The organism is Streptomyces sp. NPDC051219 (genome assembly GCF_040682335.1).
Taxonomy (GTDB): domain Bacteria; phylum Actinomycetota; class Actinomycetes; order Streptomycetales; family Streptomycetaceae; genus Streptomyces.
On sequence record NZ_JBFBAS010000003.1, the window covers coordinates 1 to 48,027 of the forward strand.

44 protein-coding genes, 2 tRNA genes, 5 pseudogenes and 1 riboswitch are annotated in these 48,027 nt (G+C 70.4%); of the genes and pseudogenes, 21 read left to right on the top strand and 30 right to left on the bottom strand.

What is annotated here, in order from left to right; all coding sequences use genetic code 11:
* Positions 1-346: 346 nt before the first annotated feature.
* Positions 347-804 (bottom strand): annotated as a pseudogene (locus AB0M62_RS04845) (tyrosine-type recombinase/integrase); the annotation flags it as partial.
* Positions 805-837: 33 nt separating this feature from the next.
* On the opposite strand from AB0M62_RS04845, the gene AB0M62_RS04850 reads away from it, so the two are divergent.
* Positions 838-969 (top strand): hypothetical protein, encoded by a 132-nt coding sequence (locus AB0M62_RS04850; protein WP_366072697.1) that lies wholly within the window; start codon positions 838-840, stop codon positions 967-969.
* A 681-nt stretch (positions 970-1,650) separates the two neighbouring features.
* Here the strand turns inward: AB0M62_RS04850 and AB0M62_RS04855 are convergent.
* The gene (locus tag AB0M62_RS04855; protein ID WP_366072698.1) at positions 1,651-2,490 is read right to left on the bottom strand and encodes an enoyl-CoA hydratase/isomerase family protein; all 840 of its coding nucleotides are present in this window, start codon (positions 2,488-2,490) and stop codon (positions 1,651-1,653) included.
* Here AB0M62_RS04855 and AB0M62_RS04860 point away from each other — a divergent pair.
* On the top strand, positions 2,468-2,593 hold the full coding sequence (locus AB0M62_RS04860; protein WP_366072699.1) for a hypothetical protein: 126 nt from the start codon (positions 2,468-2,470) through the stop codon (positions 2,591-2,593). The two genes, AB0M62_RS04855 and AB0M62_RS04860, sit on opposite strands and share 23 nt — an antisense overlap.
* A 430-nt stretch (positions 2,594-3,023) precedes the next feature.
* Here AB0M62_RS04860 and AB0M62_RS04865 read toward each other — a convergent pair whose 3' ends face one another.
* Complete coding sequence (locus tag AB0M62_RS04865) at positions 3,024-3,632, bottom strand: DJ-1/PfpI family protein (RefSeq protein WP_366072700.1); 609 nt, start codon at positions 3,630-3,632, stop codon at positions 3,024-3,026.
* A 302-nt stretch (positions 3,633-3,934) separates the two neighbouring features.
* Between AB0M62_RS04865 and AB0M62_RS04870 the strand changes: the two are divergent.
* Positions 3,935-4,091, top strand: a pseudogene (locus AB0M62_RS04870) (penicillin-binding transpeptidase domain-containing protein); the annotation flags it as partial.
* A 159-nt stretch (positions 4,092-4,250) separates the two neighbouring features.
* Here AB0M62_RS04870 and AB0M62_RS04875 read toward each other — a convergent pair.
* Positions 4,251-5,090, bottom strand: coding sequence for a YhjD/YihY/BrkB family envelope integrity protein (locus AB0M62_RS04875; protein ID WP_366072701.1), 840 nt, complete (start codon positions 5,088-5,090; stop codon positions 4,251-4,253).
* Between the two features lie 198 nt (positions 5,091-5,288).
* Positions 5,289-6,122: a class II glutamine amidotransferase gene (locus AB0M62_RS04880; RefSeq protein WP_366072702.1), complete on the bottom strand. Its 834-nt coding sequence runs from the start codon at positions 6,120-6,122 to the stop codon at positions 5,289-5,291.
* 230 nt (positions 6,123-6,352) lie between these two features.
* Here AB0M62_RS04880 and AB0M62_RS04885 point away from each other — a divergent pair, with 230 nt between their 5' ends.
* Positions 6,353-6,784 (top strand): DUF4186 family protein, encoded by a 432-nt coding sequence (locus AB0M62_RS04885; protein WP_366072703.1) that lies wholly within the window; start codon positions 6,353-6,355, stop codon positions 6,782-6,784.
* On the opposite strand, the gene AB0M62_RS04890 is transcribed toward AB0M62_RS04885, so the two are convergent.
* Positions 6,778-7,176: a nuclear transport factor 2 family protein gene (locus AB0M62_RS04890; RefSeq protein WP_366072704.1), complete on the bottom strand. Its 399-nt coding sequence runs from the start codon at positions 7,174-7,176 to the stop codon at positions 6,778-6,780. The two genes, AB0M62_RS04885 and AB0M62_RS04890, sit on opposite strands and share 7 nt — an antisense overlap.
* Before the next feature lie 115 nt (positions 7,177-7,291).
* Here AB0M62_RS04890 and AB0M62_RS04895 point away from each other — a divergent pair, with 115 nt between their 5' ends.
* Positions 7,292-9,100 carry a prolyl oligopeptidase family serine peptidase gene (locus AB0M62_RS04895; RefSeq protein ID WP_366072705.1) on the top strand — a complete coding sequence of 603 codons (1,809 nt, stop codon included), beginning with the start codon at positions 7,292-7,294 and terminating at the stop codon, positions 9,098-9,100.
* 361 nt (positions 9,101-9,461) lie between these two features.
* The gene (locus AB0M62_RS04900) at positions 9,462-10,316 is read left to right on the top strand and encodes an SURF1 family protein (RefSeq protein WP_366072706.1); all 855 of its coding nucleotides are present in this window, start codon (positions 9,462-9,464) and stop codon (positions 10,314-10,316) included.
* A 214-nt stretch (positions 10,317-10,530) separates the two neighbouring features.
* Here AB0M62_RS04900 and AB0M62_RS04905 read toward each other — a convergent pair whose 3' ends face one another.
* The 7 genes from AB0M62_RS04905 to AB0M62_RS04935 form a co-directional block, all read right to left on the bottom strand.
* A complete protein-coding gene (locus AB0M62_RS04905; protein WP_366072707.1) occupies positions 10,531-11,703 on the bottom strand; it encodes a hypothetical protein in 1,173 nt (390 codons plus the stop codon).
* Complete coding sequence (locus AB0M62_RS04910) at positions 11,700-12,275, bottom strand: SigE family RNA polymerase sigma factor (protein WP_366073054.1); 576 nt, start codon at positions 12,273-12,275, stop codon at positions 11,700-11,702. Before AB0M62_RS04910 ends, AB0M62_RS04905 begins: the two co-directional genes overlap by 4 nt.
* A 374-nt stretch (positions 12,276-12,649) precedes the next feature.
* Positions 12,650-13,726 carry an aspartate-semialdehyde dehydrogenase gene (locus tag AB0M62_RS04915; RefSeq protein ID WP_366072709.1) on the bottom strand — a complete coding sequence of 359 codons (1,077 nt, stop codon included), beginning with the start codon at positions 13,724-13,726 and terminating at the stop codon, positions 12,650-12,652.
* The gene (locus AB0M62_RS04920) at positions 13,723-14,994 is read right to left on the bottom strand and encodes an aspartate kinase (protein ID WP_366072710.1); all 1,272 of its coding nucleotides are present in this window, start codon (positions 14,992-14,994) and stop codon (positions 13,723-13,725) included. Before AB0M62_RS04920 ends, AB0M62_RS04915 begins: the two co-directional genes overlap by 4 nt.
* Positions 14,995-15,200: 206 nt before the next feature.
* Positions 15,201-15,860 carry a DUF5063 domain-containing protein gene (locus AB0M62_RS04925; protein WP_366072711.1) on the bottom strand — a complete coding sequence of 220 codons (660 nt, stop codon included), beginning with the start codon at positions 15,858-15,860 and terminating at the stop codon, positions 15,201-15,203.
* A complete protein-coding gene (gene recR, locus AB0M62_RS04930; protein ID WP_366072712.1) occupies positions 15,853-16,452 on the bottom strand; it encodes a recombination mediator RecR in 600 nt (199 codons plus the stop codon). Before recR ends, AB0M62_RS04925 begins: the two co-directional genes overlap by 8 nt.
* A gap of 101 nt (positions 16,453-16,553) precedes the next feature.
* On the bottom strand, positions 16,554-16,907 hold the full coding sequence (locus tag AB0M62_RS04935; RefSeq protein WP_366072713.1) for a YbaB/EbfC family nucleoid-associated protein: 354 nt from the start codon (positions 16,905-16,907) through the stop codon (positions 16,554-16,556).
* A gap of 269 nt (positions 16,908-17,176) precedes the next feature.
* On the opposite strand from AB0M62_RS04935, the gene AB0M62_RS04940 reads away from it, so the two are divergent.
* Positions 17,177-17,917, top strand: coding sequence for an SLATT domain-containing protein (locus AB0M62_RS04940; protein ID WP_366072714.1), 741 nt, complete (start codon positions 17,177-17,179; stop codon positions 17,915-17,917).
* A 15-nt stretch (positions 17,918-17,932) separates the two neighbouring features.
* Here AB0M62_RS04940 and AB0M62_RS04945 read toward each other — a convergent pair whose 3' ends face one another.
* From AB0M62_RS04945 to AB0M62_RS04960, 4 genes are all read right to left on the bottom strand, one after another.
* Positions 17,933-18,583: a hypothetical protein gene (locus AB0M62_RS04945; protein WP_366072715.1), complete on the bottom strand. Its 651-nt coding sequence runs from the start codon at positions 18,581-18,583 to the stop codon at positions 17,933-17,935.
* A 240-nt stretch (positions 18,584-18,823) separates the two neighbouring features.
* On the bottom strand, positions 18,824-21,256 hold the full coding sequence (locus tag AB0M62_RS04950; RefSeq protein ID WP_366072716.1) for a dolichyl-phosphate beta-glucosyltransferase: 2,433 nt from the start codon (positions 21,254-21,256) through the stop codon (positions 18,824-18,826).
* Positions 21,253-21,933: a GntR family transcriptional regulator gene (locus AB0M62_RS04955; RefSeq protein ID WP_366072717.1), complete on the bottom strand. Its 681-nt coding sequence runs from the start codon at positions 21,931-21,933 to the stop codon at positions 21,253-21,255. The genes AB0M62_RS04950 and AB0M62_RS04955 overlap by 4 nt, the downstream gene beginning before the upstream one ends.
* A 79-nt stretch (positions 21,934-22,012) precedes the next feature.
* Entirely contained in the window at positions 22,013-23,368 is a 1,356-nt protein-coding gene (locus tag AB0M62_RS04960) for an aspartate aminotransferase family protein (RefSeq protein ID WP_366072718.1), read from the bottom strand.
* A 200-nt stretch (positions 23,369-23,568) separates the two neighbouring features.
* Here AB0M62_RS04960 and AB0M62_RS04965 point away from each other — a divergent pair, with 200 nt between their 5' ends.
* From AB0M62_RS04965 to AB0M62_RS04985, 5 genes are all read left to right on the top strand, one after another.
* Positions 23,569-24,192, top strand: coding sequence for a DJ-1/PfpI family protein (locus AB0M62_RS04965; protein WP_366072719.1), 624 nt, complete (start codon positions 23,569-23,571; stop codon positions 24,190-24,192).
* Positions 24,185-24,667 carry a MarR family transcriptional regulator gene (locus AB0M62_RS04970; RefSeq protein WP_366072720.1) on the top strand — a complete coding sequence of 161 codons (483 nt, stop codon included), beginning with the start codon at positions 24,185-24,187 and terminating at the stop codon, positions 24,665-24,667. Before AB0M62_RS04965 ends, AB0M62_RS04970 begins: the two co-directional genes overlap by 8 nt.
* Positions 24,668-24,870: 203 nt before the next feature.
* Positions 24,871-26,538: a serine/threonine-protein kinase gene (locus AB0M62_RS04975; protein ID WP_366072721.1), complete on the top strand. Its 1,668-nt coding sequence runs from the start codon at positions 24,871-24,873 to the stop codon at positions 26,536-26,538.
* Positions 26,539-26,642: 104 nt separating this feature from the next.
* Complete coding sequence (locus tag AB0M62_RS04980; protein ID WP_366072722.1) at positions 26,643-27,152, top strand: sigma factor; 510 nt, start codon at positions 26,643-26,645, stop codon at positions 27,150-27,152.
* Positions 27,153-27,574: 422 nt separating this feature from the next.
* On the top strand, positions 27,575-27,778 hold the full coding sequence (locus AB0M62_RS04985; RefSeq protein WP_366072723.1) for a hypothetical protein: 204 nt from the start codon (positions 27,575-27,577) through the stop codon (positions 27,776-27,778).
* Positions 27,779-27,876: 98 nt separating this feature from the next.
* On the opposite strand, the gene AB0M62_RS04990 is transcribed toward AB0M62_RS04985, so the two are convergent.
* Positions 27,877-29,160 carry an adenylosuccinate synthase gene (locus AB0M62_RS04990; RefSeq protein ID WP_366072724.1) on the bottom strand — a complete coding sequence of 428 codons (1,284 nt, stop codon included), beginning with the start codon at positions 29,158-29,160 and terminating at the stop codon, positions 27,877-27,879.
* 185 nt (positions 29,161-29,345) lie between these two features.
* Between AB0M62_RS04990 and AB0M62_RS04995 the strand changes: the two genes are divergently transcribed.
* Positions 29,346-30,173 (top strand): diacylglycerol kinase, encoded by an 828-nt coding sequence (locus AB0M62_RS04995; RefSeq protein ID WP_366072725.1) that lies wholly within the window; start codon positions 29,346-29,348, stop codon positions 30,171-30,173.
* A gap of 327 nt (positions 30,174-30,500) precedes the next feature.
* Here the strand turns inward: AB0M62_RS04995 and AB0M62_RS05000 are convergent, their stop codons facing one another.
* From AB0M62_RS05000 to AB0M62_RS05010, 3 genes and pseudogenes are all read right to left on the bottom strand, one after another.
* Entirely contained in the window at positions 30,501-31,706 is a 1,206-nt protein-coding gene (locus AB0M62_RS05000) for a cytochrome P450 (RefSeq protein WP_366072726.1), read from the bottom strand.
* Positions 31,707-31,964: 258 nt separating this feature from the next.
* A pseudogene (locus tag AB0M62_RS05005) lies at positions 31,965-32,321 on the bottom strand (M23 family peptidase); the annotation flags it as partial.
* Between the two features lie 11 nt (positions 32,322-32,332).
* Positions 32,333-34,480 carry an asparagine synthase-related protein gene (locus tag AB0M62_RS05010; protein WP_366072728.1) on the bottom strand — a complete coding sequence of 716 codons (2,148 nt, stop codon included), beginning with the start codon at positions 34,478-34,480 and terminating at the stop codon, positions 32,333-32,335.
* Positions 34,481-35,011: 531 nt separating this feature from the next.
* Between AB0M62_RS05010 and AB0M62_RS05015 the strand changes: the two genes are divergently transcribed.
* The 4 genes from AB0M62_RS05015 to AB0M62_RS05030 all read left to right on the top strand — a co-directional run bounded on the left by AB0M62_RS05015 (position 35,012) and on the right by AB0M62_RS05030 (position 40,096).
* Positions 35,012-36,466: an MFS transporter gene (locus tag AB0M62_RS05015; protein WP_366072729.1), complete on the top strand. Its 1,455-nt coding sequence runs from the start codon at positions 35,012-35,014 to the stop codon at positions 36,464-36,466.
* Between the two features lie 88 nt (positions 36,467-36,554).
* Positions 36,555-37,763 (top strand): L-2-hydroxyglutarate oxidase, encoded by a 1,209-nt coding sequence (gene lhgO / locus AB0M62_RS05020; RefSeq protein ID WP_366072730.1) that lies wholly within the window; start codon positions 36,555-36,557, stop codon positions 37,761-37,763.
* A 70-nt stretch (positions 37,764-37,833) separates the two neighbouring features.
* The gene (gene trmB, locus AB0M62_RS05025) at positions 37,834-38,604 is read left to right on the top strand and encodes a tRNA (guanosine(46)-N7)-methyltransferase TrmB (RefSeq protein WP_366072731.1); all 771 of its coding nucleotides are present in this window, start codon (positions 37,834-37,836) and stop codon (positions 38,602-38,604) included.
* A gap of 43 nt (positions 38,605-38,647) precedes the next feature.
* Positions 38,648-40,096 carry a PrsW family glutamic-type intramembrane protease gene (locus AB0M62_RS05030; RefSeq protein WP_366072732.1) on the top strand — a complete coding sequence of 483 codons (1,449 nt, stop codon included), beginning with the start codon at positions 38,648-38,650 and terminating at the stop codon, positions 40,094-40,096.
* A 29-nt stretch (positions 40,097-40,125) separates the two neighbouring features.
* Here AB0M62_RS05030 and AB0M62_RS05035 read toward each other — a convergent pair.
* The 5 genes and pseudogenes from AB0M62_RS05035 to AB0M62_RS05055 all read right to left on the bottom strand — a co-directional run.
* Positions 40,126-40,267: pseudogene (locus tag AB0M62_RS05035) on the bottom strand (aldo/keto reductase); the annotation flags it as partial.
* Between the two features lie 60 nt (positions 40,268-40,327).
* A complete protein-coding gene (locus AB0M62_RS05040) occupies positions 40,328-41,344 on the bottom strand; it encodes a M23 family metallopeptidase (RefSeq protein WP_366072733.1) in 1,017 nt (338 codons plus the stop codon).
* Positions 41,345-41,394: 50 nt separating this feature from the next.
* A riboswitch (cyclic di-AMP (ydaO/yuaA leader) is annotated at positions 41,395-41,529 on the bottom strand.
* Between the two features lie 215 nt (positions 41,530-41,744).
* Positions 41,745-42,905: a PP2C family protein-serine/threonine phosphatase gene (locus AB0M62_RS05045; RefSeq protein WP_366073055.1), complete on the bottom strand. Its 1,161-nt coding sequence runs from the start codon at positions 42,903-42,905 to the stop codon at positions 41,745-41,747.
* Between the two features lie 151 nt (positions 42,906-43,056).
* On the bottom strand, positions 43,057-43,806 hold the full coding sequence (locus AB0M62_RS05050) for a MerR family transcriptional regulator (protein WP_366072734.1): 750 nt from the start codon (positions 43,804-43,806) through the stop codon (positions 43,057-43,059).
* A 102-nt stretch (positions 43,807-43,908) separates the two neighbouring features.
* A tRNA-Met gene (locus AB0M62_RS05055) sits at positions 43,909-43,982 on the bottom strand.
* A gap of 167 nt (positions 43,983-44,149) precedes the next feature.
* Here AB0M62_RS05055 and AB0M62_RS05060 point away from each other — a divergent pair.
* From AB0M62_RS05060 to AB0M62_RS05070, 3 genes are all read left to right on the top strand, one after another.
* Positions 44,150-44,311 (top strand): hypothetical protein, encoded by a 162-nt coding sequence (locus tag AB0M62_RS05060; protein ID WP_366072735.1) that lies wholly within the window; start codon positions 44,150-44,152, stop codon positions 44,309-44,311.
* Positions 44,312-44,396: 85 nt separating this feature from the next.
* Positions 44,397-44,603 (top strand): antitoxin, encoded by a 207-nt coding sequence (locus AB0M62_RS05065; protein ID WP_366072736.1) that lies wholly within the window; start codon positions 44,397-44,399, stop codon positions 44,601-44,603.
* Positions 44,604-44,758: 155 nt separating this feature from the next.
* Positions 44,759-44,902: a hypothetical protein gene (locus AB0M62_RS05070; protein WP_366072737.1), complete on the top strand. Its 144-nt coding sequence runs from the start codon at positions 44,759-44,761 to the stop codon at positions 44,900-44,902.
* A gap of 91 nt (positions 44,903-44,993) precedes the next feature.
* Here the strand turns inward: AB0M62_RS05070 and AB0M62_RS05075 are convergent, their stop codons facing one another.
* Complete coding sequence (locus tag AB0M62_RS05075) at positions 44,994-45,239, bottom strand: GntR family transcriptional regulator (protein WP_366072738.1); 246 nt, start codon at positions 45,237-45,239, stop codon at positions 44,994-44,996.
* 152 nt (positions 45,240-45,391) lie between these two features.
* On the opposite strand from AB0M62_RS05075, the gene AB0M62_RS05080 reads away from it, so the two are divergent.
* The gene (locus AB0M62_RS05080; protein ID WP_366072740.1) at positions 45,392-45,598 is read left to right on the top strand and encodes a hypothetical protein; all 207 of its coding nucleotides are present in this window, start codon (positions 45,392-45,394) and stop codon (positions 45,596-45,598) included.
* A 361-nt stretch (positions 45,599-45,959) separates the two neighbouring features.
* Here AB0M62_RS05080 and AB0M62_RS05085 read toward each other — a convergent pair.
* From AB0M62_RS05085 to AB0M62_RS05095, 3 genes and pseudogenes are all read right to left on the bottom strand, one after another.
* Positions 45,960-46,035: transfer RNA gene (locus tag AB0M62_RS05085), tRNA-Lys, on the bottom strand.
* Positions 45,998-47,425, bottom strand: coding sequence for an FG-GAP-like repeat-containing protein (locus AB0M62_RS05090; protein ID WP_366073056.1), 1,428 nt, complete (start codon positions 47,423-47,425; stop codon positions 45,998-46,000). The genes AB0M62_RS05085 and AB0M62_RS05090 overlap by 38 nt, the downstream gene beginning before the upstream one ends.
* A gap of 296 nt (positions 47,426-47,721) precedes the next feature.
* A pseudogene (locus tag AB0M62_RS05095) lies at positions 47,722-48,027 on the bottom strand (RNA helicase); the annotation flags it as partial.

Genomic DNA, 48,027 nt, shown 5'->3' on the forward strand with positions numbered 1-48,027 from the left:
AGCAGATCCAGTACCGGCCCGACGTGATCAACGGCTGCCTCACCGGCACCGGCCTGACCCTCAACGACTGACCGACATCACGAATTCAAGTTCAGAAGCATGGGGAAGAAGAAGCCCCGGCCTCGCCGCCCATTCACGCCAGAGTTCAAGGCCGAGATCGCCGAGCTGCGCCGGCCTTGACCTGGGAAAACGCCAGCAGCGCTGGCAAGATCAGTAACCGAGCCTCATTCGGGACGAAGAGGTCGTGGGTTCAAATCCCGCCACCCCGACAGCTAAGTAGCAGGCCAGAGGGCCCTTACCGTATCGGTGAGGGCCCTCTGACGTTGTTGCGTGTCTTTCTGCGTGACTAGCGCTCCGGATCCCGCCCTAAGATGCCATCCATGACCACGGCGCCTGTCTGGATCACCGGCCGGATCTGCTTCCGGTACACCTCCTCGGTCACGGCCGTGCCGGAATGCCCGACGAGCCGAGAGATCTCCTCCAGGGGGACGCCGCGGTCCGAGAGCAGAGACACGAAGCTGTGCCGGAGCTCCCAGGGCGTCCACTCGTCAGCGTTGACGCCTTCGGCATCCTTGAGCGCTGGCGGTCGAGGTCTTCCGCGCTCAGGTCCCGAAGCTTCCGAGCACCGAGGGACGGGATGACGTTTTTTTGGCTCAGGTCCGTGGAGTTCTCGACCGTGCCCGGGTCACGTCCAGCAAGGCCGTACGCAAGCCAGTCGTGCACAGCGTCGGCAACGGTGTAGCCGTCCGGCGCAATGGCTAACCCGTCTTCGTAGTCCCGCAAGACCTCTTTGAGCTTGTCCTCTGTGAGCTAGCAGACGAGCTCTAAGGAGGAGAGATGACACCGCGAGTCCAGCGGGCTGCGCCGCCGTTCATGCAGATCGCGGACCATTTCCGACAGCAGATCGTCGACGGCGCCCTGCCACAGGACACCAAGCTGCCGTCCATTGCTGACATCGCCGAAGAGTGAGGCGTCGCTACCGCCACGGCAGCGAAGGGCGTGAAGCAACTCCAGGCCGAGGGGGACGTGCGGGCCTCGACACAGGGCACGTTCGTGGACCTCGGACGGAAGCTGACGAGCGGCTCGGACCCCTCCAACTCCAGAGGGCGACAGGCAGCGGCTTCCGCCCCGGCGAGCGCGTCGAGATCGTGAGCGCTGGCCTGGCGCCCGAGCCGGCCGATGTCGCCCGGCTCTCGGGCTGGACGAGGGCGCGCAGGCCGTACGTCGCCAACGGCGGTACCTGGACGACGAGGGTGTCATCCCTGTCCACGTCGTGGCTGCCGGGTGAGCTGGCCGACAGTGCCCCCGAGCTGGCAGTGCCGGATCCGGCCTGTTACAGGTTTCTCTACCTCGATCAAGCCGGCTCGCTCCGCCCGCCGCGCGCTCCCGGCTCCGCCGGTCGCGCGGCTAGAGCGATCCACGTGCTGAGGAGAAGGGGCCGCCGGGGCGCCGGTCGGCTCCGCGGCTTTGGCCACCTCCCCGGTCCGGGTCCCGCGTCGAGCAAGGCAAGGGGGCCACTCGGTCACATTGCGGGCAGGGGACAAGCCTGCCCAAGTAGCCGGCAAGCGTACGGCCCCCTGATCATGCTCGACCCCTGACCGGGCAGGCCACCGACCAAACCCACTGCACCGACCTCACGGCAGTTCTTCATCAGTCGACGGCCTTCAAGTCGCCCAGGGCGTCTCCGAGGCCGAGTTCGGTGGCACCACGGGTCTGGAAGCCCTGCTTGAACAGCTCAGCCGTGCGCTGCTGTACTCCCTCGCCTCGGACGAGTTGCTGGAACAGCGCGGCGTCTGCGCGTACTTCGGCAGGAGCCGGCAGGCTGATGGCGTTGATTGCCGACTTGGCTGCGATCAGCGCATCGCGGGGGAAGCCGCTCATGCGCGCGGCGATGCCTGCTACGAACTCGTCCAGTTCGGCGTCAGGGACCGCACGATTGACCCATCCATAGCGTTCGGCGAGGTCGGCGTCGAAGTCCGACGACGTCAGCACGGCTTCGAGTGCACGGCCCCGGCCCAGCAGACGGGTGAGGTGCTGGATCGCGCCCGCGCCGGGGGGTGTTCCGATTCCCACTTCGGGCTGGCCCAGGATGGCGTTCTCCCGGGAGGCGAAGCGCATGTCGCAGGCAAGGAGGAACTCACTGCCCGCTCCCCGGGCACGGCCGCGCAGCTTGGCGATGGTGACAGCCGGGAGTTGACTCAGCTTGCGGAACAGCATTCCCAGGGAGGCATCGCCAGGGCCTCCGGCCTTCGCGGCCTCAGCGGTGTATTCGGGGACTTTCGTCATGTCGACGTGCGGGAAGAAGAAGTCGGCGTCCGCACTGTCGAAGATCACCACGCGCGGGGCGGTCGGGTGTGACAGTTCCTCGAGCAGTGCGACCAGGTCCCGCACGACCTCGGGACCGATGAGGTTCATCGGCGGCGCGTTGAACGTGGCGGACAGGACGTTGCCGTCCAGCCTGGTCTTGATGGTTTCGTACGAGGCGTTCATCTCGGTCTTCCTGTCATCGCTCAGCCCCGTCCTTCTCGTGGACGCGGTGCAGGGTGATGTCGTGGAATTCGGCGGCTGCGACGACCTGGAACGGGGATGGTGACCAGGCCGAAGCTGATGGCGCCGTGCAAGATCGCTCAGGGCATGACAGTGACCCTTTTCGCCCAGGTTTGTCATGCTATGTTGTCCCCCGCCAGTGGGCTCCCTGAGTGGTCCGGACCTACCGAGAATCGAGCACGTGCCCGACCGGACGTCAGGGCAACTGATCGAACTCCTCAAGCAGTGCCCACCGGTAAGGGTTCGCCGTGGCACCCGTTGTCACGTCAGACCGGAATCCGAGCAAAGAAGCGCAGTGATCCCAAGCCCAGAGCGCGGGTTCGATTCCCGTCACCCGCTCCAAGGACGAAGGCCCAGGCCCGATTCGCGGCCAGCCTACGGGCCCCGATCTCTCGCCCCATGGCAGCCCAAGCCTCTACGCGCCGACCGCGTGGCAGGGTGCGGTCGGATGGGGCGGGGTGGCCGGTAAGGAGGCGTCAGCGCAGTGCGACCTCGCCCGCGTGGACGGCGCGCATGGCGCGCTCGACAGTCTCCTGGTTTTCGCCGACCGGAGCCACGTAGCCGATGACGTCGCGCGCGGCGTCTTCCCCGAGCATTCGGGTGATCACCCACGTGGCGAGATACTGGGACGCCAGGCAGCCGCCCGCCGTAGCGATGTTCCCCTCGGCGTGGAACGGCGCGTCCAGCACGGTGACGTTGCGGGCTTCGACAAAGGGCCGGCTCTTCATGTCCGTGCAGGCGGGCATGCCATCGAGCAACCCGAGCCGGGCGAGCACCAGCGCGCCGGAGCACTGCGCACCGATCAGCTGTCGCGAAGGGTCGAGCGGCAGCCTGGAGATCAGCCGGTCGTCGGCGACTACGTCTCGTGCCTTCACCCCGCTACCGATCAGCACGACGTCGGCTTCGGTCACGAACTCCATAGGGCGCTGTCCGGTTACCTCGACGCCGTTCATGGACGTGACCACCGGCGTCGGTGTCGTGATGAAGGCCTCCAGGCCGTCCTTTCGGCACCGGTTGATCAGCGCGGAGGCGATGAAGCTGTCGAGCTCGTTGAATCCGTCAAAGGTGACCACGGCTACCTGCATGGCATCTCCTCAGAGCATGGCACGGAGGTGCCGTTTCGCAGGGAGCTGTGCCCAGGTCGCGGGCCAATTGGCAATCGGTGGCACATCTGTCAGTGCTGCAGTAGGTCGCGCCACAACCGCGCCGGATCGAGCGGGGAGCCCTCGCTCCTAAAGCGGGTGTCCTCGGTCCGAACCGGCAGGAGTGCGAATCGCCTTCAGGACGGACGGTATCTTGCCGAGCTTGGCCCACGGGATCGCCCCGATGATCGAGTTGCCGCAGGACCACATGTCGCCGCCCAAGCAGGCCATGGCGTCGTTGATGCCGGCAGGCGATGCGGCCCTCGACCGCGACGCAGCTCCAGCGGCTGATGGTCAAGCTGGTCGAGGAGGGCACGGGCACGAACGCGGCGGTCCCCGGCGCGCACGGTCGGCGGCAAGACGGGCACGGCCCAGCACGGCCTCGGCAACACGGGCACGCCGCAGGGTCCACCCCCACCCCGGGCACGACCCAGGCCCCCAGACCGACCCCAACCGGGGCACGCTCTCGGTCTACGGCACATGGACCAGTGGGCCCCCGGCGCGCGGGGCCCACTCCAGTTCGACGCCTCTACGCCAACGGCAGCCTGCCGAGAGGGGCTGTCAGCGATACGGCTGGGTGTCCCACCGGGAACTGTATTCGAGGTACATGCGGCCCACGACGGCTCCGAGGTGGATGACTACTCCCACCGCCACCAGCCAGGACAGAAGGACTATGACGACGCCGATGGGACCGTACCTCTCGTTGTTGTCCACGATCGCAGCGGAGAAGTAGCGGGCGGAGAAGACTCCCAGGCCCGTCCAGCACAGAGCCGTGACGATGGCCGGGGGCAGGAGGGCGCGCCACCGTACGGTGGGCATGAGCAGCACGTACATGGTCACCCACCAGAAGCACATCGCCGCGGCGAGACCGAACAGGCCCAGCAGCACCGGCCTGTCTAGCGCTTTGCCGACCAAGGCCTGCGCGGCACAGTAGGCGAGGAGGCCCCCCAGCCAGCAGAGCTGCGCCGGAATGTCCCGCCAGCCGCGGCACGGGACGTCAAAAAGCCGTTGATACCAGCTCTGCAAGGTGCCGGCGACGGCCACGGCACCGATGACCAGCATGCAGACGCTCGCCACCGTGAAGGAGCCTGAGTCCTCGCCTTGCGTCGCGAAGAGTGACGCCAACGCCTGCGCCGCCTGTTGGTTCAGCCCCAGCCAGCCGACGACCGTGGTGGCGGCGTCACGGCCGGCCAGAGCCGTGACGACAATGAGGAAGGGGAAGAAACACAGCAGGGCAAGCGCGGCAAGCTGGAAGCAGTTGTTGAGGAAATCGATCGCGGAGAGCCTGCTCCACAGCGTGCCCGCCCGGCTGTCCCGGAAGCGCCGGACGGCTGCCTGCCTCCGCCGGTACAGGGAGCCGTCGCGCGGCGTGTGTTCGCGCGGGCTGTTGCGGCCTGCCATGGATCAAGTAAAGCCGCTCGTGGAGTGCGTCAGCCGCATTGGTCTGAGTGACCAGCTGCATGACTGCGATCCGTGCCCCTGGCACCACAGCACGGGTCCCGCACTGTCACGGAGTACGACTCACTGTTCGACTGGCCAGCCGATGTGGCACGCATCGACCCTTTCGGACCCGCCGCCCGAGGGTTGCCGTGGCGTCGTCTAGACCGGCGCGAACGGGTGCAGTTCGCCCGCGCCGGATCGAACGAGACCGTAGCTGTGTTCCGGCACTTCGTTCCAGGCTCCTGGCAGATCGCCCAGGGGCTCGGACACGATGAGTCTCGTTTCCTCGGACAGATCCCGCAAAAAGGGTACGTCGGGGTGGAGTGCCCGCAGTGAGTCCACGCGGCTGCTGTAGTACAGCGAACGAGCGTCGCCCTCGCTGGCGTAGCGAAACGCCCAGACATCCGCGCCGTCGGTCGCCGCGATGGTCATCTGGAGCGGGGCAGCGATGCCGTGTGCGCGACCTGTGCGCTCAACCAGCCCGGCCATTCGGGCCACTGCGCCCGGGGGGTCGTCCTCCAGGCCGAAAGTGAGCGCGAGGAAGAACATCACCTCGGAATCCGTGGTCCCCTCGATTTCGGCGAACAACGAGGGGTCCACGGCCAGGCAAAGCTCCCTGCGCAGCAAGGGGAATCCGGCAATGGCCCCGTTGTGCATCCACATCCAGCGGCCGTGCCGGAAAGGGTGGCTGTTGGTCTGCTGAACTGCCGTACCCGTCGACGCGCGAATGTGGGCAAAGAACAGGGGCGATTTTACGTGCCCGGCGATTTCCCGCAGATTGCGGTTGTTCCACGCCGGTCCGACGTCGCGGACGACGGCCGGGCTGCTGACCTCTGGGTCCTGTGTGTACCAGCCGATGCCGAATCCGTCCCCATTGGTTGTCTCCACGCCCAGGCGGGAGTGCAGGCTCTGGTCGATGAGTGAGTGCGCGGGCTTGTACAGAACGGTTTCGAGGAAAAGTGGAGTACCCGAGTAGGCGAGCCACCGGCACATGGACGATCACCTTCTCCGGGTCAGTGCTTCTCGGTCCTCACGACGCACAGCGCCCAGAGTCTCCGCGCCCAACGGTACGAGCGTACGCACCCGCTCCGGTGCGGGTGCCCTTCCACGGTCGCTCGTGAAGCCGTTGATCGCATACGGACAGGGCTCGCCCGTCTCCGCTCACCCCACCCGGAAAGGTGTGCGCCCGCGCTGCACCTCCGACAGAACGCGGAAGAACCCGGGTGGACCGTAGTGCGCAGGCCGACAGCCATACGATCGAGAGGGCCGCCGTCTTCCCTCGGAACGTTCGATGTCTGAACCAACGTCCCCCTCGCTCGACCAGCGGCTGGACGCCATCGCACAACATCCGTTCCGCGCGAAGTTCCATCTGTGCGGTCGGCAAGCAGACCCCCTACGGCGGCCACCCGGTTTTCGTCGCCCAACACGCGACTGCGACCTGCTGCCGTACCTGCCTCCAGCGCTGGCACCAGATTCCCAAGGGACGGGAACTGAGCCGCACGGAGCGCGCTTATGTGGTGAACGTCGCTGAGTTGAGGAGGCCCGGTCCACTGGACCGTGCCTCCTTCCGTCCGACCGCGGCCCGAGCCCGGCTGCCGGCGGATTCGGACGGCGGCGACCGCGGTCGTGCGCCCATGCCGTGCGCCGGTCAGTAGCGCTCCGTCAGGTGCTCGCGGCCGGCCGGGGGTTCGTACGGTTCGGGCCAGAAGTCGGTGACCGTGGCGATACGGCCGCTCGCGTCGATGGTGAAGAAGTTCACGGCGTACATCTCCTCGAGGCCCACGGTGAAGTGAATCCAGCTCACGGCCTCGCCGGCCTCGCTGTCCACGACGATGCGCTCGACGCGCAGGTGCCAGTCGCCGGGGTACTCGCGGTTGAAGCGGACGTACTTCTCCCTGCCGCTGACGCGCTCGCGCGTCTGGGGCAGGTCGTAGACCACGTCGTTGGCGAGAGTGGACGCGAAGGTGTCCCAGTCGCGGGCCTCGGCCGAGGCCCAGTAGGTCTCAACTGTTCTGCGCAGCTCGATCGGTGAGGTCGATTCGTTCATACGGCGAGTGTGGACCCCGGCACTGACAACCGGCCTCCGCAAGTCCCGGGGGGAGTTATCCACAGGCTGCGGGCGACGTGGACGGCTTGTCCGGGGGACAGCGCAGAATGGGGTCATGACTGAGATCACCGGTTCGACGCCGACGACGTCCGTGCCCTCCATGCCCGACTGGGAGAAGCGCTTCCGGGCTCCGCGGGTGGGGTTGCCCGACTGGGCGGAGGACGCGCCGGACCGGTCGCTGTTCGTGTCGAACGCGACCGGTACCTACGAGCTGTACGCCTGGGACCGCGCCACCGGCCGGCAGCGGCAGGCGACCGACCGGCCGAACGGCACGACGGACGGGACGCTGTCCCCGGACGGTGCGTGGATCTGGTGGTTCTCCGATACGGACGGCGACGAGTTCGGGATCTGGATGCGCCAGCCCTTCGAGGGCGGGGACGACGAGCCGGCGGTGCCCGGGCTGGCGCCCTCGTACCCGGCCGGACTGGCGATCGGACGGCACGGCACGGTGGTGGTCGGGCGATCGACGGACGAGGACGGGGCCACCATCCATGTCGCCCGTCAGGGGGCGGCACCGGTCGAGATCTACCGGCACCGTGAGTCGGCGGGGGTCGGGGACCTGTCGCACGACGGAACGCTGATCGCCATCGAGCACACCGAACACGGCGACGCCATGCACTCCGCGCTGCGGGTCATGCTGCTCGCGGGTACCACGGTCGCGGAGCTGGATGACACCAAGGGAGGCACGAAAGAGCTCGGGCTCGAGGTGCTGGGCTTCGCGCCGGTGCACGGGGACACCCGGCTGCTGATCGGGCACCAGCGGCGCGGCCGCTGGGAGCCCATGGTCTGGGACGTTGCGTCGGGCGAGGAAACCGATCTGGCCGTGGACCTGCCCGGCGATGTGAGCGCCGAGTGGTATCCGGACGGATCTGCGCTGCTGATCGTGCACAGCTTCGAGGCGCGCAGCGAGCTGTGGCGGTACGACCTGGCCTCCGCTGAGCTCGTACGGGTCGAGACGCCGGCGGGGTCGGTGTCCGGTGCGACCGCCCGGCCCGAGGGGACCGTCGAGTATCTGTGGTCGTCGGCGGCGCTGCCGTCGGAGGTCCGGTCGACCACGGGCGCCGTGGTGCTCGACGCCCCGGGAATGAAGGCGCCGGGGTCCGTACCGGTCGAGGACGCCTGGGTGGAGGGGCCGGGAGGCCGTATCCACGCGCTCGTGCAGAAGCCGGCGGGAGCCGGGCCGTTCCCGACCGTCTTCGAAATCCACGGCGGGCCGACGTGGCACGACAGCGACGCGTTCGCGGCCGGGCCGGCGGCGTGGGTGGATCACGGGTACGCGGTCGTACGGGTCAACTACCGCGGGTCCACCGGATACGGGCGGGAGTGGACCGATGCCCTCAAGCACCGTGTCGGCCTGATCGAGCTGGAGGACATCGCCGCGGTACGCGAGTGGGCGGTGGCCTCGGGGTTCGCCGACCCGTCGAGACTCGTCCTGGCAGGCGGCTCCTGGGGCGGGTACCTCACCCTGCTCGGCCTCGGTACGCAGCCTGAGGCGTGGGCGCTGGGGCTGGCTGCTGTCCCGGTCGCGGACTACGTGACGGCGTACCACGACGAGATGGAGGCGCTCAAGGCGATGGACCGCACGCTGCTGGGCGGGACGCCGGAGGAGGTCCCGGAGCGGTTCGAGGCGTCCTCGCCCCTGACCTACGTGGACGCGGTGCGGGCACCGGTGTACATCTCGGCCGGGGTGAACGATCCGCGCTGTCCGATCCGCCAGGTGGAGAACTACGTGGACCGGCTGGCGGCCCGGGGTGCGGTGCACGAGGTGTACCGCTACGACGCGGGGCATGGCTCGCTCGTGGTGGAGGAGCGGATCAAGCAGGTGCGGCTGGAGATCGACTTCGCGGACAGACACCTGGGCTGACGCGCGGGTCGGCACGCCGCCCGCGGCTGGACCTACCGGCAGGGCCCGTTCCGGGGGACGGAGCCCTGCCGTGCATTCGTCGGCGTTGCGTCGGCTTCCCCTCATCGGGTTGCAGTCGCGCGGCACGGACGGATGGAGCCCCACCGCCCCGCCCAGCCGCCCCGCCGTGTCCTGGCCGCCGTGTCCGGCCGCCGGGCCTGGCCGCCGGGCCAGTGCGCGGCTGTGCGGGCTCATTCCGGGCCGGCTGGGTCCGGCCGGCCGCCGCGTCTCCCCCGCCCTGACATCCGCGATGAGGCGTGGCCCGCGTCCGGGCCCGGGCCCCGGGCCGGGGGCATTGGGGGGAGGCCCGTACCTTGGTGGGGTGTACCGGTTTCTGCTGACCCCGCGATGGTGGGGGATCAACCTGTTCGTCGTGCTGGCCATCCCCTTCTGCGTGTTCATGGGGTCGTGGCAGCTCGGCCGGTTCGAGGACCGCGTCGAGTCGCACCGGGCGGCCGAGGACAAGCCGACTGGCGCGCACCAGAAGGCAGCCGCGCTGGACTCACTGCTGCCCGTCGACAAGGAGACCTCGGGACGGCTCGCCAAGGTCTCCGGGCAGTACGGGGACCAGCTCCTCGTTCCGGGGCGCGAGCTGGACGGCAGGCGCGGTCACTACGTGCTGACCCTGTTGCGCACAGAGGGTGGCAAGGCGGTTCCGGTGGTACGCGGATGGCTGGCCGGCGAGCCCGCCCCGGCGAAGGCGCCGGCCCCGCCGACGGGTGAGGTCACCGTGGCCGGTGTGCTGCAGGCCTCCGAGAACGCGGGTACCAGGGGGGTCCACGCGCAGGGCGGGCTGCCGAAGGGGCAGCTGGGGGTGATCAGTGCGGCGGCGCTGGTGAACCTCGTTCCGTACGAGGTGTACGACGCATGGCTGACGCTGCCCAACGTCCCAAAGGATGCCGCGGGGATGCGGCCTGTGCCGGCGGTGGCGCCCCAGGGGAGCGGGCTTGACCTGAAGGCCTTCCAGAACCTCGGCTACACCGGCGAGTGGTTCGTCTTCGGCGGCTTCGTGATCTTCATGTGGTTCCGGCTGTTCCGCCGCGAGGCCGAGACGGCCAGAGACGCGGAGCTCGGACTGCTGCCCGAGGAGCCGTCGGCTCAGGCTGCGCAGCACGAGACCGTGTCCCAGCACGAGACCGAGACCAAGACCGAGCACGAGCGCAACGTCGGCGTCTGACGGCGAGTGGGCTGAGGGCTGAGGCCCAAGGCGCCCGGCAGGGCTCGGGGCCACCGCCGGATGCCCGGCCCAGGCCCAGCCGGTCGATCTTCGAGGATCGGCGCGCGGCGTCGGATGCGGTACTGGACCGACTCGGGCGACTCCGAAAATCCGGCGAGGTGCTGTAACCGCCCGTAACCGCCGTCGCGGGCGCGAAAGACCGCCCGGCGGGGGTCTAGGAGGCCCTGAGCACTCCGGTCCGGTAGACCGTGCCCGCGCACGCGTCGGGGATGGTGGCGGTCGCGTCCGGTCCTCCCGGGTCCGCGGTGTGCGTCACCGAGACGCTGCCCTCCGCGGTGCCGCCGCCCGGCTCCTCCACGCCACCCTGCGGCGCCGTGTTCGTACCGGCATCCGAGCCGGTCGAGGCACCTGAGGCGCCGTCGGTCGGAGTGGGGTCGGGCGAGGTGCCCGTGGTGGGGCAGCTCTCCGAAGGAACCCAGGCGAACTGCACTTCGTACACCATGCTCGGCTGCAGGATCAGCCCGCTCTCCTCCAGCGAGGGGTCGGGCAGCCCGGCTGCCGCGTCGCCCACCGTGTGGTCGACGACGGTGATCCTCGTCGGGTCGGCAGCGCCCTTGGTGGAGACGGTCACCATGCCGTCGCCGCCCACCGTGCAGTCGCTGCCGGAGATGTTGGAGATCCGGAAGGAGCCGTACACCTTGCCGTCCGCCTCGGGGCCGCGGGCAACCGCCGAGACGACGCCGAGCTGGTCGCCGCCGCAGTCGGGGGAGGTCACGGCCGCGGTTGCGGTGGAGTTGATCTCGCCGCCCGCGGTTGCGCCATCGGGTCCCTGCTCCGTGCCCTGCGTCTCGTCCTTCCGGCCATCCTGGCCCGTGGCGGTGGACTGACCGGAGGGAGCTCCGGCCGCCTCAGGGCGTCCGTCACCGGCACCGGCCTCGTCGCCCGTGCCGCCCTGCGCCTGCTCGCCGTGTCCGGCGATGGAGGGCCGGTCGTTCGCGGCGTCGGAGGACGCGGCCACGTGGAGGAACGCGGGGATCGCGGTTCCGATGAACAGGGCCGCTGCCGCCACACCGACGACGGCCTGCCGCTTGCGGGCGCGCCGAGCGGGGACGGCGTGCCGCAGGTGGTCGAGTGCGCCCTCGGTGGGCTCCAGGTCCCGTACGGCGCCGCGCAGCATGTTCCGCAGGGCGAGTTCTTCCGTGCCCAGGCTGTCCGCGCCCAGGCCGTCGGCAATCAGGTGGACCTCGCCAATGCCGTCCGCACCCGGGCCGGCCGGGTCGGCCGACGGGATAGGGGTGGTCTCCGGACCGTTGCTCACTGTTTCGTTTCCAGTCCGGTCGTCATCGGGCCCGTCCGGGTCGTACCGCTCGTACCTCTGCTTGCTCATGCCGACGCCTCCATGGCGACGCGCAGTGCCGCGATCCCGCGTGAGCCGTAAGCCTTCACGGAGCCCAGCGATATGCCGAGGGTCGCGGCGACCTGAGCTTCCGTCATATCCGCGAAATAGCGCAGGACGAGCACTTCGCGCTGGCGGCGCTGCAGGCCACGCATGGCCTTGATCAGCGCGTCACGCTCCAACTGGTCGTACGCGCCCTCTTCGGCGCTCGCCATGTCCGGCATCGGCTTCGAGAGCAGCTTCAGTCCGAGGATGCGGCGGCGCAGCGCGGAGCGCGAGAGGTTGACCACGGTCTGCCGCAGGTAGGCGAGGGTCTTCTCCGGGTCGCGCACGCGGTTGCGCGCGGAGTGGACGCGGATGAACGCCTCCTGGACGACGTCCTCGCACGAAGCGGTGTCGTCCAGCAGCAGTGCGGCGAGGCCGAGGAGGGAGCGGTAGTGGGCTCGGTACGTTTCGGTCAGGTGGTCGACTGTGGTGCCCGCGGCCATGACGTCCTCAGCGCCCTCGCGCTGGGACGGTATGCGGGCGGGCCGCGTGGCGGGCATGGGGGCGATCACCGGCATCCCGCCGGGCGCACGAGGGCGCCGGAGCGGACGCACGGTTGCGCCCCGCACCGGGATGGCCGCAATGTCGAGAATGCCGAGAACTTCTGCCACGCCTGTTGGACACGTGTCCCCCCGTCAGGGTTGTACGCGCAAGGCATCGCTTTTGACGATGCGTTGAAAGCCCTCATGCGTACCCGCTCTTCCCCAATGCCCCATTTGTTCGGCGCCTCGAAGTGGCGACCGCAAAGACGCCCCCCGCCCAACTGCCGGTTGCAGATGGTGGGGAGCGAATCGTCGAACACGATGACGGTGCAGTACAAGTGGTTCAGACCATCACCTTGATCACAGCGCCGCGATCACAAGACCTTCACAGATCATATAGAGGCTTCCGGTCAGCCCGCCGAGAATTCGGCAGCCACCAGTTCTGCGATCTGAGCCGTGTTCAGAGCGGCACCCTTACGGAGATTGTCGCCGCACACGAAAAATTCGAGCGCGCGGGGGTCGTCCAGCGATCGCCGGATCCGCCCAACCCAGGATGGATCGGTCCCCACCACGTCCGCGGGCGTGGGGAAGTCGCCCGCTTCGGGGTCGTCGAAGACCACGACGCCCGGCGCGGTGGAGAGGATCTCGTGCGCGGCCGCGACCGTCACATCGTTCTCGAAGCGCGCGTGCACGGTCAGCGAGTGGGTGGTGATCACCGGGACCCGTACACAGGTCGCCGTCACGCGTAGATCCGGCAGATCCAGGATCTTCCGGGACTCGTTGCGGATCTTCAGCTCCTCGGAGGACCAGCCGCCCTCCTGGAGCGAGCCCACCCACGGCACCACGTTGAGCGCCATCGGCCCCGCGAAAGGGCCCGTGTCGTCGCCCACCGCCCGCCGTACGTCGCCGGGCGTCTCGCCCAGCTCCGTACCGGCGACCAGGGAGATCTGCTTGCGCAGGGCGTCGACGCCGGCATGGCCGGCCCCGCTCACCGCCTGGTACGAGGAAACGATCAGTTCGCTCAGCCCGTACTCGGCGTGCAGCGCGCCGACCGCCACGATCATGGCCAGTGTCGTGCAGTTGGGATTGGCGATGATGCCGCGCGGACGGATCCGTACGGCATGCGGATTAATCTCGGGGACCACCAGCGGTACGTCCGGCTCCATCCGGAAAGCTGCCGAATTGTCCACCACCACCGCGCCCTTGGCCGCGACGACCGGCGCCCACTGCGCGGCGACCTCGTCGGGCACGACGAACACCACGATGTCGCCGGCGCCGATGCCCTCGAAGGCGGCCTCGGTGAGCGCGACGACCTCGGTCTCCACGCCCCGTACGACCCGCTTGGTGCCGGCCGAGCGCGGCGACGCGATCAGCCGGATCTCGCCCCAGACGTCCGCGTGATGGGACAGGATCCCGAGCAGCACCGCGCCGACCGCTCCGGTCGCCCCGACGACGGCGAGCGTCGGGGCGGACCGGGTTCCGGTCATCGGCCGGTGCCTCCGTAGACAACGGCCTCATCGCTGTCGCTGTCCAGGCCGAAGGCGGTGTGCACGGCACGGACCGCCTCGTTGACGTCGTCGGCGCGAGTGACGACCGAGATACGGATCTCGGAGGTCGAGATCAGCTCGATGTTCACGCCCGCGTCGGAGAGCGCCTCGAAGAAGGACGCCGTGACGCCGGGGTTGGTCTTCATGCCGGCGCCGACGAGCGAGATCTTGCCGATCTGGTCGTCGTAGCGCAGCGACTCGAAGCCGATCCCGGCCTTCGCCTTCTCCAGGGCGTCGATGGCCTTGCGGCCCTCGGTCTTGGGAAGCGTGAAGGAGATGTCGGTCAGGGCGGTGGCGGCTGCCGAGACGTTCTGCACGACCATGTCGAGGTTGATCTCGGCGTCCGCGATGGTGCGGAAGATGGCCGCGGCCTCGCCCGGCTTGTCCGGCACCCCGACGACCGTGATCTTGGCCTCGGAGACGTCGTGGGCGACTCCGGAGATGATGGCGTGCTCCACCTGCTGGTCCCCTTGCGGCTCGTTGCTGACCCAGGTCCCGCGCAGCCCGGAGAAGGACGAGCGGACGTGGATCGGGATGTTGTATCTGCGGGCGTACTCCACACAGCGGTGGAGCAGCACCTTGGAGCCGGAGCTGGCGAGCTCCAGCATGTCCTCGGAGGAGATCCAGTCGATCTTCCGGGCCTTCTTCACGACCCGGGGGTCGGCGGTGAAGACGCCGTCCACGTCGGTGTAGATCTCGCAGACCTCGGCATCCAGCGCGGCGGCCAGCGCGACAGCGGTCGTGTCCGACCCGCCGCGGCCGAGGGTGGTGATGTCCTTCTTGTCCTGGGACACGCCCTGAAAGCCGGCGACGATGGCGATGTTGCCCTCGTCGAGGGCGGTGCGGATCCGGCCCGGCGTGACATCGATGATGCGCGCTTTGTTGTGGACCGAGTCGGTGATGACGCCTGCCTGGCTGCCGGTGAACGACTGGGCCTCGTGGCCCAGGTTTTTGATCGCCATCGCCAGCAGTGCCATGGAGATCCGCTCTCCTGCGGTCAGCAGCATGTCGAATTCACGCCCGGCAGGGATCGGGGATACCTGCTCGGCGAGATCGATCAGCTCGTCCGTCGTGTCGCCCATCGCGGATACCACGACGACCACCTGGTGGCCGTTCTTCTTGGCATCGACGATTCGCTTGGCGACGCGCTTGATGCCTTCGGCATCGGCTACGGAGGAGCCTCCGTACTTCTGCACGACAAGGCCCACGTGCGCTCCTCGCTCAATCCATTACTGCGGTCGGCTCAGTCTATCGAGCAGTCCGATACCGCCCACGGTGTACCGCATCGTGAGACGTGATGTTCACGTCTTGATCACTCACGCGTACGGCACTGCTCAGACCACACCTGCCCACCGGGTCGCGGACCACTCCGAACGTGCCCGGCGTCACACCCGCCTCGCATGCGACCTCAACCTCACACCTTGCGCCGGATCCCCAACGGGCCGGCGATCTCCTCGGCCATCACCCTTCCGGCCTCTTCCGCGAGCACGTCCTCGGTGAGGTCCTCGTCCGTGTCCAGGCCGTCCAGCGCTTGCAACGGCTGGTCGAGGCGTACGTGCGCGACCAGAGCCTGCAACGCGCGCAGGCAGGCAGAGGCGGTCGATCCCCAGTTCGAGAAGTACGAGAACTGCCACCACCACAGGGCTTCGGTGGTGCGACCCGCCCGGTAGTGGGCCATGCCGTGGCGCAGATCGGTGACGACATCGGCGAGGTCGTCGGAGATCCGGCAGGGGACGGGAGCCTTGCGCGGCTCGTACGGATCGAAGACCTCGGAGTACACGTCGACCGGGTCGAGGAGCAGCGCGAACCGCTCGCGCAGCTCGTCGACGTCCGGCTCCGGGCCGAGGTCAGGCTCGTACCGCTCGTCCGGGACGATGTCCTCGTGCGCGCCGAGCCGCCCGCCGGCGAGCAGGAGCTGGGACACCTCGAGGAGCAGGAACGGGACCGCACTGTCCGGCTCGTCGCCCTTGGCCACCTCGGTGACCGCGACGATGAAGGACTCGATCTGGTCGGCGATCTGGACCGCGAAACTGTCCGGGTCCTGCGACCTGGCGTGCAGGTTTGCGTCAGACATCGAGAAGTCGTCTCCCCTCGAAGGCACGCCCGAGCGTGACCTCATCCGCATATTCAAGGTCGCCGCCCACCGGGAGGCCGCTGGCGAGGCGAGTGACCTTCAGGCCCATCGGTTTGATCATCCGGGCCAGGTACGTCGCCGTGGCCTCGCCCTCCAGATTCGGGTCGGTGGCCAGGATCAGCTCGGTGACCGTGCCGTCGGCCAGCCGGGCCAGCAGCTCGCGGATCCGCAGGTCGTCCGGGCCGACGCCCTCGATGGGGCTGATGGCGCCGCCGAGCACGTGGTACTTCCCGCGGAACTCGCGGGTGCGCTCGATCGCGACGACGTCCTTGGGCTCCTCCACCACGCAGATGACCGCAAGATCGCGTCTCGGGTCCGCGCAGATGCGGCACTGCTCGGCCTGGGCGACGTTCCCGCAGACCGCGCAGAAGCGGACCTTGTCCTTGACCTCCAGCAGGGCGTGCGCGAGGCGGCGCACGTCCGTCGGTTCGGCCTGGAGGATGTGGAAGGCGATCCGCTGCGCGCTCTTGGGACCGACGCCGGGCAGCCTGCCCAACTCGTCGATGAGGTCCTGGACCACGCCTTCGTACAACGGAACGCCTTTCTCGGATCAGCTCGTACTGCTGTCGTGCTTGCCGTGCTCGTGCTGCTCTTGTTCGTACGGTAGTTGCCGGGGGCGGCCCGCAGAAGACCCTAGAAGGGCAGGCCCGGCATGCCGCCCAGGCCCTGGGTCAGCGGGCCGAGCTTCTCCTGCTGAAGCTGCTGTGCGTTCTCGCTCGCGGCCTGGACCGCGGCGACGACCAGGTCGGCGAGGGTTTCGGCCGTCTCCTCGGGCGTCGCGGCCGTCGGGTCGACCGCCTTCGGGTCGATCACCAGGCCCCGCAGCTCGCCGGAGCCGGTGACGGTGGCCTTGACCAGGCCCCCGCCCGCCTGGCCCTCGACCTCGGTCTGGGCAAGCTCTTCCTGGGCCGCGGCGAGGTCCTGCTGCATCTTCTGGGCCTGCTGGAGCAGCTGCTGCATGTTGGGCTGGCCACCACCGGGATTCACGGGTCACTCCGAGGCTGTGAGACGGCGTCTGTCTGGGTGTCCTTCAGTGAAACCGAGCCTACGTGCTCACCGGGCACCTCGCCCTACACCGTAAGGACCAACTCTTTCGAGTGAGAAGGCCTGCACTCCTCTACCTGATCAAGACCCACTTGTGGGCGGAAATACCAGGATTTCCGGCCCGCGGCCCACCATTCGGCGGTAGTAAGGGCATGCGCACCAGTACGCACACGCGCACCACCACACGTCAGCGCAGGCAGAGGGAGTGCCGGGTGAGCCAGCCGGACATGCAGCCCGAGGGGCCACCCAGGGAACCCCGGGAGGAAGGCGCGCCCAGAGCCGCCGACCTGACCGGCCGGCCCTTCCCCACGGGGGACTGGGGCGAGCCCGCGGAGCGCCTCGACGAGCTGTACCGGTGGGTGGAGGGGGACGCGCTGCGGACCGCCGCGTGGTATCTGGCGGACCGCGCGTGGAAACGGCGCGGCGCGCGCTGGCTGCGGACGGGTACGGCGGCCGGGGCGATCGCCGGGGCCGCGCTGCCGCTGCTCGATCTGACCCGGGTGCTGGACGGGGCGTCGGGCTTCGGCTATCTGTCGCTGCTGCTCGGGGCGGCCTGTATGGCCTGTGACCGGTTCTTCGGCCTGACGTCGGGGTGGATAAGGGACGTGGCCACCGCGCAGGCTGTGCACCGGCGGTTGCAGGCATTGCAGTTCGACTGGGCATCGGAGAGTGTGCGCGAGGTGCTCGGCCCGACCGAGGGCACCGCGAGCGAGGCCGCCGAGCGCTGTCTGACGGTGCTGCGGCGCTTCTCGGAGGACATCAGCGACCTCGTACGCTCCGAGACCGCGGACTGGATGGTGGAGTTCCGGGCGGGGCCCGCGCCGCTGGTCATGCAGTCGCTGAGCACGGGCGGGCCCCGTACGGAGAGCGGAGCGCACCCCGGCCGCTTCCCGATGCCGCCGGGGACGCGGCCCAACATGCCGCGGCAGCGTCCCCCGGAGCCACCGCGGTGAGCCGGTTCAGCGCGCTCAGCTGAAAATGATCATCGAGCCCTGACCCAGACTGCGGGTCGCGGCAGCGTGCAGGCCCAGCCAGACGTGACGCTCACGTGCGAAGGGGCTGTCGTCGTACGGAATGGGACCCGCCGGCTCCTCGAGCGAGGTGGGGCGCTGCGGGGGCGCGGGCGCGGCGGGCGGGTTGCCCGGGTCGATGCCGATGGCGGGGGCGACGAATTCCAGCTCGCGCAGCAGGCCCTGGGTGGAGCCCAGAGGACCGCCGCCGGCCAGCAGTTCCTCGTTGCCGAGGGGGGAGCCGAAGTCGACGGGGACGTAGGCCCCGGCGTGGTCGTAGTGCCAGACCAGGTGCGACTGCTGGGCCGTCGCCTCGAACATCTCCAGCAGCTGCTCGTAGTCTCCGCCCAGCTCGTCCACGGGCGTCACGGCGAGCCCGCAGATCTGCAGCAGGTACGCGCGGCGCAGGAAGTGCAGCGCGTCGTAGTCGAAGCCGGCGGCCGGGGCGACATCACCCGAAAGGCCCGGCATGTAGGCGAAGACGGGAACGGACGGCAGCCCGGCCTCGCCGAGTGCCTTGTCGTACGCGGCGATCTCTTCGGCGAAGGGATTGTCGGGGCTGTGGCACAGCACGTCGACGAGGGGGACCAGCCAGAGGTCACAGGCCAACGGGGCTCCTAATCGGGGGCTCGGGGGACGTCCCCCGGAAATGTCGCAGCTTCTGCCAGTGCGATGGTCGGGACAGCGTAATGCTCCGCACACGCTGCGCGAAGAGGGCAGTGGGCCTCGGGACGGCCCGTTGCCGTCTTTCGCACCGAGCCGCATCCGGACCCGTCGGGCCCGGTCGGGCCGGATCAGGCCGACTCGGGCCGACTCGGGCTCGCTCGGACATGATCCGGAAGACACCTCTCAGGGGCGACCGACATCCCACACCCACGCGCCCCCCACCCACTTCCCCGGCCGCCCCAGCAGCAACTGCACCGTGCGGTGCAGCGCCGCGTCGTTGTCCTGGGGAGCGAGGACGATCACGCCGGCCTTCCAGTACGTCAGGTCGTAGCGGGCCTGCTCCTGCCACTGGGGGCCGATGGCGGGCACCTGGGCGCCGTAGCGGATGTCCCGCAGCAGGTTCGAGGTGTGCCGGGGGGAGGCACCGTAGATGCCGGTCCGGTCAGGGCCCCAGGGCCCGTTGAAGTAGCCGCCGGGGATATGGAAACCGAGGCCCGTGGAGGACTGCCAGTGCAGGGCGTCGGCGCTGCCGGGGTCGGGCAGCGGCACGGGCACCACCGACTCGCCGTCCCGTACGTAGTCGCGCCACATGCCCTCCGTGATGAAGGCCGGCACCTCGGCCCGGTCCCGCGTCGGCAGCGGTGTCGGCACGATCGGCAGCAGGGCCAGGGCCACGGCCGAGAAACCGAGCAGCTGGTCCGTACGGAGCGGCGTCGCCGCCAGCCGGTCGCACGCCATCGCGAGCAGCATGCCCAGCACCGGCGCGCAGACTATCGCCACGCGCCCCTCGATGACCGACTCGAAGAGCGGCTGGTGGGCCAGCGCCCGCCACGGGCCGGGCAGTATGACGTCCGTGTACGGGATACGGATCTTCGGCCCCAGCGAGAGCAGCGCCGCCGCCACCGCCGTGAACGCCAGCGCCTTGACGACCGCATGCCGCCACAGCCGCACGGTGATCGCGAAGGCGAGCGCGATCAGCGGCCATCCGTAGAAGGCGTTCTGCTCGGTACGGTTGAGCGCCAGCGGGTCGGCGGTCGTCTCGTCACCGAAGAGGGACCGGCCGGAGAACTCCAGCAGCGCCAGGGGGCTGTTCCCCGCGTGGTCGCCGTGCAGCACGCTGTGGTAGCTCTGCGGCCCGAAGAACTGCCAGTACAGCGGGAACGCGACCAGCGGCAGTGCCACCGCCGCCCCGATGCCCAGGCCCTTGAGCAGCGGCCGGGCGGCCGTCCGGGCGGCGTCGCGCCTGGCAAGGGCGTACGAGAGCGCGAAGAGCAGCATCCCCATCGCCGCGAGCAGCAGGGGCTCCTCGCCGAGGAAGATCTGGTACGCCGAGAAGAGCCCCAGCAGCACCCCGTCGCGTACGACGTGCCTGCCCTCGCACAGCCGGAGCGCCCGGTCGGTGATCACCGGGATCATGAAGAGGACCACGAAGTTGGGGTGGGCGTTGGCGTGCGAGACCATCGGGGGCGCGAAGGCGGCCACGGCGCCGCCGAGCGCGGCCGCCCACCGGTTGCGCACCAGCCATTTGCCGATCAGCCGGTACCAGGAGACTGCGGTGGCGGCGAGGCCGACGGTCAGCACGAGCGCCCAGGTCACGGTCGGCCCGAAGGCCAGGGTGACCGGTGTGAGCGGGACCGAGAGGCCGAGCATGACGGTGTTTGCCATCAGGTTCACGCCGTCGGGATAGTTCTGGAGGGTCGTGAACAGCGGATTCCGCAAGTGCGAGACGTTGTCCGCGGTGACCGCGAAGAACCACTCCCACTGGTTCTGGTCCTGCATGGAGTCGGCGAGGTAGCGGCGGTCGAGATCCGCCCACAGCCCGTGGTAGAGCAGCACGGACACCAGCAGGAACAGGCCGGCGACGACGAGATCCCCCCGCCGTGGCGCCCGTGCCCTCAGCCGGACGGCCCGCGCCTTCAGCCGTATCAGCTCGCCCAGCACCCCCACGTAGTCGGCCGGACCGACCTTGGAGCCGGCCTGGTGCGCCCAGCGCACCGGCACCTCCTCCACCGGCCAGCCCTGCAGCCGGAAGAACTGCAGGATCTCGACGTCGATCCCCCACCCGTCCAGGCGCGAGGCGGCGAAGGCGGCCCGGGCCTTGTCACCGTCGAAGAGCTTGAAGCCGCACTGGGTGTCCCGGATGCCGGGTACGGCGACGGCCCGTATGAGCCGGTTGCCCATCCGGCCCAGCCATTCGCGGAGCCGGTGCTGATGCCGCTCTATCGAGGATTCGGGGTGCGCGCGCGAGGCGATCGCCGCCGCCCGCCCCTCGGCCAGCTCCTTGTCCAGCCGCTCCAGCTCGTCGACCGGGGTGGCCAGATCGGCGTCGGTGACAAGCACCCGGCGCCCGTACGAGGCGAGCACCCCCAGCCGCAGGGCGTGGCCCTTCCCCCGGTTCCGCTCGCTGGTCACCAGCTGGATACGAGGCTCCCTGGCGGACGCGGCCCGCACGGCCTGGGCGGTTCCGTCCGTCGACCCGTCGTCGACGACGATCAGCTCCCAGTCGCCCCAGCGCCCCGGGTCCGCGCCCAAGTACACACGGATCGCCTCCAGGGTGGGTCCGAGCCGCCGCTCCTCGTTGTAGGCAGGGACGACGACGGTCAGATCGGTGCTCACGGGCGGGCCCGCTCCAGCCTCGCGGCCCACGCCAGCGCGTGCTCGTCGTACGCCTGAACCGCTTCGCGCGCGGCCTCGCCGTCGCCCCGGGTCACCGCGTCCGCCAGCTCGCCGTGTCCGCTCCACAGCACCTCGTCGAGCCGGCTGTGGCGGCGCAGGTGCGGGACGGCGAACACCCAGCACTGAACCCGTATGCGGTGCAGGAACTCCGAGATGTAGACGTTCCCGGCGAGCGCGCCCAGCTCGCGCCAGAAGCGAAGGTCGTAGCCGACGAGAATGTCCAGGTCGCCGACCCGGGCGGCCCGTCCGGCCTCCTCGGCCCGGCGCCGCACGGACACCAGCGCCACGCTGCCGCCGGCGTCCGGGCCGCGCTCGGTGATCCGCAGGAAGATCCCGTCGCCGATCAGCGACCGGGCCTCGACCATGCCGCGGTAGTCGTCGACGGAGAACTCGTGGACCCGGAAGCCGCGGTGCTGGTCGGAGTCGAGCAGCCCCTGCGCGGACAGGTCGACGAGCGCCTCGCGGACGGGGGTGGCGGACACCCCGTACTGCTCGGCGATCTGCTTCACCGTGAACTCCTGCCCGGGCTGCAGCCGCCCCGCGAGCACTTCGTCGCGCAGCGCGTCCGCTATCTGCTGCCGCAGGGTGTTGCGGGTGACAGCTCCGCTGCCGGCCATGGGGTCCGTCTCCTTCGTGGGCTTCGGACACCTTAGGCCAGGCAGCGGAATCGGTCTGTGACGCGAGACCCGGGCGGGCTCAGACGGTATGCGCGTCCGCCGCGGTCAGGGCTTCGTCCAGCAGGGTCAGGCCCTCCTTCGCCTCCGCCTCCGTGATCGTGCAGGGCGGGACGACATGGGTGCGGTTCATGTTCACGAAGGGCCACAGGCCGCTCTTCTTGCAGGCCGCCGCGAACTCGCCCATCGGGGCGTTGGCCGCCCCCGCCGCGTTGTACGGGACCAGCGGCTCGCGCGTCTCCTTGTTCCGTACGAGCTCCAGCGCCCAGAAGACGCCGAGGCCGCGCACTTCGCCCACCGAGGGGTGCCGGTCGGCGATCTCGCGCAGCCCCGGGCCGATGACGTCTGCGCCGATACGGGCCGCGTTCTCGACGATGCCCTCCTCCGCCATCACGCCGATGGTGGCGACGGCGGCGGCGCAGGCCAGCGGGTGACCGGAGTAGGTCAGGCCGCCCGGGTACGGGCGCTGGTCGAAGGTGGCCGCGATCTCCTGGGAAATCGCGACGCCACCCAGCGGGACATAGCCGGAGGTGACGCCCTTGGCGAAGGTGAGCAGGTCGGGGGTGACGTCCCAGAGGTCGGCCGCGAACCACGTGCCGGTACGGCCGAAGCCCGCCATCACCTCGTCGAGGATGAAGACGATGCCGTGCCGGTCGCACAGTTCGCGGACACCTGCCAGGTAGCCGGGCGGCGGCGTCATGATGCCGGCCGTGCCCGGGACTGTCTCGAGGATGATCGCGGCAATCGACTGCGGACCCTCGAAGGCGATGGTGTCCTCGAGGTGCTGCAGGGCGCGCTCACATTCCTGCTGCTCGGTCTCCGCGTGGAAGGTCGAGCGGTACAGGAACGGGCCCCAGAAGTGCACGACACCCGCCGAGGCCGTGTCGGACGGCCAGCGGCGCGGGTCGCCGGTCAGGTTGATCGCGGCGGCCGTGGCGCCGTGGTACGAGCGGTAGGTGGAGAGCACCTTCGTACGGCCCGTGTGCAGACGGGCCATGCGGACGGCGTTCTCGACGGCCTCGGCCCCCCCGTTGGCGAAGAAGATCTTGTCGAGGTCGCCGGGGGTGCGCTCGGCGATGAGGCGTGCGGCCTCGGAGCGAACGTCCACGGCGAAGCCCGGCGCGAGGGTGCAGAGCCTGGTGGCCTGCTCCTGGATCGCGGCGACGACCTTCGGGTGCTGGTGGCCGATGTTGGTATTGACCAGCTGGGAGGAGAAGTCGAGGTACCGGTTGCCGTCGTAGTCCCAGAAGTACGAGCCCTCGGCGCCGGCGACGGCCAGGGGATCGATCAGGCCCTGGGCGGACCAGGAGTGGAACACGTGCGCGCGGTCGGCGGCCTTGACGGCGGCTCCCGCTCCGGGATCGGCGTGAGGGGTCATGGCCACAGGCTAAGAGTCCACAAGGTGGACGGGACATCGGCGTCCTGTACGGCGCTCGGCGGCTCGCCGCGACAGTGTGTCGGCCTGATTCCGGGGATCTTCGGGGGGATCTCTCGGGGCCCTCCTCACCTTGACAGCATGCTGTCTATTTGACAGGATACTTACATCGGCATCACGGGGGTCGCGATGAAGGAGCTGTTATGACCAGCAAAACCGTCTACTTGGCCGTCTATCCCACGTTCGCCGACTGGGAGACCGGTCACACCACCGCGCACCTCGCCCAGCACGGCTACGCGATCAGGACCGTCGGCCCCTCTCTCGATCCCGTCAGCACCATGGGCGGCGTCCGCATCCAGCCCGACGTCTCGATCAACGACGTACACCCCGGTTCCGATGCGGACGTATCGATGCTGATCCTCACCGGCGCCGAGCTCTGGGACATGGGCGACGAACTCGCCCCCTTCGCCCGCAAGGCGCGCGAGTTCCTCGCGGCCGGAGTGCCGGTCGCCGCGATGTGCGGGGCCACCGCCGGGCTGGCCCGCGAGGGGCTGCTCGACGATCGCGCGCACACCAGCGCGGCGGCCGGCTATCTCGCGGCCACCGGCTACGAGGGCGGCCGGCGGTACGTCGACACGGACGCGGTCACCGACGGCGACCTCATCACGGCGGGTCCGACGGAGCCCGTCGCGTTCGCCCGCGAGGTCTTCGGCAAACTCGGTGTGTACGAGGGCGAGGTGCTGGACGCGTGGTACCGGCTCTTCCACGACTCCGACCTGAGCGCGTACGAAGTCCTCATGGCCGCGGAAGGAGCAGGCGTTGAATGACCGCACGGAGCAGGACCTGCTCAGCCGGACGGCGCTGGACGTGTTCAGGCTGAACGGGCAGTTCCTGTCCGTCTCCGAGGAGCTGGCCAGACCCGCGGGGCTCACCGCGGCCTGGTGGCAGGTCCTCGGGGCGGTTCTGAACGAGCCGCTGCCGGTCGCCGGCATCGCGCGCGCCATGGGGATCACCCGGCAGAGCGTGCAGCGGATCGCGGACCTGCTGGCGGAGAAGGGGCTCGCCGAATACGTACCGAACCCCGCGCACCGCAGGGCCAAGCTGCTGCGGCCGACCGAGGAGGGCCGGGACGCGATACGCAGGATCGGCCCGGGCCACGCGGAGCTGGCGGGGCGGCTCGCCGACACGCTCGGCGAGGGCGGACTCGCCGAGACGGTACGGGTGCTGGAGAGGTTGTCGAAGGCGATGGAAACCCTGTCCGAGCCCACGGATTCAGGTGCGGGTCACCTACGACCCTGGTGATCTCCTCGGCGCCCCAGGGAACCGGCTTCACACTCATGGCTGTCTCCTCGGACACGGGACGGGGTGGAGGCCGTGATCGCGGGATCGGCACCAGGGTCGGCTACAGGTCAGTTCCTGACCTTTTCCATGGTCCTCCTGGGCGGTGTCCGCGGCACTATCCTCAGCCCGTTGAGCTTGTCTTGCGCGGGGGAGGGACTGCCGGCATGGAGAGAACGGGACCCGACGACCCACAACGCATCGGTGCCTACCGGTTGTTGGCCCGACTCGGCGCCGGCGGCATGGGGCAGGTCTACCTGGCCCGCTCCGACCGCGGCCGTACGGTCGCGGTCAAGCTGGTGCGCGGGGAACTGGCCGCGCAGGAAGAGTTCCGCGGCCGCTTCCGCCAGGAAGTGCAGGCCGCGCGCCGGGTGGGCGGTCAGTGGACCGCGCCCGTCCTCGACGCCGACACCGAAGCGCCGGTGCCGTGGCTCGCGACGGGGTACGTCGCCGGGCCCAGCCTCCAGACCGTCGTCTCCACCGACCACGGCCCGCTGCCCGAGAGGTCGGTGCGTATCCTCGCCGCCGGACTCGCGTACGCGCTCCAGGACATCCACGCGGCCGGTCTCATCCACCGCGACCTCAAACCGTCGAACGTCCTGATCACGATCGACGGCCCGCGAGTCATCGACTTCGGCATCGCCCGCGCCCTGCAGACGGTCACCGACGGCGGTCTGACCCGCACCGGCGCGCTGGTCGGCTCGCCCGGCTTCATGGCTCCCGAGCAGGTACGCGGCACTCCGGTCACCCCGGCGTGCGACGTGTTCTGTCTCGGTTCGGTACTGGCTTACGCGGCGACCGGCGCCCTGCCCTTCGGCGCGGCCGACAGCGGAGTACACGCGCTGATGTACCGGATCGCCGAGGAGGAGCCCGACATCTCCGGGCTCCCGGAGCCCCTGCGGGACCTGGTGCACGACTGCCTGCGCAAGGACCCGGCCGCGCGCCCCACTCCGGCGGACATCCTGGCCCGGGTCGGCGCCAATGACACGGTGTGCGACGGGCGGGCGCTGGAACCCTGGCTTCCGGCCGCACTCGTGGCCCAGCTGGGACGCCACGCGGTGCAGTTGCTGGAGGCAGAGGACTCCGGCCCGGCGTCCCCGTCACAGGCGGTGCACGCGATGCCGACGGTCATCGGCCCTCCGACGCCGCCTCCTGCCCACGCCCCGGCACCGCCGCCACCGGCGTATGCGCATCCGCATCCGGCGCCCCCGCTGTACGGGTATCCGCACCCCTCGCACGGGTACGGCCCCACACCCCCGTACGGCCCTCCGCCGACTCCGGAACAGCCGCCGCGCAACGGCCGGTCGACCGCCGCGCTGGTCGCGGTGGCGCTGGTGGTCGCACTGGGCGCGGGCGGCGGGGTGTACGCCGTCATGAGCGACGGCCACGGCGAGAAGGACCCGGCTGCCTCCGGCACGCGTACTGGCACGACCGACCCGAAGCAGTCGACGACGTCGGCGTCCCCGACTCCGTCCGCGTCGAAGTCCACCTCGCGAGACGGCGGCGTCCCCCTCGAGTACGTGGGGACCTGGCGGGCCGGCTTCGAGACGGACGACGGTGAGCACACCCGTGTCCTGACGATCGGCCAGGGCGAGTTGGGCGACACGGTGATGAACCTGACGGGTGAGGGCCCGACCTACACCTGCCGCTGGACAGCCACGCTCCGGGCTCCCGGCCCACCGCTGGAACTCAACCCGTCCCAGGTCGTCTCCGGCGACCCGGTGGACTGTGCACCCGGCCAGTGGAGCCGGCTGGACATGCCGGACGAGCGGACTCTGGTGCGTGAGCTGGTGGGCAGTACGGGCGCGCCCGTCAGGTACACGAAAGCCGACTGACGGAAGAAACTCCCCGCCGAGGGCTGTAAGGCAGCGCGAGTGCCGGACACATACAGGGTGTGAGGCATTCAGCAGCGGCTCCGGACCCTGGGGAGGGCGGGCGATTGGACGAGTGGAGCAGGTTCGAAACGGTCTACCGGGACACCTGCGTGCCCGTGCTCCGGTTCCTTCGGCGCAGGCTGCCGCACGAAGCGGCGGAGGACGCGCTGTCCGAGGTGTATCTGACGGCTTGGCGCAGGAGGGCCGAGGTCAGGGGTGAACCACTGCCGTGGCTGTACGGGATCGCCCGGCTGGTGGTGGCGAACACGGTGCGGTCCACCGGCCGCAGGTACCGGCTGAGGGAGTTGATGCTGGCAGCCGGCGACGACCGTCCGGCTCCGGCCGCCGAGCAGAGCGCCGTGGACCGTCTCGGGACCCAGTCGGTACCCGACACCGACGGCAGCACATCATCGGCCTCGGCGATCACCACGCCGTCGGCAGGCGTACGCGATTCGGATCCGGGCATCCCGATCCATGTCCCGACCAGCGACCCGACCACGACAGTGGCGGCCAGGGCGCCCAGCATTCTGCTGCGCGTGAGCTGCATCTTCCGCCCCCTCAGTAAGCCGCGTTGATCATGGACTTGTTGTGCGCACCGATCGAGGCCACTGCCGACGGCGTCACCATGCAGGCCAGCCGGGAGTCCGTCTGGCTCAGCCTCGGCGAAGCGTTCCGACCATGCGGCAACCCGACCGCGTGGCCCGTCTCATGGCACGTGGTGCTGGCCGGCGGATTGGCCGCGGCGAAGCGGACGTAATGCTGGTCGCACTTGTTGCCTCCGACCGAATCGTTGCACCAGGCGATGCCTCGGCTGCCCGAAGGCGTGGAACCCGCCTGGTAAGCGATGTCCGCTCATCGGTCACACGCGCCAAGCAACGACCCCATGGCCCACTACCGGTTCGGATGATCTTGCGCGTTCCGGCGTGACCTTTGAGCCGATCGGATGGATACGCAGTTCGGCATGGGATCCGATGAACACGCAAGGCGAGGAAAAGAAATGAAGACCAGGCTGATTTCTTGTGGCGCGACGATGCTGGCGTCAGTACTGCTGGGCGGCGGTACCGCGTACGCCGACGAGACGCACGCCGGCTCGCACAACGCGCCTCGCGTGTCACTGATCTCCACGGGTCAGATCGACGACCCGCTCGAGGACGTCCTGGAGCACGCCACGGTCCTCGGCAGGACGTACGTCATCGGCTGACACCCGCTCCACCCTTGCCCACATACACCTGAGGTGCGCGCCCGAAGGGCACGCACCTCAGGTTCCGGCCGACGGCCTGCCGTGCTTCTGCCGCTGCCTCAGATGAACGAGTTGATCTCGATCGTCTCCGTGCGGCCCGGGCCCACGCCGATCGCCGAGATCGGCGCGCCCGACATCTCCTCCAGCGCCTTCACGTACGCCTGCGCGTTCTTCGGCAGGTCCGCGAAGGTCTTCGCCTTGCTGATGTCCTCGGTCCAGCCGGGCAGGTACTCGTACACCGGCTTCGCGTGGTGGAAGTCGGACTGGCTGTACGGGAGCTCCTCGACGCGCTTGCCGTCGATCTCGTAGGCCACGCAGACCGGGATCTGCTCCCAGCCGGTCAGCACGTCCAGCTTGGTGAGGAAGAAGTCGGTCAGACCGTTGACCCGGGTCGCGTACCGGGCGATTACCGCGTCGAACCAGCCGCAGCGGCGGTCACGGCCGGTAGTCACGCCGCGCTCGCCGCCGATGCGGCGCAGCGCCTCGCCGTCCTCGTCGAACAGCTCCGTCGGGAACGGGCCCGCGCCGACGCGGGTCGTGTACGCCTTCAGGATGCCGATGACCCGGCTGATCTTCGTCGGTCCGACGCCCGAGCCCGTGCAGGCACCGCCCGCGGTCGGGTTCGAGGAGGTGACGAAGGGGTATGTGCCGTGGTCGACGTCGAGCAGCGTGCCCTGGCCGCCCTCGAACAGGACGACCTTGCCCTCGTCGATGGCGTTGTTGAGGATCAGGGTGGTGTCGGCGACGAACGGGCTCAGCTGGTCGGCGAAGCCCAGCAGCTCCTCGACGATCTTCGCGGAGTCGATCGCGCGGCGGTTGTAGAGCTTGGCGAGGATCTGGTTCTTGAAGTCGAGAGCGGCCTCGACCTTCTGGGTCAGGATGGACTCGTCGTAGAGGTCCTGGACCCGGATACCGACACGGTTGATCTTGTCGGCGTAGGCCGGGCCGATGCCGCGCCCGGTGGTTCCGATCTTGCGCGAGCCAAGGAACCGTTCCGTCACCTTGTCGACGGTCGTGTGATACGGCGTGATCAGGTGAGCATTACCGCTGATCAGGAGCTTGGACGTGTCGACGCCTCGCTCGTTCAGCCCGCTCAGCTCGGAGAGCAGGACCGCCGGGTCGACAACGACTCCGTTACCGATCACCGGAGTGCATTCCGGCGTGAGGATTCCGGAAGGGAGGAGATGGAGCGCATACTTCTGGTCGCCCACGACGACCGTGTGACCGGCGTTGTTACCGCCCTGGTAGCGCACCACATAATCCACAGATCCACCGAGGAGGTCGGTGGCCTTTCCCTTGCCCTCGTCACCCCACTGAGCACCGAGCAGCACAAGTGCGGGCACAGGCGTACACCCCTTCCGGGCGGGGCATGTCCAAGGTCAGGGGGCGTACGACGATGTACACCGCAGGACTGAGCCGTCGGACCGGTACCCCGGAATAGACGAAGCCCCTGGCGCAATAGCGCAAGGGGCTCTTGCACAAAGATGCTACCCGAGGAAGGACCGAGGTGTCGGCTCCAGAGCCCACCATGAGCCACGCAGGACCCGTCGACCCCCTGCTCGTGCTCGTCGACCCGGTCGCGCGCCGCCTCGACGGCGAGTCCGTACGGATCGCGAAAGACGTGCTGTGCGCGGGGGCCACCGCGAAGGTCTGCCTGCCGGACGGCCCCGAGGAGTTCGCGCGGGCGCTCGCCCGCCGGGGCAGTCGCCGCCCCGTGCTCGTGGGTGACGACCGGACCCTCACACGGACGGTGTCCCTGCTGCACCGCGAGCGCGAGCTGGACTGCGGCGCGCTGTCCCTGGTGCCGGTGGGTGCCCCCGCCACCCTCGTGCTGGCGCACTCGCTGGGCGTGCCGGTGAGCACGGTCGCCGCGGCCCGTGCCGTACTGGACGGTGCGGAACGGCGCCTGGACCTGCTGGTGGACGACAGCGACGGGGTGGTGCTGGGCCACATGCGCATCCCGGCGTTCATGGCCAGGCCGGCGCCCGCCGGATCGGTGTCGGTGTGGCATGCCTGCCGGTCGCTGGTACGGACCCTGGTGCGGCCCGCACCGGTCACCGCCGGGCAGCCCGCGGGTACGTACCGGCTGCGGGTCGAGGCTGACGGGGTGCTGCTCAGCGATCTGGACCAGCCGGTCGAGGACGTGTCGCTGTCGTCGCGGGGCGGCCGGGCCGAGGTGGTCGTACGTCGCCGGGAGGCCGATCCGGTACGGGCGCGGGCGCTCGCCGTGACGGTGTCCGGGGCGGACTTCCGCTACCGCGCGGACGTGGTGGTGGCCGGACCGGTGCGGACGCGGACATGGACGGTGCGGCCGGGGGCGTGGTCGCTGACGGTGCCGGCTTCGAGCGCCCTGTAGGCCATGACCGGGCGATCTCGTCAGGCCGGTTGATCGCCCGGTCCAGCCACGGTGCATCTCCTTCTGGAGAAAATCGAAAAAGACCGCGCGCTGTACGGCGCCCAGGGCAGCGGTGGCGTCCTGGGCGGTGGTCGGGACCTGCCTCGCGCTCGGCTGGATCGGCCCGGCGCAACCGGGGCCCCTGGTGGGCGGCCCCCGTAGGCGCGGCGCCGGATCCTGGCGGAGTCCGGAGCCGCACCTCTTCGCGTCCGGACAGGTCCGAGCGGGGCCGGCGGGGCCGGCCGGGCCGAAGGTCCATGGCGACCGCACGCCCGCCCGCCCAGGCGGTCAGACCACGACCAGCATCTCCTTGAGCCCGCGGATCACATAGCCCGGGTTCCACTCGGGCTCGGCTGCGAGCCGGAGCGAGGGGGCTTTGCGGAGCAACGTACCGAAGGACGCGGCCAGCTCGAGACGGGCGAGCGGGGCGCCGAGGCAGAAGTGGATGCCCGCGCCGAAAGTGATGTGCGGGTTGTCCTTGCGGGAGAGGTCGAGGGCGTCCGGGTCCTGGAACCGGGCAGGATCACGGTTGGCCGAGCCGAAGAGCAGCGCGACCTCGGAGCCGCGTGGGATGACGGTCCCGCCCACCTCGATGTCGTCCAGCACCCAGCGCTCGAACATCTGCAGCGGCGTGTCGAAGCGCATCAGCTCCTCCACGGCCGTGGGCAGCAGCGCGTCCGGGGCGGCTCGGAGGACGGCGAGCTGCTCGGGGTGGCGGAACAAGGTCCACCAGCCGTTGGCTGTCGTGTTCACCGTCGCCTCGTGGCCCGCGTTCAGCAGCAGCACGCAGGTGGAGATCATCTCCTGCTCGCTGAGCCGGTCGTCCTCGTCGTGCGCGGCGATCAGCGCCGAGACCAGGTCCTCGCCGGGGGCCGTGCGCCGTACCGCGATCAGCTCCCGCAGATACGCCGAGAACTCGACGGACGCCCGCACGGCACGGGCGGCTGCCTCCTCCGTGGGATTCAGCTCGAACATGCCGACGATGTCCGCCGACCAGGGACGCAGGAGGGGTCGGTCGGGCTCGGGAATGCCGAGCATCTCGGCGATCACGGCCACGGGCAGCGGCTCGGCCACGGCGGCGAGCAGATCTCCGCCGCCGTCGGCGACGAGGCCGTCGACCAGCTCCTCGGCCAGCCGGTGCACGGTGGGGGCGAGCCGTTCGACCGTACGGGGGGTGAACGCCTTCGACACCAGCCGCCGTATGCGGGTGTGGTCCGGGGCCTCGAGATCGAGCAGCCCGTTGCCGTTGAGGACGTGAAAGGGCTCGTGAGCGGCGGGCGGAGGCGTACGGCCGAACTCCTCGTGCGTGAAGCGGTGGAGGTACGTCCGGCCGAGCCGGCGGTCGCGCAGCAGGGCGCTGACGTCGGCGTAGTGCGGGATCAGCCACTGGTTCGTCGGCGCGAAGCGGTGCGCCCGGCCGCGGGCGCGGAGGTCGGCGTAGGCGGGGTAGGGATCGGCCACGAACTGGGGTGACCAGGGATCGAAGGCTGCCATGCGTGGACGCTACCCCCACCTGCGCCGATACGGTCGCCCCGAGTCCTGGGCGGGCGGTCCCGGGCAGGCCTGGGCGGTCCGGGGCAGGCCTGCGATCTCGCGCCGGCGGGGCGGCGCGCCGGCCGAAGCCGGCCCGCCGCCCTCATCCGGAGCCTCAGCAGCTGTGGTTCACGAGTAGGCGGCTCCCACGGGCAGGCCGCTGCCCGGGCGCGCGAGGCCTGCGCCCGGCCGGCCGCTACGCCCGGGAGGCCGGCGCCCTCACTCGCCCGGGCCGCAGTCCCGGATCACCGCTCCGCTGTTGTCCTTTGCCTCGTCGTTGCCCCACCGCTGGAGGTAGTACGCCGAGACGTACGCCCGGGCGCTCTTGCCCGGCTTCACTTCGTCGAGGTCGGTGCGCAGCCAGAAGTGGTTGAAGGAACTTCCGTCGCCGCTGCTGACCTTGTCGCCCCTGACCTTGCAGAACACGTAGTTGCTTCCGGCGCGCAGCGTGCCCTGCGGAGCACACTCCGGAGTGTTCTTGCCGACGCAGTTCGGTGAGGTGTAGCCGGTGGCGTCGGCGAAGGTGTCCACCCAGTACTTCTGCGGGGCCGGTTCGCCGCCGCCGCCGCAGGCGTTGGTGCAGCGGGCTACAGGCTCGGGCGCGGGACGACTCCGCCGGCCACGGCCCGCTGACGGGGGGCCGCCGAGCCGGTCCAGCAGGTTCCGCGGCGGGCGAGCAGGCGGCGCAGCCACAGTTCCGTGGAGACCAGTTCAGCGATGCCGTCCAGCGGAACCGCCTCGCCCTCGGCCGCCGCCCGCAGCGCCCTGCGCACGACCCGGGCCTCGATCAGGCCCGCGTCGGCCAGCAGCGGGGCGTCGAACAGGGCGATCAGGTCACCGACCGCGGCGCGCAGGCCGGCGCGGACAGCCGCTGCCGAGGCTGCCTGGGAGGTGGCACCCCAGCCGGGCGGAAGCTCCCGGACCCCGGCGCCGGACAGGACCGTACGGAGGATCTCGGCGCGGGCACCCGGCTGGACGCGCAACGCCTCCGGAAGGGCACGGGAGGCCCGTACGACCTGGTTGTCCAGGAACGGGGCGTGCAGTCGCTGGCTGCGGACCTCGGCGGCCTGCTCGAAGACCCGGTGGTCGGCCGCGTGCCGTGCCAGCGCCGCGCGGGCGCGGGCCTCACCGGGGCGCAGGACCGAGGCGGGGCGGGTCGCGGACGCATGGAGGCGAACCGATACTTCAGCCAGCGCCTCACCGGTCAGCCAGCGCGCGGCCGGGCCGGGCCGGGACCAGGCGAGGGCGGCCACCGAGGCATCGACCACCCCGGCCGACTCGTCGAAGTCGTAGGTGCGCAGACGCGTGGCGGCATCCTCGATCCCGGCGCGGTAGGACGTACGGGCGAGACGGCGCGCGGCCCGGTAGACGGTCAGCGGCACGAAGAGGGAGTGGGCCGAGGGGCCGTCGGCCTTGGCGAGTGCGGCGACCGGGCGCAGCAGGTGGCGCCGGCGGCGGTCCATCAACAGGTCCGCCAGCCGCGCCGGGTGCGCGTCCAGGACCTGGCGGGCGCCGTGGCCGATGAAGTGGTCCGCGCTGCCGGCGGCGAGCCGGCGGCGGTGGCGGTCGGCGGTGATGAGGGAGGGGCCCGGCTCATCGGTGAGCGGGCCATCGAGTTCCGCGTAGGGGAGGGCTTCCTCGGCGGCCGTGACGACCACGTGGTGCAGGCGCGGGTTGGCGGCGATCGCACGGGCCCGCTCGAGCTCGGCCTCGCGGCCCCGTGTGGCCAGGTCGTTGAAGGTGACGGCGAGCAGCCGTTCGCCCGCGCCCGTGCCGTGGCCGAGGATCGTGCCCGGCACTCCGGGCAGCCCGGCGGCGAGCAGCGCCAGCGTGGCGGAGGCGCTGCCGCCGGACAGGTCCGCGCCGATGCCGGGCGCGGGCCCGCCACGGGCTGCGCGGCGCTCGGCAGGGCCCATGCCCGGGACGGGACCGGGATCGTACGGCAGGGACTCGGGGGCGTGCCGGGGGGCGGTGAGCCTGGCCCGTACCGCCTCTACGAGCGCCTCGCGCACGCCGTCGACCGCACGCGCGGCCTCGACCTGCGGCGCGGCGACGGCGAGCGAGGCGACGGGTTCGTAGCCGGTGATCTCGCGCGAGCCCTCGCGCAGAATGAGCGCGTGGCCGGGGGGAATGCGCCGGACCCCGGCGTACGGCGTGCCGTCGCGCAGTGCCTCCGGCACATCGGGGCAGGCGAGCAGAGCCGCCAAGTGACCGATGTCCAGCTGGGCTTCGATCAGGTCGGCGAGCGGGAGGGCGGCGGTGGCGTACGCGGTGCCGTTCGCCCAGGGGGTGTAGAAGACCGGCCGGGCGCCCGCCAGATCGCCGACGACGGTGATACGGCGGCCGACCTGGACGACGGCCGCATAGCTGCCGGACCAGTTCGTCAGATGGCGCAGGGCTCCGCCGCGCGCCGCGAGCAGGCCCACTCTCAACTCCTCGTCACTGGCTCCGCAGCAGCCGAGGACGGCGAGCCGGGTGACGGGAGTCCCCTGGGGGTCCCTTCCCGGCGTGACTCTCGGGGCCGAGCCGACAGGGTTGTCGACGCTGACGGTACGGATTTCGTCCGGGCGCCAGTCGCCCACGGCCCACAGCGGATCGGGGTCGCCCCACAGGAGTTGGGAGCCGACGGGGTGCACGGTGCGGGCTTCGGAGTCACCACCGGCCCCACCGGTTCCCACCGCCCCGGCCGTACCAAAACTTGCGGCGATACTGCTCCACCCCACCAACCACCGCATCGCCGCCTCCACAGGCTGTGGACAACCACACCGCACGCACCGAAGTAGTTCGGGACCATGCTGCCACGACCACGCCGTACGGGAGGGACTCCGGGGCGCGCGTCAGCGAGCGAATGCGCCCCCGGAAGGGGGTATTTGGCGATCCGCGCCATAGGCGCCATTCAGCCAATCTCGCGCGTTCGCGTGTGGGTGGTGAGCGCACAGCCCGGGAGGCGCTGTTCGCCTCCCGGACCGGTCCGCCGCCCGCGGGGATTGAGACGGCGGTGTCCCCCAGCCCACTGAACCCAGTGCAGTGGGCCGACCCACGCACCCCACATGGAAGCGCTCCCCCCGTGGCCGGACCAGAGCGCACGCGCAGGCGCACGGCCACACACCGGGAGCACAGTGCTCCTGCCGCACCCATGCGTACGGACAACAATCTCGCCATACGGAACTCTGCCTCTTAACGCTTGGGATGCGGCGAACTACGCTGGGTTTACGAATGCCGGGTGCCTATGCCCCGGCGGCCGTCTGTGTGTCGAGGGGTGGCGCATGTCCAGGGAGCTCCGTGAGCCGAATGAGAAGCTCGGCACCGTCCTCGCCCTCGCGGGTATCAGCAACGCAGGACTCGCGCGGCGGGTCAACGACCTCGGTGCGCAGCGCGGTCTGACGCTTCGTTATGACAAGACCTCGGTGGCCAGGTGGGTCTCGAAGGGGATGGTGCCGCAGGGCGCCGCGCCGCATCTCATCGCGGCGGCGATCGGCGCCAAGCTGGGCCGCCCGGTCCCGCTGCACGAAATCGGCCTCGCCGACGCCGATCCGGCGCCGGAGGTGGGACTGGCGTTCCCACGCGACGTCGGGGCCGCGGTGCGCTCGGCCACCGACCTGTACCGGCTGGATCTGGCGGGCCGGCGGACCGGCGGCGGGATCTGGCAGTCTCTCGCCGGATCGTTCGCCGTCACGGCATATGCGACGCCTGCCTCGCGCTGGCTGATAACGCCCGCCGACAGCTCGGTCGCCCGGGAGGCACCGGCCGCGGGCGCGCCGGCCGTCGCCGGTGAGGCGCCGGCCGGGTCGGACGCATCGCCGCAGCGCGTGGGCCACAGCGACGTGGCAAAGCTGCGAGAGGCGGCGGAGGACGCGCGGCGCTGGGACTCCAAGTACGGCGGCGGGGACTGGCGTTCGTCGATGGTCCCGGAGTGTCTGCGGGTCGACGCGGCGCCGCTGCTGCTCGGCTCGTACTCCGACGAGGTCGGCCGGGCGCTCTTCGGCGCGACGGCCGAACTGACCCGGCTCGCCGGCTGGATGGCCTTCGACACCGGCCAGCAGGAGGCCGCGCAGCGGTACTACATCCAGGCGCTGCGGCTCGCGCGCGCGGCGGCCGACGTGCCGCTGGGCGGGTACGTACTGGCGTCGATGTCGCTCCAGGCCACCTACCGGGACTTCGCCGACGAGGGGGTCGACCTGGCGCAGGCCGCCCTGGAGCGCAACCGGGGTCTGGCCACCGCGCGCACCATGAGCTTCTTCCGGCTGGTGGAGGCCCGTGCGCATGCCAAGGCCGGCGATTCGCAGGCGGCCGGGACCTCGCTGAAGGCGGCGGAGGGCTGGCTGGAGCGGTCACGGGACGGCGACGCCGATCCGACCTGGCTGGGCTTCTACTCGTACGACCGCTTCGCGGCGGACGCCGCCGAGTGCTACCGCGACCTGAAAGCCCCGCGGCAGGTGCGCCGCTTCACGGAGCACGCGCTGTCCCGGCCGACCGAGGAGTTCGTCCGCTCGCACGGGCTGCGTCTGGTGGTGAGCGCGGTCGCCGAACTGGAGTCGGGGAATCTGGACGCGGCGTGCGCGGCGGGGACCCGGGCGGTGGAGGTGGCCGGGCGGATCTCCTCGGCACGTACGACGGAGTACGTACGTGATCTGCTGCACCGGCTGGAACCGTACGGCGACGAGCCGCGCGTCGCGGAGCTGCGGGAACGGGCCCGTCCCCTGCTGGTGGCACCCGCGTAGTCCATCGCGGATGCTGTACGGCCGACGCCCACCTGGTTTGAGGGCATTGTCAGTGGGCCAGTGCACTATCGGGGTGGGAGGTGGAGTGATGAGTGACGGCTGCGATGTGGTCGTGATCGGCGGCGGGATCGTCGGCCTGTCCACGGCGTACGCGATCACGCGCCTCGCGCCGGGCACCCGGGTGACGGTGCTGGAGAAGGAGCCGGGACCCGCCCGGCACCAGACGGGGCGCAACAGCGGGGTGATCCACAGCGGCATCTACTACCGCCCTGGGTCCCTGAAGGCCCGGTTCGCCGTCCAGGGCGCGGCCGAGATGGTCAAGTTCTGCACGGAACACGACATACCGCACCAGGTCACCGGCAAGCTCATCGTCGCCACCGACCGGGCCGAGCTGCCCCGGTTGCACGCCCTGGTCCAGCGTGGCCGGGAGAACGGCATTCCGGTCCGTGAGCTGGGCCCGGCCCAGCTCACGGAGTACGAGCCGTATGTAGGGGGCTTGGCGGCGATCCGGGTCGGCACGACCGGAATCGTCGACTACGGCCAGGTGGCCTCACGACTCGCGGACCTGCTGACCGACGCGGGAGCAGAAGTGCGGTACGGCGCGGAGGTGTCGCTGATCAGCCGCCGCGCCTCGGGCATCGCGGTCCGTACGGCGGACGGCGCGGTTCTGCGCGCCCGCGCTCTGGTCAACTGCGCGGGGCTGCACTGCGACCGCGTCGCGCGCCTCGCGGGAGACGATCCGGCCATGCGGATCGTGCCGTTCCGCGGTGAGTACTACGAGCTGGGCCGCCCCGAGCTGGTGCGCGGCCTGGTCTACCCGGTGCCGGACCCGGCCTTTCCCTTCCTCGGGGTGCACCTCACCCGGGGCATCGACGGCAGCGTCCACCTCGGGCCGAACGCGGTGCCGGCACTGGCCCGCGAGGGGTACGGCTGGTCCGCCGTCCACCCGCGTGAGCTGGCCGGCACGCTGTCCTGGCCGGGATCGTGGCAGATTGCCCGCCGCCACTGGCGGTACGGCGCGGGCGAACTGCACCGCTCGCTGTCGAAGCGCGCCTTCACCCAGGCGGCCCGCCGGCTCCTCCCGGACGTCACGGAGGCGGACCTGTGCCCCGCACCGGCCGGCGTCCGCGCCCAGGCGGTACTGCGCGACGGAACGCTGGCCGACGACTTCCTGATCCGGGAGGCACCGCGCACGGTCCACGTTCTGAACGCACCGTCCCCGGCGGCGACCGCCTCGCTCCCGATCGGCCGCGAAGTGGCCCGGCGCGCGCTGGCGGCGATCGAGGCCCGGGTGTAGCGCGGGGCGCCCCGGCCGGTCGCCGTAGAATCGGGGCATTGTGTCTGAGTCCCCGAACACCATTGAGTCCGTGAACACCACCCCCCAGGCCGGCCGGTCCCCTCGTGACCGCAGCACGCCCCGCTTCCCCGACGGGCCCGCGCCCGATCCCGCCGGTTCGCACCACGAACGGCGGATCCGCAGCTTTCAGCCGCGTCGGAGCCGTGTGACCACGAGCCAGGAGGACGCGCTGCAGCGGCTGTGGGGGCAGTGGGGACTCGACATCGACGGACGGCGGGTCCTCGGTCTCGACGAGCTGTTCGGCGGACTGCCCGTCGTCCTGGAGATCGGCTTCGGAATGGGCGAGGCGACCGCGCAGATGGCCGCCGAGGACCCGGACACCGGAATCCTGGCCGTCGATGTCCACACCCCGGGCCAGGGCAATCTGCTCAGTCTGGCGGAGCGGAACGGGCTGTCCAACATCCGGGTGGCCAACGGCGACGCGGTCATCCTGCTGCGTGAGATGCTGCCGCCGGACTCGCTCGACGGGCTGCGGGTGTACTTCCCGGACCCCTGGCCGAAGAAGCGCCACCACAAGCGCCGGCTGATCCAGCCGGAATTCCTCTCCCTCGCGGCGACCCGGATGAAGCCGGGCGCGGTCCTGCACTGCGCCACCGACTGGGAGCCGTACGCCGAGCAGATGCTCGAGGTGCTCAGCGCCCACCCCGGCTTTGAGAACACGCAGGCCGACGGCGGTTACGCAGCCCGCCCGGACTTCCGGCCGCTCACCCGCTTCGAGGGCCAGGGCCTGGACAAGGGTCACGTCGTACACGACCTGCTGTTCCGCCGCACGCAGAACTGAGACGTCCTCGCGAGGTGCCGCTACGCCTCGTTAGGGTCGACGGGTGTCATCTCCCCCGTCTCCAGCCCCGGTCCCGCCCTGCGAGCAGCGGCCGCTGTTCGACGCGGTCCCGGAGCGCGCGCACTGGCGCTACCGCCCGCGCGGCGCGTTCTGGCGCAGCAGGGCGGTCCGCGCGGGGGCAGTGATCACCCTGCTCGCACTGTCGGCGCTGGTGATCCTGGCCCTCGTGCGCGAACAGACCGGTACCCAGGGCTTCTTGGTGGGACTCGGCCTTTCGGTCCTGCCGGTGCCGTTGCTGATGGCCGCGTTCCGCTGGCTGGACCGGGTGGAGCCGGGCCCCTGGAAGAACCTGATCTTCGCGTTCGCCTGGGGCGCCTTCGCGGCCGCGCTGGTCGCGATAGTGGCGAACAGTTTCGCGACCCGCTGGATCGCCACGGCCACCGCCGACCCGGCCGGCGCGGACCATCTGGGAGCCACCGTCGTCGCCCCGGTCGTCGAGGAGAGCGCGAAGGCGGCGGCGGTGCTGCTGGTCTTCGTCTTCCGCCGACGGGACTTCACCGGCATCGTCGACGGGGTGGTGATAGCCGGCTTCACCGCGACCGGCTTCGCCTTCACCGAGAACATCCTCTATCTGGGCAACGCGTTCGGCGAGGACGTGGAGAGCGGCAGCTCGGGCCTGGCCTCGATGACGGCGGCGACCTTTTTCGTCCGCATCGTGATGTCGCCGTTCGCGCACCCGCTCTTCACCGTGCTGACAGGCATCGGGTTCGGTGTCGCGGCGATGGCGGCCCAGGGCCGCCGGGTGCGCAGGATCGTGTTTCCACTGCTGGGCCTCGGCCTCGCGATGATGACGCACGCCGTCTGGAACGGCTCCACGGCCTTCGGCGCGTACGGCTTCTACGTCGTGTACGCGGCCTTCATGGTGCCCGTCTTCGGGCTGCTGACCTGGCTGGCGGTCTGGACCCGGCAGGGCGAACTCCGGACGGTCGCCGGTGAGCTGCCCGCATACGCGGCGGCCGGCTGGCTCGGCGCCGCCGAGCCCCTCGCGCTGTCCTCGATGCGGGCCCGAAGAGTGGCCCGCGGCATGGCGGGCCGGACCCGGGGCCCGGAAGCGGCGCGCGCCGTCGGCGAGTACGAGGCCTTCGCGACGTCGCTCGCCTTCCTCCGGCACCGGGCCCGCCGCGGCGCGGCGGGCCCGGACTTCACCGCCCGCGAGCAGGAACTGCTGCACCACCTGTGGCAGCGCCGCGAGGTGGCCGGCCCGGCGCTGGTCTACGCGGCCCGGGCGACGGGCCGGCTACCGCTGCCCGCGCCGGTGATGCCTTTCCCACGGCCCCACATCCCGTACGCGGCGCCCGCGCCGCACGCGTACCCATACAGGCAGCCGCACCCGTACGGGCATTACAGCCACCCCGCCGGCCGCCCGGCGCACGGCCAAGGCGGTCACGGCCCGCACCCGCCGGACCGGCAGTACGGCCACCGGCAGCTCTGACCGGGTCCAGTCGTCCGAGCCGCCGGACGTACGAAGTTGCCGCCGTCAGCGGTGTAGGCGTCGAGGACCGAAGGACTGCGCGCGGTCGGCGGTCCAGCCGAAGACGTTGCCGCCGAGAGCGAGGGGGAAGACCTGAAGGCTGGACGTACCCAGCTTGCGGAGAGAGGTCATTCGTTGATCAACAGGCCGGGACGGTTCCGGTATTCCGGACCGCCCCCGGGCCCTCGGAGATCAGACCGTGAGGCCCTTGCCGCGCAGCCACGCCAGCGGGTCGACCGTGCTTCCGCCCGTGCGCACCTCCAGGTGCAGGTGCGGGCCGGTGACATTGCCGGTGGCGCCGACTCGCCCGATGGTCTCGCCGTTGGTGACCTGGCCGGAGGTCACGGACATCGAGGAGAGGTGGCAGTACCAGACCTCCGTGCCGTCCGCGAGCTCCAGCACGATGCGGTAGCCGTAGGCCCCGGACCAGCCCGCCGACTTGATGGTCCCGCCGTGGACCGCCTTGACCGGCGTACCCGTCGGCGCGGCGAAGTCGAGACCGGTGTGCTGACCGGAGGACCACATCGAGCCGGACTGACCGTAGTGCGAGGTCAGGGTGTAGGAAGAGGTGGGGAGGGAGTAGCCGGCCGCCAGCTTGGCGAGCCGCTCGGCCTCCGCCTCGGCCTTCGCCGCCTCTTCCGCGGCCTTCTTCTCCGCGGCCGCCTTCGCGGTCGCGGCGTCCTGCTGCTTCTTGGCTTCCGCCGCTGCCGTGTCGGCCGCGGCCTTCTCCGCGGCGGCCCGGGCCTCGGCGTCGGCGGCGTCCTGCTGCTGCTCGGCCTGGAGCAGGATGCGGGTGCGCAGTGCCTCGCCCGCGTCGGTGGTGCCCTGCTGGGCCTCCTCGGCGCTGACGCCGGCCATGGTGAGCGGGGCGTCGACCGAGGTGTTCTCGTCCTCGTCGCTGTCGTCACCGGATATCAGCGCGCCCACGCCGGGCAGCGATCCGGCGTCCGGCAGCGCGGAGGTGATGGAGTCGGGAAGCGAGATGGTGACGGCCGGCTTGTCCTGCGCGGTGGCGATGCCGCCTGCGCCGACCGCGGCGATGACGCCGACTCCGAGAACCGTGGAGCTGCGCGCGAGTCCGCCGCGCTGCTTGGCGACGCGGTGCCGGCCGCGTACGGGACGGACGGAGTCCTCAGTGGGGTTCCACTCCTCCCACGCCCCCTCCTCGACGCCGAATCCTTCGGTGCCTCCCGGAACTGACTTCGTCATGAACCGGGTTACTTCGGGGGCAGGGCTGTTGGACGCCACGGAGGCGTGCTCCTTTCCTTCCTTCTCGCCTACCGGGTTAGCTGACGGGTTCGGAGCAGGAAGGTCTCCTACGGGCCGGTTTCAGCCCGATTCACCCCAAGTTGGTGGTTCCCCGGTTCCCTTGCGGAATTCGGCGCATGCGCACGGTGCCGTCTCTTGCGACGGCTGGGACGACCGCGCTGCGTTATCGAACGTTAATAGACACCAGGGCCGGATTCCAAGCTGTTCCCATTGATCGTTAAGGCTCCCCGGCCGGACTTTCCGGGACAGGAGGGTGCGATATCGGGCGAGTTGACCGCCTCTCACAAAACACCCGCACCCTGATGGTTCGTCAATTGTTATGCGGAGCGGTGCCTTTCGACTACGCACCGTGTCCGTTCCTGCCGACCACCGGTACGGTGGTACGCCGGTCCGACTGTCTCTCCGCAGGGCGGCTGACCGCCAGCAGCGCCATGTCGTCGGTCGAACCGCCGCCCGTGTACTGCCGCACATCGGTGACCAATGCGGCCAGCAACGCGTCGGGCCCCGAGAAAATGCGGCCCCGGAGCCGTTCCTGCGGGTCGTAGAAGTTCCCGGCCGCGTCCCGCGCCTCGGAGAGCCCGTCCGTGTAGAGGAGCAGGGTGGCTCCGGGCGGGAACTCATGCTCCTCCGCTCGGTCGGGCCAGCCGGCCAGGTCGCCCATCCCCAGCGGCAGCGCGGTTTCGGCGGGCGTGAGCGCCTCCACCCTCCCGTCGGCGTACAGCCGCAACGGCTCCGGATGCCCCCGGTTCACCAGCCGCAGCCCGCCACCGTCGTGCGGGATCTCCGCCAGCACGGCCGTGGTGAAGCCTTCCACCGCGTCGAGACTGTCCCGGCGGGTTCCCTCGCGCCGCAGTGCCCGCTCCAGCCGCTGCGCCACCCCTTCGAGGGTGGACTCCTGCTCGGCGGCCTCGCGGAACGCCCCGATCACGATGGCGACCGCCTCCACCGCTTCGAGTCCCTTGCCTCGTACGTCGCCCACGATCAGGCGTACTCCGTACGGCGTGTCCTGTACGGCGTAGAGGTCACCGCCGATGAACGCGTCCGCCTGCGCGGCCTCGTACCGCGCGGCGACGTGGAGCCCGCCGATCCGTTCGACCGGGGTCGGGAGCAGGGCGCGCTGGGCGGCCTCCGCGATCCCGCGCGCGGAGGCGAGCCGCTCGCCACTGCGCCGTACGACCCGGTTGGTGAGCAGCGCCAGAGCGGCCACGGTCACCACGGTGACCAACTCGGTCACCGCCTCCACCTTCAGCATCGTTCCGTTGCGGATGTGCAGGAGGAGCACGGCCAGGGAGGCGGTCGCGCCGGTCAGGAAGGTGGTGCCGAAGGAGAACAGCGGCGCGGCGATGAGCGGCGCCGCCGAGAAGAACGGTGACCCGGTGAAGCCCGGCGGGGTCGAGAGATCGAAGACCATGCCGACGACGATCAGCAGCGCGGGCAGGGTGCGGACAAAGCGGCGCGTGATCCTGCTCCCGATGCCTTCGTCCTGGTCCCGGTCCTCGATGTGCCCTCCTTCGTGCCCCACTCACCCAGGCTGTCCGCACCGCCGGGAGGCGGCGACCGGGCAACGGCCAACCGGGCGACGAATGGGAAGGGAACCGCCGCCGTCCCGAGACGCCGGCAGTCCCGCCCCCCGGCAGCCCCCCGCCCCTCGGCTATCCGTCGGACAGGTGCCGCTCGCCGTAGATCCTCATCGCATCGCGGATGAAGGCCGCTGTGCCGGTTCCGTGCTTGTCGAACGTGGCGGTGAAGCGGGGGTCGGAGACATACATCTCACCGAGCCCGACGAAGTACGAGCGGGTCGGCGTGCCAGTCACCGAAAGCCACTCGCACTGACGGTGGGTGATGGCCTGCACGTCGTCACTCTCGGCGGCCATCCCGTCCCGGAGCGCCCGCGCGAAGTCCTTGGCGATGGAGACCTGCCGTTCCTTGAACTCGCGCTTCTGCTCTTCGGTGAGCGAGCGCCACCAGCGGTCCCCCTTCTCGTAGGCTTCCCGGCCCCAGCGCTCGGTCACCTCCTGCTCGTACTGCGTGTGATCAAAGCCGTCCAGCACTTCCTCGGCCATGAGTTGTTCTCCTGTCCCGGTCTTGTGAAGAGTGGTCCGCACCGAGGCGATCTGGCGCCCGATGCGCTCGCGCTCCTGCTCCAGCAGGTCCAGGTGGGCGCGCAGGGCAGCGGCGGTGTCCCGCTGCCCCGCGAGGACCTCCGCAATGGCGGGCAGCCCCAGCCCGAGCTCACGCAGCAGCAGAATCCGCTGCAGACGTACGAGCGCGTCCTGCCCGTAGTAGCGGTAGCCGTTGCTGCCGATACGGCTGGGCTCGAGCAGCCCGAGATCGCCGTAGTGCCGCAGGGTCCGGCTGGTGGTCCCGGCGCGCCGGGCGATTTCCTGGATCGACCACTCCATGCCCTGAACGCTAAATCTTGACGTTGTGTAAAGGTCAAGGCGGAATTCGCGAGCGAACGACAAAGGCCCGGATCCACAAGGATCCGGGCCTTTGTCTGTGAGTAGCGGGGACAGGATTTGAACCTGCGACCTCTGGGTTATGAGCCCAGCGAGCTACCGAGCTGCTCCACCCCGCGTCGGTAAACACAACCTTACGCCATCCGGGGCGGGGGTCGTGACCAATTGACCCGGTGCCCGCCCCGGCACCCCGGACGGCGGGCCAGATGTTGCCGCCCGATGCCCACGAAGCGACGCTGAGCATGACGCCACCAGGTCTCGGCGAGCGGGTCGGGACCGCGCCGGCGTGCGGTCCTTCATCATGGTCTTCGACCTCCAGGACAGCTCGGATTCGGTGACCATCTGCGAACCGCTGTTCCTGGAGCTCGGCGCGATGATCGAGATCCAGCCGGCGATGAACCCGGATGACCTGCGGAAGGGCCTCGCAGCCCTGCAGCAGAGGGGCTGAGCCCGGCGGTAGCCCGCGCCGGATGCGGGATCGCCCGGACGCGTCCATCCTGGGAGTCAGAAACCCCCACAAGGGAGGACGAGCCATGTCGATGCTCGACAAGCTCAAGGGTCTGATCAAGGGCCACGAGGACACGGCCAGGCAGGGCGTCGAGAAGGGCGGGGACGCCGTCGACCAGCGGACGCAGAGCAAGTACAGCGGCCACGTCGACACGGCCCAGCAGAAGATCAACGATCAGATGGGCACCCGCGAACCGCCGACCCAGGGGGACGACCGCCCTCCCCAGCGCTGACGCACTCCGCAGCGCCCTGACCGGCCAGGCCCGGCCAGGGCGCACGGCACCGCCTCAGGCACCCGCTCGGCACTCGAACCCGGGCCGGACGGGCTGTTTTCATGCCTTGCCGCCGGGGCATCGCGCCCGGAGCAGCGGCGTGCTCTCCTTGACTCATGGCAGACAACCCGCTGATCCGGTTCACCAACGAACTCATGCGACTCACCGACGACCTCGACCAGGTCACGGCCGCGGACTTCGTGCTGCGCGTCTACGAAGCGGGCCGCGACGCGGGCGCCGCGCGCGAGGACGAGGACTGACCGCCGCGAGACGGCGCCCGCTCACACACATCCCAGCACAGCACTGCGCCCCTCCCGCTTCGGCGGGAGGGGCGCATTCTTGCGTCCAGGGTCAGTCGCGGGCAGGCACTGCGATCACGTACACGCCCATGCCCGACACTGTCTCGACCAAGCCCTCGTCCTTCAGCACCTTCACCGCTTTGCGGAGCGTGTCCCGGGCGACGCCGAACTCCGCTTCCAGCTCGACGAGCGAGGGGATCCGGCGGCCCACGGGAATCGTGCCGTCCGTAATCCGCGCGCGCAGCTGGTCGGCGATCTGCCGGTACGGCGGGACGGGTCCTTCCCGGTCAATGCTCATGATCCAGAAGCTAGGCGGGGGAACCCATCGCACCATAGCTAGCCACAGGGGTAGTAGAGGGTAGTACGGTCTATACGGGTGAACACGAAACCCCCGCGACCGATGGCACGGCCCGGGGGTGTGGACGATCGACGCTACGAGGAGCGACCGCCGTGTCTGATGCTACCGACACCATCCCCGGCACCACAGAGACAGTGACTCCGTACACGACCCCGGGCCGGCTCGTGATCCCCTGCTATTGCTGGGTCAGGAAGTCCGGCACGCAGTCGCGCTGCACCCGCGAACCGCATGCCACGGGCGTGCACTTCGACTCGTACTCCGGCCAGCGCTGGTCCCACCGCGGCCCGGAGCCGCAGTGACTACCCGCCCGCCGGCCGACCCGGCTCCGGAGCCGCGACTGTGGGACACGCGGACGCCTGCGGTGCTGTACGTCCCGGCCGACGACATCGAGACGCTCAGCCGCTGCGCCTGTCCAGGCTGCGTGGCTGGCCGCGAGGCGCCGCGCACCCCATGAGACCCCCGCCCGCTGCTCACCGACGGCGGAACGAGCAGCGGGCGGGCCTACCGTCGCATGAGCCCCGGCCTCAAGTACGAGATGGCCGGGGCTTCTTCCTGCCGTGATCGTTTGCGCTTCGGTCGAGCATCGGCTGAGCAGCCGCCCGAAATGCCCTCGGAAACGACATCGGCCCCAGGCCAGAAGTGCTCTGACCTGGGGCCAAGTGGTAGGCCGTGTGGGACTCGAACCCACAACCAACGGATTAAAAGTCCGCTGCTCTGCCAATTGAGCTAACGGCCCTCGGCAAGACACCCCTGAGCATAGCGGGACCGCGCCCGGCAGCCGATCGGGTATCCGCTGCCGGGCCAGTCGTGGTCGTGTCGCCGGTCTTGTCGCCGTTCAGGTCTCCGGGGGCGAGCACGGTGAGATTCTTCCAGCCCGCGCCGATCTTCACGCCGGGCCGAATCCCACCCGTACCGTTGTCCGCGTACAGGTAGAGGTCGCCCGTGGCCGCCACGCGGGCGACCAGGTCCGAACGGCCGTCGCCGGTCATGTCACCAGAGCTCAGCAGGACGTTGCAGCGGTTGAAGTTGGAGGCGATCTTCGTCTTGGGCTCGGTCGACCGAGGAACGCCGTTGCAGCGGCCGCTCACCCGCATGAGATCGCCCGCTGTGGTGCGGAAGAGCAGGTCCGGCCTGCCGTCTCCGGTGACGTCCCCGACGCCGACGAACGTGTTCCGGCCTACGCCCCAGTTCTGCCCGAACACGGCCACCCGCGGCTTGACCGTCCCGGTCGCCGTCCCGTCGTACCGCCACAACGCGTTCGCCTGGTCGACGGCGAGGAGATCGCCGTATCCGTCACCGTTGAGGTCCCCCGCTCCGAACACGGCCCGGTATCCGGTCCGCTTGACCCCGATCCGGCCGCGGGCCTTCAGCTCGCCCGCGCCGTTGTAGGCGTACAGGTACATGTCACCGGTGGATGCCTGCCGGGCCACCAGGTCCGGCCGTCCGTCGCCGGTCATGTCCCCGGGCGACGTAAGCACGTTGAACTGGCCCCAGACCTTCCCGAGCGAGGTGTACGCGGTGCCCGGCGTCAGCGCCTTGCCGCAGCCCGGCCTGTACGCCCGCAGCTCACCCGACGCCAGCCGCACCAACACATCGTTGCACCGGTCGCCGTTGAGGTCCCCGAAGGGGACGGCCACGACGGAGGTCGGCCAGCCGGCGCCCGAGGTCACCCCGGCGAGCTGCCCTGTTCCGGTGCCGTGCCGGAAGGCAAGCGCACCGGAAGGGCTGAGCGACAACAGATCGCCGACGCCGTCGTTGCCACCGTGATCACGCCGTACGGCCGTACCGCCGCTGAGCCTCACCGTGCCGGAGGTGTTCAGCTCCGCGCCCTGGCCGTCGGCGGGCTTCGCGGTCAGCGTCCAGGTGTACGTCCCGTTGGCAACGAGTCGGCCCGAGGCGTCCTTTCCGTCCCACACCGCGCGGACCAGGCCTCGTGCCGCGCCACCCGCGAGCGTACGGACCACCTTGCCCGTCGCCTTGTCCCTCACGGTGACGCTCCACGACGCCGTGGGCTTCGGCGGCCACCAGCGCGCGACCCAGGACGCTGCCCCTCCCCTGACGTCCGCGGCGGCCGCCGCGTCGCTGTCCAGGACCGAGACGGCCGAGGACTGTACGCCGGAAGGCATCACGTGAATGTCGCCCTCCGCGTCGGCGTGGGCGGGGAACTCCGAGGATGAGGAGAGTCGACGGCGGCCGCGGCCGGCAGAGCAGCCCGCGAGGAATCCCTGCCCTGCCCCCACCGCAAGTACGCGGATCGCGACAGCCGCCTCACAGGCAACGGAAGGCGTTTCGAACCTGTTCAAACAAAACGGCAGGGCCCGCACGACACCGTGGTGTCGTGCGGGCCCTGCTGGGGTTCAGGCGCGATCGTCAGGCCCGTTCGTCAGGCCCGTTCGTCAGGCCCGTTCGTCAGACGCGAGCGTCAGCCGTTGCGCTTCCAGCGCGGCTTGTCGTCGCGGCGGCCGAAGGTACCGGTGTTCGTACCGGTGCCGGTGCCTCCGCGGTGATCGTCACGACGGCCGTACGGGCGGTCGGTGCCGCCGGTGCGGTGGCCGCCCGCGGGGCGGTCGTCGCGACGGTCGCGGTTGAACGGGCGGTCGCTGCCACGGTGGCCGCCGGTGGGGCGGTCGTCGCGGCGCTCGAACGAACGGCCACCGGACGGACGGTCGTTGTCACGGTTGAAACCACCCGAAGGGCGGTCGTCGCGACGGAAGCCACCGGACGGACG

Excerpts from the sequence above, each read along its gene's own strand:
- AB0M62_RS04850 (WP_366072697.1), top strand. The coding sequence starts at position 838 with ATGACACCGCGAGTCCAGCGGGCTGCGCCGCCGTTCATGCAGATCGCG.
- AB0M62_RS04860 (WP_366072699.1), top strand. The coding sequence starts at position 2,468 with ATGGTTTCGTACGAGGCGTTCATCTCGGTCTTCCTGTCATCGCTCAGC.
- AB0M62_RS04855 (WP_366072698.1), bottom strand. The coding sequence starts at position 2,490 with ATGAACGCCTCGTACGAAACCATCAAGACCAGGCTGGACGGCAACGTC.
- AB0M62_RS04865 (WP_366072700.1), bottom strand. The coding sequence starts at position 3,632 with ATGCAGGTAGCCGTGGTCACCTTTGACGGATTCAACGAGCTCGACAGC.
- AB0M62_RS04875 (WP_366072701.1), bottom strand. The coding sequence starts at position 5,090 with ATGGCAGGCCGCAACAGCCCGCGCGAACACACGCCGCGCGACGGCTCC.
- AB0M62_RS04880 (WP_366072702.1), bottom strand. The coding sequence starts at position 6,122 with ATGTGCCGGTGGCTCGCCTACTCGGGTACTCCACTTTTCCTCGAAACC.
- AB0M62_RS04890 (WP_366072704.1), bottom strand. The coding sequence starts at position 7,176 with ATGAACGAATCGACCTCACCGATCGAGCTGCGCAGAACAGTTGAGACC.
- AB0M62_RS04895 (WP_366072705.1), top strand. The coding sequence starts at position 7,292 with ATGACTGAGATCACCGGTTCGACGCCGACGACGTCCGTGCCCTCCATG.
- AB0M62_RS04905 (WP_366072707.1), bottom strand. The coding sequence starts at position 11,703 with ATGAGCAAGCAGAGGTACGAGCGGTACGACCCGGACGGGCCCGATGAC.
- AB0M62_RS04910 (WP_366073054.1), bottom strand. The coding sequence starts at position 12,275 with ATGCCGGTGATCGCCCCCATGCCCGCCACGCGGCCCGCCCGCATACCG.
- AB0M62_RS04915 (WP_366072709.1), bottom strand. The coding sequence starts at position 13,726 with ATGACCGGAACCCGGTCCGCCCCGACGCTCGCCGTCGTCGGGGCGACC.
- AB0M62_RS04925 (WP_366072711.1), bottom strand. The coding sequence starts at position 15,860 with ATGTCTGACGCAAACCTGCACGCCAGGTCGCAGGACCCGGACAGTTTC.
- AB0M62_RS04955 (WP_366072717.1), bottom strand. The coding sequence starts at position 21,933 with ATGGCCGGCAGCGGAGCTGTCACCCGCAACACCCTGCGGCAGCAGATA.
- AB0M62_RS04960 (WP_366072718.1), bottom strand. The coding sequence starts at position 23,368 with ATGACCCCTCACGCCGATCCCGGAGCGGGAGCCGCCGTCAAGGCCGCC.
- AB0M62_RS04965 (WP_366072719.1), top strand. The coding sequence starts at position 23,569 with ATGACCAGCAAAACCGTCTACTTGGCCGTCTATCCCACGTTCGCCGAC.
- AB0M62_RS04975 (WP_366072721.1), top strand. The coding sequence starts at position 24,871 with ATGGAGAGAACGGGACCCGACGACCCACAACGCATCGGTGCCTACCGG.
- AB0M62_RS04985 (WP_366072723.1), top strand. The coding sequence starts at position 27,575 with ATGAAGACCAGGCTGATTTCTTGTGGCGCGACGATGCTGGCGTCAGTA.
- AB0M62_RS04995 (WP_366072725.1), top strand. The coding sequence starts at position 29,346 with ATGAGCCACGCAGGACCCGTCGACCCCCTGCTCGTGCTCGTCGACCCG.
- AB0M62_RS05000 (WP_366072726.1), bottom strand. The coding sequence starts at position 31,706 with ATGGCAGCCTTCGATCCCTGGTCACCCCAGTTCGTGGCCGATCCCTAC.
- AB0M62_RS05010 (WP_366072728.1), bottom strand. The coding sequence starts at position 34,480 with ATGCGGTGGTTGGTGGGGTGGAGCAGTATCGCCGCAAGTTTTGGTACG.
- AB0M62_RS05015 (WP_366072729.1), top strand. The coding sequence starts at position 35,012 with ATGTCCAGGGAGCTCCGTGAGCCGAATGAGAAGCTCGGCACCGTCCTC.
- lhgO (WP_366072730.1), top strand. The coding sequence starts at position 36,555 with ATGAGTGACGGCTGCGATGTGGTCGTGATCGGCGGCGGGATCGTCGGC.
- AB0M62_RS05040 (WP_366072733.1), bottom strand. The coding sequence starts at position 41,344 with ATGACGAAGTCAGTTCCGGGAGGCACCGAAGGATTCGGCGTCGAGGAG.
- AB0M62_RS05050 (WP_366072734.1), bottom strand. The coding sequence starts at position 43,806 with ATGGAGTGGTCGATCCAGGAAATCGCCCGGCGCGCCGGGACCACCAGC.
- AB0M62_RS05065 (WP_366072736.1), top strand. The coding sequence starts at position 44,397 with ATGTCGATGCTCGACAAGCTCAAGGGTCTGATCAAGGGCCACGAGGAC.
- AB0M62_RS05070 (WP_366072737.1), top strand. The coding sequence starts at position 44,759 with ATGGCAGACAACCCGCTGATCCGGTTCACCAACGAACTCATGCGACTC.
- AB0M62_RS05075 (WP_366072738.1), bottom strand. The coding sequence starts at position 45,239 with ATGAGCATTGACCGGGAAGGACCCGTCCCGCCGTACCGGCAGATCGCC.
- AB0M62_RS05090 (WP_366073056.1), bottom strand. The coding sequence starts at position 47,425 with ATGCCTTCCGGCGTACAGTCCTCGGCCGTCTCGGTCCTGGACAGCGAC.